Source organism: Streptomyces sp. NPDC051104 (genome assembly GCF_040682835.1).
Lineage (GTDB): Bacteria > Actinomycetota > Actinomycetes > Streptomycetales > Streptomycetaceae > Streptomyces > Streptomyces cynarae.
Genome location: NZ_JBFBBS010000005.1, coordinates 255,944 through 312,390 on the forward strand (window position 1 = coordinate 255,944; position 56,447 = coordinate 312,390).

Sequence of the window (56,447 nt, forward strand, 5' to 3'; positions counted from 1 at the left end):
AAGTCGGGCACCCGGATCTTCTTCGGGTCGACGTACGACGTCTCCGGCTCCGTGCACTCCGTCGTCTCGATCGTCTTCGTCGTGTCCGGGCCCCTGTGGCCCGCGGCCACGGTCGGGGGCGTGCTCGCACTGCCGTCGCCCCGGTTGGCCTCGTCCCCGCTGCTGCCGTTGTTGTGCAGCAACAGTGAGGTCAGCAGGCCGACTATCACGAATAGGGCGACCACGACCGAGCCGATGACCAAGGCCTGGTTGCCCTTCTGACCGCCCGTGGCGGGCGTCTGAGGGGTGAGGTGGTACGGCGGCGGGGTCGTCGCGGACTGCTGCGGCGCGTACCCGGCGTTCTGCGGGGGCGTCTGGTAGCCGCCCTGCTGCGGGTAGCCGTAGGTGGGCGACGGGACCGGGCCGCCGTACGGGCCGGGCTGGTACGGCGTCTGCACGGGCCCCACGGGGGCCGCCGCCGACTGGCCGACCGGCGGGAAGACCGCGGAGCCGACACCGGCGCCGCTCGGGGTCTGCGCGCCTGGCACGATCCTCGGCGCGGCGGCCGTGAGAGACGCGGCCACCCTCAGGCATTCGTCCCGCATCGCCTCGGCGTTCGGGAAGCGTTCGTTCGGGTTCTTCTTCAGCGCGCGGGCGACCAGTGCGTCCACCGCGGGCGGCAGCGAACGGTTGATCGAGGACGGAGCCACCGGCTCCTCCTGCACATGCGCGTATGCGATCGCGAGCGGTGAATCCGCCTCGAACGGCAGCCGCCCGGTGACCAGCTGGAACAGCATGATCCCGACCGAGTACAGGTCGGACCGCGCGTCCACGGCCCGGCCGAGGGCCTGCTCCGGCGACAGGTACTGCGGGGTGCCGACCACCATGCCCGTCTGGGTCATCGAGGTGACGCCGGACTGCATGGCACGGGCGATGCCGAAGTCCATGACCTTGACGACGTTGCGCTTCGTCATCATCACGTTGCCCGGCTTGATGTCCCGGTGGACCAGCCCCATCTCGTGGCTGATCTCCAGGGCCGCCAGCACATCAGCGGTGATCTTCAGCGCCTTCTCGGCCGGCATCGCGCCGTACTGCCGGATGTCCGCGTCGAGGACCGAGCCGAGCGGCTTGCCCTCGATGTACTCCATGACGATGTACGGGGTCGTCGTCCCCGCCAGATCGTCCTCGCCGGTGTCGAAGACCGAGACGATGTTCGTGTGCGTGAGTTTCGCCACGGCCTGCGCCTCGCGGCGGAAACGCTCCCGGAAGGCCTGCTCGCGTCCCAGTTCGGTGTGGAGTGTCTTGATCGCGACCTGGCGGTCGAGGACCGAGTCGTACGCCAGGTGCACCGAGGCCATGCCGCCCTCGCCGAGCAAGTCGCGCAGCTGGTAGCGGCCGGCGGCGAGCGCGCGCCCCGCGTACCGGCCGTGTGCGCCGTCCTGGCTCATGTTCTGCGTCCCCCATCGGCGCGGCGGCAGCGGCTGCTGGTGCTCCCGCGGTCCGTCATCGATATCCGTGTTGTCGACGATCGACAGCTACTGCTCCGTGATCGACTGGTCCATTCCCGGCCAAGTGTGCCCCAGGGCAAGGACACGTCAAGCTCGGTGCCCGTTCCGTGACCGTACGCGAAAGAAGCGTCGCGGAAGCGTTACAGGGGCCCTATGGCCGGCCACACGGAATTTGCACGTGGGACAGGGTTCAGGGTTGGATGGCCGGTCCATCTCGAATCCATCTCGGACCGGCGCCTTACGCGGAGCCTGTAGCGTGGCCCGTCGGAGACCGTGACAACCACCGCGCAGACCGCGGGCAGAAACGACGGCGAGGACCGATGGCACAGACGCAGCGCGCCCAGGGCCCGTCCGACCCCGAGGCGACTGGCGGCGGGATGTCGGACGCGCCGGAGACCTGGGGCAACGGCGGACTTGTCGGGGACGGCCGGTACCGGCTGACCCGCAGGCTCGGCCGGGGCGGCATGGCCGAGGTGTTCGCGGCCGAGGACGTGCGCCTGGGCCGGACGGTCGCGGTCAAGCTGCTCCGGTCCGACCTCGCCGAGGACCCCGTCTCCAAGGCGCGTTTCACCCGCGAGGCCCAGTCGGTGGCCGGGCTCAACCACCACGCGATCGTCGCCGTGTACGACTCCGGCGAGGACGTCGTGGGCGGCCAGTCGGTGCCGTACATCGTGATGGAGCTGGTCGAGGGGCGTACGATCCGCGACCTGCTGCTCAACGCCGAGGCGCCCGGCCCCGAGCAGGCCCTGATCATCGTCTCGGGCGTCCTGGAGGCGCTCGCCTACTCGCACCAGCACGGCATCGTGCACCGCGACATCAAGCCGGCCAACGTCATCATCACCAACAACGGCGCCGTGAAGGTGATGGACTTCGGCATCGCGCGCGCCCTGCACGGGGCGTCCACGACGATGACGCAGACCGGCATGGTGATGGGCACCCCGCAGTACCTGTCCCCGGAGCAGGCGCTCGGCAAGGCCGTGGACCACCGATCCGACCTGTACGCGACGGGCTGCCTGCTGTACGAACTGCTGGCCCTGCGGCCCCCCTTCGTGGGCGAGACGCCGCTGTCCGTGGTCTACCAGCATGTGCAGGACATCCCGGTGCCGCCGTCCCAGATCTCCGAGGGGGCCTCGCCGCCGGAGCTGGACGGGCTCGTGATGCGCTCCCTCGCCAAGGAGCCGGACGACCGGTTCCAGACCGCCGAGGAGATGCGCGGGCTGGTCCAGTACGCGCTGCAGATGCTCTACGACCAGGGCGGCCACACCGGCACCTGGAACACCGGCCCGGTGGGCATGCACGACGGGCGGCACACCCCGGCCGCGGGCCTCGCCGGCACGGCGGTGCTGCCGCATCCGGGCGAGTCGGGCACCGCGCAGATCCCGCAGTCGATCCTGCCCACGGGATACGGCTCCGGGGACGAGGGCGGTTTCGAGGGACACGGCAACAAGGGCAGCGGGCGCGGCAAGCTGTGGGTCCTCGCGGTGCTCGCGATCATCGCGATCGCGGCGGGCGTCGCGCTGGCCCTGCAGAACAAGGGGGACGGCGGCGGGACCGGACCGACGACGTCGCCGACCGTCACGACGTCGCACGAGGAGAAGCGGTCCAGCCAGACGCCGACGGACGGGGAGACCGCCACCACTCCGGGCGACAACTCGGACACGAGCGGCGACTCGAACTGGACGCCCTCGTACCGGCCGTCGCAGAGCTACAGCCAACAGCCGTCGGCCGAGCCCTCGACGACGCCGCCGCAGACGAGCGAGCAGCCGACCGAGTCGGCACCTTCGCAGGAGCAGCCGTCCGCCACGCCCACGGACGGCGGGGGCGGCGGCTCCACCCCTCCGGCCGGCTCGTCGAACGGGGGCGGCGACAGCTCGGGCGGGACCCAGGGGCCCTGACGCCCCGCGGTGAAGCGTCCTCCACGCGCGCGTGGCCCGGAGACGGGCTCCACGCGCGCGTGGCCTTTCTCGGCCGTGTCCAGGTCGTGCCCCCACGCGTGTACCAGGTGCGTGCCCCCGGTCGTGTCCCCCTGGGTCGAGCTCATGGTGCGGACCCGCGTACGACACCCGTGTCACTCCAGATGACGTCTTCCCGTGCTCCGGGCGGGCGGGATAACGTGCCGTTGTTCCGGCCCCCTGCAAGGCTGTGACCAGCACCTGTTCCCGACTGACTCGATTTACTTGGATTTCCAAGCAAAATCCCAGGTCAGGAGGGGTTTCACAGAAATGTGGCTTGCTGGGTAACGTGCCCCTTGCAGGGTGCTCGCCGGGGCACCTTCCACGTCTGTTCGGACGAGCCGCACCCACCCCGTGCGTCCGTGCGCTGCAGGCGGAGCCGCTCCCACCGGCCCGAACGGGCCGAGGGGAACCCAGGCACCCGGCGAACCCGGGGGCCGGACCGACGGAGGAGCACACGTGACCGTGGAGAGCACTGCCGCGCGCAAGCCGCGACGCAGCGCCGGAAGCAAGGCCGGCACCACCGGCACCAAGCGCACCACCAGCAACACGCCCAAGAAGGGCAGCGACCCCGACCTCGTCCAGTTGCTGACGCCCGAGGGCGCGCGGGTCGCGAACCCCGAGTACGACCGGTACGTCGAGGACATCACGCCGCAGCAGCTGCGCGGGCTGTACCGGGACATGGTGCTGACCCGCCGCTTCGACGCCGAGGCCACCTCCCTGCAGCGCCAGGGCGAGCTGGGACTGTGGGCCTCGCTGCTAGGCCAGGAGGCCGCCCAGATCGGCTCCGGCCGGGCCCTGCGCGACGACGACTACGTCTTCCCGACCTACCGCGAGCACGGCGTCGCCTGGTGCCGCGGCGTGGACCCGACCAACCTGCTCGGCATGTTCCGCGGTGTGAACAACGGCGGCTGGGACCCGAACAGCAACAACTTCCACCTCTACACGATCGTCATCGGCTCGCAGACGCTGCACGCCACCGGCTACGCCATGGGCGTCGCCAAGGACGGCGCCGACTCGGCCGTGATCGCGTACTTCGGTGACGGTGCCTCCAGCCAGGGCGACGTGGCGGAGTCGTTCACGTTCGCGGCGGTCTACAACGCCCCGGTGGTGTTCTTCTGCCAGAACAACCAGTGGGCGATCTCCGAGCCCACCGAGAAGCAGACCCGGGTGCCGCTGTACCAGCGTGCGCAGGGTTTCGGCTTCCCCGGGGTGCGTGTCGACGGCAACGACGTGCTGGCCTGCCTCGCGGTGACCAAGTCTGCGCTGGAGCGGGCGCGCAACGGCGAGGGCCCGACCCTGGTGGAGGCGTTCACCTACCGGATGGGCGCCCACACCACCTCCGACGACCCGACCCGCTACCGCCTCGACGACGAGCGGGCCGCCTGGGAGGCGAAGGACCCGATCGCCCGCCTGCGCGCCTACCTCGAGGCCTCGAACCACGCGGACGAGGGATTCTTCGCGGAACTCGAGGCGGAGAGCGAGGCGTTGGGCAGGCGGGTGCGTGAAGCGGTCCGTGCCATGCCGGACCCGGACCACTTCGCCATCTTCGAGCACGCGTACGCGGACGGGCATGCGCTCGTCGACGAGGAGCGGGCCCAGTTCGCCGCCTACCAGGCGTCGTTCGCGGACGTAGAAGGGGGACGGTGACATGGCCGAGAAGATGGCGATCGCCAAGGCGATCAACGAGTCGCTGCGCAAGGCCCTGGAGTCGGACCCCAAGGTCCTGGTGATGGGCGAGGACGTCGGCAAGCTCGGCGGTGTCTTCCGGGTGACGGACGGCCTGCAGAAGGACTTCGGCGAGGAGCGGGTGATCGACACCCCGCTCGCGGAGTCGGGCATCGTCGGCACGGCGATCGGTCTGGCGCTGCGCGGGTACCGGCCGGTGGTGGAGATCCAGTTCGACGGGTTCGTCTTCCCGGCCTACGACCAGATCGTCACCCAGTTGGCGAAGATGCACGCCCGCTCGCTGGGCAAGGTCAAGCTCCCGGTCGTCATCCGCATCCCCTACGGCGGCGGCATCGGGGCGGTGGAGCACCACAGCGAGTCCCCGGAGGCGCTGTTCGCGCACGTGGCGGGCCTGAAGATCGTCTCCCCGTCCAGCGCCTCGGACGCGTACTGGATGATGCAGCAGGCGATCCAGAGCGACGACCCGGTGATCTTCTTCGAGCCGAAGCGGCGCTACTGGGACAAGTCCGAGGTCAACACCGAGGCGATTCCGGGCCCGCTGCACAAGGCACGCGTGGTGCGTGAGGGCACGGACCTGACCCTGGCCGCGTACGGCCCGATGGTGAAGGTGTGCCAGGAGGCCGCCGCGGCCGCGCAGGAGGAGGGCAGGTCGCTGGAGGTGCTGGACCTGCGGTCGGTGTCCCCGCTCGACTTCGACTCCGTCCAGGCGTCGGTGGAGAAGACCCGCCGTCTGGTGGTGGTGCACGAGGCGCCGGTGTTCTTCGGTTCGGGCGCGGAGATCGCCGCTCGCATCACGGAGCGGTGCTTCTACCACCTGGAGGCGCCCGTGCTGCGGGTCGGCGGCTACCACGCGCCGTATCCGCCTGCGCGCCTGGAGGAGGAGTACCTGCCGGGCCTGGACCGGGTGCTGGACGCCGTCGACCGCGCCCTGGCGTACTGAGGAGAGGGTCGTGACGACGATGACTGACGCGTCCGTGCGCGAGTTCAAGATGCCCGACGTGGGCGAGGGGCTCACCGAGGCCGAGATCCTCAAATGGTACGTCCAGCCGGGTGACACGGTCACCGACGGGCAGGTCGTGTGCGAGGTGGAGACGGCGAAGGCGGCCGTGGAGCTGCCGATCCCGTACGACGGGGTGGTCCGCGCGCTGCACTTCCCCGAGGGCACCACCGTGGACGTCGGCACCCCGATCATCGCGGTGGACGTGACGGGCGGCGCTCCGGCCGAGGAGGCGCAGGCGCCCGTCGAGAAGGCGGCGGAGGAGAAGTCCCCGGCGAAGGAGACCCAGCAGGAGGGCCGCAAGCCGGTCCTCGTCGGGTACGGCGTCGCCGAGTCCTCCACCCGGCGCCGCCCCCGCAAGGCGCCCGCGGCGGCGGCCGAGGAGACCCTCTCCGTGTTCCAGGGCGACCTGAACGGGCACGGCGAGCAGGCCCGTCCGCTGGCGAAGCCGCCGGTGCGCAAGCTGGCGAAGGACCTGGGCGTCGACCTGGCGACGGTACGGCCGTCGGGCCCGGACGGGATCATCACGCGCGAGGACGTGCAGGCGGCGGTGGCCTCCGCACCGGCCCCCGAGGCCCCCGCGGTCCCGGTGGCGCCCGCTGCCGTCGAGGCGCCGGCGCCGGTGGTGACGTACGACAGCGGGCGGGAGACCCGTATCCCGGTCAAGGGCGTCCGCAAGGCCACCGCGCAGGCGATGGTCGGCTCGGCGTTCACCGCGCCGCACGTCACGGAGTTCGTGACCGTCGACGTCACCCGCACGATGAAGCTGGTCGAGGAGCTCAAGCAGGACAAGGACTTCGAGGGTCTGCGTGTCAATCCCTTGCTGCTGATCGCCAAGGCCCTGCTGGTCGCGATCAAGCGGAACCCGGACATCAACGCGTCCTGGGACGAGGCCAACCAGGAGATCGTGCGCAAGCACTACGTGAACCTGGGCATCGCCGCGGCCACCCCGCGCGGTCTGATCGTGCCGAACATCAAGGACGCGCACGACAAGACCCTCCCCCAACTGGCCGAGGCCCTGGGTGAGCTGGTGGCCACGGCTCGGGAGGGCAGGACGAGTCCCGCGGCGATGCAGGGCGGCACGGTCACGATCACGAACGTGGGCGTCTTCGGCGTCGACACCGGCACGCCGATCCTCAACCCGGGCGAGTCCGCGATCCTCGCGGTGGGCGCGATCAAGCTCCAGCCGTGGGTCCACAAGGGCAAGGTCAAGCCCCGCCAGGTCACCACCCTGGCCCTGAGCTTCGACCACCGCCTGGTCGACGGCGAACTGGGCTCGAAGGTCCTCGCGGACGTCGCCGCGATCCTGGAACAGCCGAAGCGGCTGATCACCTGGGCCTAGCGCGGGACGACCCACCTACGGCGAAGGGGCCTGCTGCTGACCGACAGCGGCAGGCCCCCTGGTGTGTGCGGGTGTCAGCCGAGCCTGGCGAAGCCGTAGTTCAGCAGCTTCGTGGCGTCGGTGGCGCGCTGGTTGATCGACGACGAGGCGAGGACCGTGCCGATGACCGTCTTGCCGTTGCGGGTGGCGGCGAAGACGAGGCAGTACTTGGCCTCGGGGCCGGAGCCGGTCTTCACGCCGATCGCGCCGCTGTAGCTGCTGAGCAGCGAGTTGGTGTTGGTCCACGGCGCCATGGTGCGGATGGTGCCGGACTTGGTGACGGTCTTCGCCGTGTACGACTTGGTCTTCACGACCGTGCGGAACGTGGAGCTCTTCATCGCGCTGCTGGCGATTTTCGTCAGATCGCGCGGCGTCGAGTAGTTGCTGCCGTTGCCGATGCCGTCGAACGAGTCGAAGTGCGTGTTCTTCAGGCCGAGGCTCGTGGCGGCGCTGTTCATCTTGCCGATGAACGACTTCACGCGCGCCGCACGCGTCGTGCCGGAACCGAACTTGTCGGCGAGCGCGTAGGCCGCGTCACAGCCGGAGGGGAGCATCAGCCCGTACAGCAGCTGACGGACGGTGACCGTGTCGCCGACGATCAGGTGCGCCTGGGAGGCGTTGTTGGCGACCACGTAGTCGCTGTACGCCTTCTGGATCGTCACCTTGGCGTCGAGGTTGAGGTTCGGCTGCGCGAGCACCACCTTCGCGGTCATGATCTTGGTCGTGGAGCCAGTGGAACGCCTGGTGTCCGCGGCCTTCGTGTACAGGGTCGCGCCGTTCGCATCGTTCATCGCGTAGCCGCCCGCGGCCACGATCGAGGGCGTGGTGACGGCCTGAGCGGGCGCCGCGGTGAGGGCTCCGGTGGTGAGCACGGCTCCGGTGGTGACCACTGCCGCGACTGCCCTGCGAACTCGCGTGCCCTTAATGCCGGTAATCAAAGTTGAACGCTCCGATTGCGTCTCTGATGCCTCTGAATGCATCCAAATGCCCCTGGAGTGCGGCCAGATGACGAGGCCGCCTTCTCGTGAGACTCGTAGGTGGCACAAAAGGATGTGCGGTTGCCCGGGTGAAATCCGAGACTTCTGTGCCGGGTCCACATGGTGGACGCTCATCGGCATGCGTACGTGTTGTATCTATGATGTGCTCATGCCTGCAGCGTCGTCCATCGCCCGCGCCCCCGAGAAGATGCCCCTCAAACAACCCCCCGCCGCCGACCGCGTCTACACGCACGTCAAACAGGGTGTTCTGGAGCGCCGTTACCAGGGCGGGACGCTGCTGACCGAAGGCGAGCTGGCCGAGGAGGTCGGCGTCTCGCGGACGCCGGTGCGCGAGGCTCTGCTGCGGCTGGAGGTCGAAGGGCTGATCAAGCTCTACCCGAAGAAGGGCGCTCTCGTCCTCGCCGTCTCGGCCCAGGAGATCGCGGACGTGATCGAGACGCGCCAGCTCGTCGAGGAGCACGCGGCCCGCAAGGCCGTCCCCGCCCCGCCGGGGCTGATCGAGCGGCTCGAGGAACTGCTCGCCCGCCAGAAGGAGCAGGCCGCCGCCGGTGACCTGGCCGGTGCGGCGCTCACCGACCGCACCTTCCACGCCGAGATCGTGCGCAGCGGCGGCAACGAGATCCTCTCCCGCCTGTACGACCAACTCCGCGACCGTCAGCTGCGGATGGGCGTCGCCGTCATGCACTCGCACCCCGACCGCATCGCCAAGACCCTCACCGAGCACGAGGAGATCCTTCAGGCGCTGCGGTCCGGCGACGCCGAGGCGGCCGTGGACATCGTGCACCGGCACGTCAGCTGGTTCTCCCACCTGGCGCGGGGTGAGGTGCGATGAGGTCGGGGTCGGTGAGCTCCCGTTCCGTGTCCCTCCCCGGTGATCCGCCGGGCGGCCGGCGTGCCGTCGCCGTGTGGGCCATCGGCGTCTCGGTCTACTTCGTCGCCGTCATCTTCCGTACGTCGCTGGGCGTGGCCGGACTGGACGCGGCGGACCGCTTCCATGTGAACGCGTCCGCCCTGTCCACCTTCTCCATCCTCCAACTGCTCGTGTACGCGGGCATGCAGATCCCTGTCGGCCTGCTCGTGGACCGGCTCGGCACCAAGAAGGTGCTGACCATCGGGGTCGTCCTGTTCACGGCCGGTCAGCTGGGGTTCGCGTTCTCCCCGTCGTACGGGACGGCGCTCGCCTCGCGCGCGCTGCTGGGCTGCGGCGACGCGATGACGTTCATCAGCGTGCTGCGGCTCGGCACGCGCTGGTTCCCGGCCCGCCGCAGTCCGCTGGTCGCCCAGCTCGCCGGTCTGGTGGGCATGGCGGGCAACCTGGTCTCCACGCTCGTGCTCGCCCGGCTGCTGCACGGAGTGGGCTGGACGACGGCGTTCGGCGGCAGCGCGGTCGCCGGGGTGATCGTCCTCGTCCCGTTGCTTCTCTTCCTGAAGGACCATCCGGAGGGGTATGAGCCGGAGCCGTTCCCGCACCGCGGGTCGGCGTACGTGCGGCGGCAGATCGTGGCGTCGTGGAAGGAACCCGGGACCCGGCTCGGCATGTGGGTGCACTTCACCACCCAGTTCCCGGCGATGGTGTTCCTGCTGCTGTGGGGCCTGCCGTTCCTGGTCCAGGCGCAGGGCCTGTCCCGGGCCACGGCCGGTGAGCTCCTCACGCTCGTCGTGCTGTCGAACATGCTGATCGGACTGGTGTACGGCCAGATCATCGCCCGGCACCACGCGGCGCGGCTGCCGCTGGCCCTCGGCACGGTCGGGGCGACGGCGGCGGTGTGGGCGGCCACGCTCGCCTACCCCGCCGCGCATGCGCCGATGTGGCTGCTGGTCGTGCTGTGCACGGTGCTCGGGGCGTGCGGTCCGGCCTCGATGATCGGCTTCGACTTCGCCCGGCCGGCGAATCCGCCGGAGCGTCAGGGCACGGCGTCCGGGATCACCAACATGGGCGGTTTCGTCGCCTCCATGACGACGCTGCTGGCGATCGGGGTGCTGCTGGACGCGACGGGCGACGACTACACCGTGGCGTTCTGCGCCGTGTTCGTGCTCCAGGCGGTGGGGCTCAGCCAGATACTGCGGCTCCGGAAGCGGGCGGCGCGCAGGGAGCGGGAGCGGCTCGTCGCCAGCCGGGTGGAGACGGTGCACGTCCCTGCGTGAGAGGGCGCCGGGTACCGTCTAGAGCGGACGACGCGGGGGCGCCAGGCCCAGGACCCGGTCCTTCAGCGCCGGGAACTGCTCCCTCGTCGTCGCCACCCTCGCCGGGTCGAACTCCACCGTGAGGATCTCCTCCTCCGCGCCCGCCTCGGCGAGGACATCCCCCCACGGATCCACCACGATCGAGTGACCCGCCTGCGGAACTCCCGCATGTGTTCCGGCCGTTCCACACGCAAGGACGTACGCCTGGTTCTCGACCGCCCGCGCCTTGGCCAGAAGCGTCCAGTGGGACCGGCGGCGCTCCGGCCAGCCCGCCGGGATCACGAGCGTCTCGGCCCCCGCGTCCACGAGCGAGCGGAACAGCTCCGGGAAGCGGAGGTCGTAACAGGTCGCCACGCCGACGGTCGTCCCCGGCAGCCGCACCGTCACCGGCTTCGTCCCCGCACCCATCAGCACGGCCTCGCCCTTGTCGAAGCCGAAGCGGTGGATCTTGCGGTAGGACGCGACCGGTTCACCGGAGGGGGAGAAGATGAGAGACGTGTTGTAGAGGGTGCCGTCGGGCGCGCGCTCGGGGATCGAGCCGGCGTGCAGCCACACGCACGCGTCGGCCGCCGCCTTCGCCATCGCCTCGTGGGTCGGCCCTTGAAGCGGCTCGGCCTCGGCGCCGAACCGCTCGTAGGCGAACGCCCCGGTGGTCCACAGCTCGGGCAGCACCACGAGATCGGCTCCGGCTTGATCTCGTACCAGCGAGGCGGCTCGCCGCCGACGCGAATCGACCGATTCGTCCTCGTCCACCCGCATCTGGATCAGGGAGGCGCGCACACTACCACCGTCCTGGTAATCGAGCCTTCTCAACGGGCCTACGATCGTCACACCAAAGCACTGCCGGGGTGCCTCGCAGCAGCGTAACTTAACGTCCCGAGACATCCGCCGACAGCCACCTCCCGCAGTACAACCACCGACAACGCCGTCGACCAACGCCCGTGCACCGACCGCCCGAGGGGTCCCGTTCCGTGAGTCTGCATCCCACTCTTCAGCCCTACGCCGATGCCTGGACCCACTCCATCGAAGCGATATCCGAGCTGGTGCAGCCGCTCGTGGAGGGCGAGTGGAACCGGCGTACACCGTGCCCCGGCTGGTCGGTGCGCGACGTGGTCTCGCATGTCATCGGCATGGACTGCGAGATGCTCGGCGATCCGCGCCCCATCCACACGCTCCCGCGCGACCTGTTCCACGTCACCAACGATCACCAGCGCTACATGGAGATGCAGGTCGACGTCCGCCGCCACCACACGGCGCCGGAGATGACGTCCGAACTCGAGTACACGATCATCCGCCGCAACCGCCAGCTGCGGAACGACTCGCGGGACCCGGGCACCAAGATGCGCGGCCCGCTCGGCACCGAACAGACTCTCGAAGAGGCCATGCGGTACCGCGCGTTCGACGTCTGGGTGCACGAGCAGGACCTGCGCACGGCGCTCGGCCGCCCGGGGAACCTCGACTCCCCGGGCGCGCACATCACCCGGGACGAGCTGCTGGCCGCCCTGCCGGAGGTGGTCGCCAAGGGCGCGGGCGCGCAGCCCGGCTCGGCGGTCGTCATCGACGTGCACGGCCCCGTGGAGTTCCTGCGCACGGTCCGGGTGGACGCGGAGGGACGCGGCTCGATCGACGGCACGCCCTCGCTGGGTCCGGCGGTGACGCTGACGCTCGACTGGGAGACGTACGTCCGCCTGGCCTGCGGTCGGGTGAGCGCGGACGCCGTGGCCGACCGCATCAAGGCGGAGGGCGACCCGGAGCTGACGGCGGCGATCCTGCGCTCGTTCGCGGTGACGAAGTAGACGACGCGGACGGACCCCCGAGCGTCCTGGCGCCCCTCGGGGCCTGCTCAGTCCTCCTCCCGCTCCTTGTCCGCCAGGTGGATCACGCACACGGCCACCGCGATCAGCAGTGCCGGGTCCGCGTCCTCGCGCACGATGTCGACGCCGTACGTCTCACGGACGTGCAGCCAGCGCCGGGAGATCTGGGCGAGCAGCTCGCCGTCGTACTCGATGGCGAACTCGCGGTCGAGGATCTTGCCGCTGACGTCGAGCTCCGTGCCGTCCGCCAGCGAGACGCGGTAGTGGTTGCGCAGCAGGGAAAGCCGCTTGCGCTTGATCGTGGCCAGCCGCTCGCCGTCGCGCTCGATGATCATCGTGTCGCGCAGGGCGAACATCTTCTGGTGGATGTCGATCAGAACGCGCCCCTGCGGGTCCTTCAGCTCGAAGGTGTCCCTCAGCCGCATCGCCTTGCCGTCGACCAGGAAGACCTTGGTGCCGTGCTGGTCCTCGATCCAGTAGTCCTCGCCGATGCCGAGGAGCCGGTCGCGTACAAAAAGTCTCATACGGTCAGAGCTTCCCCCGGCGCGGGCCCGAAACGCCGCCGGTAGGCCGACGGACTGAGCCCGGTCTCAGCCCGGAGCCGGGCCCGCAGGTTGGCGGCCGTGCCGAGGCCGCTGCGCGCGGCGACCACGTCCAGCCGCTCCTCCCCGCGCTCGATCAGCCGGCAGGCGAGGGCTACTCGCTCCCCCGTCAGCCAAGCCAGTGGTGTGGTGCCGAGCTGGGCGCGGAAGCGGCGGTGCAGGGTGGCGGGGCTGACCGCGGCGCGGGCCGCGAGGTCGCCGACGGTGAGCGGTTCGTCCAGCCGCTCCTGGGCCCAGGCCAGCACCGGGGCCAGCGACTCGTCCGGTACGTCCGGCACGGGCCGCTCCACGAACTGCCGCTGTCCCCCGTCGCGGTGCGCGGCGAAGACCAGCCGGCGGGAGACGGCGTTCGCGACCTCGGCGCCGTGGTCGCGGCGTACGACGTGCAGGCCGAGGTCGAGTGCGGAGGCGCTGCCGGAGGCGGTCAGGATGTCGCCATCGTCCACGAACAGTACGTCCGGTTCCAGCCTGACCCCGGGAAACCGCGCCCGGAAGGAATCCGCCCACATCCAGTGGCAGGCCGCCCGCCGACCGTCCAGCAGCCCGGCCTCCGCGATGGTGAACGCGCCGGAGCAGAAGCCGACCAGCCGTGCGCCCCGCGCGTGCGCCCGGCGTACTGCGTCCAGGACCTTCGGGGAGCGCGGGGTGTCGGTGTCGGGCCTGTTCGGCACGATCAGCGTGTCCGCGTCGTCGGCCGCCTCGAGCCCGGCGACGTCGGTGAGCGTGAAGAAGCCGTCCCGCATCCGGATCCTGGGCCCGACCGCGCACAACCGGAAATCGTACAGCTCACGGCCGAGCTCCGGCCGCCGTAGGCCGAACACCTCGATGGCGCAGCTCATCTCGAAGGGGTTCGAGTTCTCGTCCACGACGAGCACGACCCGCTGCCGACGCGACGTCTGAGAGGATCCTTGCGGCATGTGCGATTTCTAGCACTCGTACGGCGGCAGGTCACCCCGCACGATGACGGCATGGAACCCAAGGAACCCGTCTGCCTCACCGCGGCCCTCGCCTCCTTCGCCGAACTGTGGAGCCCGCGCATCGTCACCACCGTCAACGACTACGACGTCCGCGTCGCGAAGGTCGAGGGCGAGCACCTGTGGCACACGCACGACCACACCGACGAGTTCTTCCTCGTGCTCGACGGTGAACTGCACATCGCGCTGCGCGAGCCGGCCGGCGAGCGCACGGTCACCCTTGCCAAGGGCTCGGTCTTCACCGTTCCGCGCGGCACGGAGCACAAGCCGTCCGCGCCCGCCGGGGCATCGATCCTGCTGTTCGAACCCACCGGCACGGTGACGGTCGGCGACCGGCATGAAGAGGTCCCCGACCACGTGGACGCGACGACCGGGCACACCCTGACCTGAGCCGGCCCCGTACCGGCATCCGCCGCCACGGACACGGACGAGTCCCCCGCACGCGCGGCGGGGGACTCGTGGACGGACCGCGGGGGACCGCGTAGGGGCGGACCGGTCTACCGGTAGCCCTCCCGCCTGTCCTGCTCGTCGAGCTCGTCCTCGTCCCAGGACGAGCGCCGGTCCTCGCGGTCGCCCCGCGTGCCGGACCTGCCCGGGTCCTGGTCCGGGTGGTCGGAGCCGCTCATGTCGGGGTCGCGGCGCTTCCGGTCGCGGATCTCCTCGCCGCTCGTCTCACCGCGCTCGCGGTCGCGGTTCGGGCGGCGCATCTGGTCGTCGATGTCACGAGGCATGGAACTGCTCCCTTGCACTGACCCCCCTGTGTGAGACGAGCATCTCTCCGTCACGCCATGTGCGCATCCGGTAGGAGAGCTTGTACGCACAGTCACCGAGTTGTCCACAGGCCCCGCGGCACGCCGACGGCGGATGGCACTCTTGACCCATGAACGACTCCACTTCGCGTCGCGTCCGTGTCCGTGCCCCCGAGCTGATCGGCAAGGGCGGCTGGCTGAACACGGGCGGAGAGCAGTACAGCCTCGCCGACCTGCGAGGACGCATCGTCATCCTCGACTTCTGGAAGTTCACTACGATGCACTGAACTTCCGGAGGACGACGTGCACCATCACACGCTTGCCGACCTGTACCTACGCCTGTCGCTGGACAGGGACGGCAAGACCGCCATTGAGCGCCAGGAAGCCGACTGCCGGGCGTGGGCGGAACGCAACGGGCTCACCGTGCGCAAGGTCCACATTGACCGTGGACGCTCCGGCTACAAGTCGGTCACTCGCAAGGGCTTCGACGCCGCGCTGGCAGCCGTCACGGCTGGTGTCGTCGGCACACTGCTGGTCTGGAAGCTAGACCGGCTCTCCCGCAAGGGCATCGGGGAAGTCGGCGCCGCTCTCGACAGCATTTCCCGCGTCGGCGGACGGCTCGTCTCGGTGGTGGACGGACTCGACACGTCGAACGACAGCGCCCGAGTCACGATCGCTCTGCTCGCTGAGCTTGCCCGCTCGGAGTCGCGCAACATCGGCACCCGCGTCAGCAACGCAAAGCGGTACCTGCGCTCCAAGGGCCAGTGGATCGGCGGTCAGCCGCCTTACGGGCTTGCGGTCGATCCCAGCACCAAGCAACTGATCCACAACCCCGAGACGGCCGTATACGCCCGCCTGATAGCGGACGAGGCACTGTCCGGTACCTCGCTGGTCAACATCGCACGGCTGCTCAACAACCACGAGATAGAGTCCCCGCGCGGTGGCCAGTGGAACGCGGCGAGCATCATGCAGCTTCTTCGCTCCCCGGCATTCGCTGGGCTGATGCCTCAAACCGAGTACACCGAAGCAGCGGACGGCACCCGCAAGTACGGCAGTCGCGTGGTCCCGTATCGCGATCCTGAGACGCTGGACACCGTCCCGATCGGCGAGGGCATCATCACGGTCGGAGAACGAGAGTTGATCGGCAAGCAACTGGAATCGCGCACCTACCCGCATGCTGGCAAGAGGCGGCCCAAGCCGCAGGGTTCCGCGCTACTCACGGGTCTGATCTTCTGCGGCGTGCCCGGATGTGGACGCCGCATGCACCGTGTCGGCGGTTCGTACCAATGCATGGCGCGCCGAGCCGGCAACCAGTGCCCGGGTGCATCGGCTCTCGCTGAGCTTGTGGACGAGTACGTGACCGAGCGGTTTCTTACGCGACTGCCCGCGCTTGAGCCGGATGATCCGCTGCTTGCTGCCATCGCGGACAGGTGGGTCCACCGCGCGGATCCTGAGACGTTCGCCAAGCGGGACGCCATCACCGCTGAGATCAGCGACGAAGAGGCACGGCTCGCCGACTTGGAGGACGCCAGGTATGTCCGTGGTGAGTTCGACGGGCCGGAAGCCGTGGACCGGTACAACCGACTTGCCGCTCGCCTGCGGGGGCGCATCGAGGGACTGCGCGCCAATTTGGAGAAGCTGCCGACACCGGCTGTGGACATCACGCCGATGCTGGACGGTGAGCTATTGCGGGAGGCGTGGGAAGTCTCCGAGGTCCCTGACCGACGCGACCGGCTGACCTTGGCGATAAACCGTGTGGTAGTCAGCAAGGGCAGGCGAGGTGCCCGTTTCGTTGGCGAGGAACGCGTAACGATCGAGTGGGCGGACGTCAGCGAGTAGACGTCGCTCTGAGCGCCTTCACGGGCCGGTGTCGGTCACCCCCGGCGGCGGGCCGTTTGGCGTTCCTGGGAGCGTCTGCGCCCCGAGGGGTTCGCACGGTGACGCGGTGACGAATGACGATGACGGGACTGGTTCCCCATTCCTTCTACAGCGGGATGATTTTTACTCCTCTCTATTCACCTAACCATCGTTTGACCAGGCACTTTGTTACTCTCTAGGGCCACCTGTTGGGTGGTCACTGAGTCACCTATGACCACCTGGCTTGCAAGACAGCGGGGGCGATAGGGGCTGAAACATCACTTGTAAAAGAATTTGAGGACTTTGGGTAAGTACATCGATGACGTGACCGCTCGCCGCGCATTGGAGATCGCAGCACGGCACGCCGACAGGGCCGGGATGTCCCTGCCGTTCGTGTGGTCGGGGGCGCAGTGGACGACGCCAGGCGGGGAGTGGCGGGATTGGCCGTTGATCCGGCGTGGCATAGGTGAGTGGCTGCGCGCTGTAGCAACGGGGCTGGACGCCGCCGAGTCGGACGCAGGGCGCCGCGAGGAGCTACGGCGACACATGCACGATGCGCGTTTCGCTGCCTTCCATGCGACCGATCCAGACGACAAGCAGTGGCACACGGACGTGGCCAACGGGTTGGCCCGTGACCTTGAAGCCATCCCAGCCTCTGCCCACATTGCTCCCGCCCTGGTGCGTGACATAGGCACTGTGGCGTCTGAGATCGAGTCCGCTTCCGACGCTCGCGCTACTCAACTCCTTTCGCTGGCTTCACAGTTCGATGCGTTCCGCGCTTCACTGAATGATCCTGCCGCGTGGGTCAGGCGTCTGGGTACTGCGCCCCACAGTGTGCACGTCCGCACGTCTGCTGTCTGGGAAGCCTTCGCCACTGCGGAACCGGTCTTGTCTCGTTCTCTGGGCACGGTCACGTGCAAGCGCGCCTTGTTCGCTGCGATGGATAAGCGCTTCGGTGCGCGCCGGAAGCTCTCGGGGTACGAGGGTTGGCGCGGCGTGGCGCTGCTGGACGTTGGTGTCCCGTCTTAAACGATCTGGCCCGGCCCAGACCTGTGAATTGGTGCGACCAGATCAGTTGAGACGTGAGCATGCTGAGGATCTCGATTGATCTGGTCCCGGGTGACTGGGTGCCGGACGTCGTCCCAGCTGATCTGGTCCGCCGTTACGCGTCTCGGTCGGCTTCCTGAGCTGCGCGTTCCAGCCGGCTCCGATAGTTCTCCCACCACGCCGAGTCGCCCGGCGCCATGCTGTCGTTGCCCTTGTTCATCCCAACGGCGCCGTCTATGAGCTCCCGGATGATGTCGGCGTGCCCGGCGTGCCGGTGCGTATCAGCAATCACGCGCACTACGGCATGATGCAACGTCACCTCGTCCCTGCCGTTGGGCCACCACGGCACCCTGCCGATCGTGTCCAGCGCCAGCGCGTCGATCGTCGCGTTCGCATGAGCCCACGCTCGGCGGTAAAGCGCCACGATGTGCTCGCGTGATTCGTCGGCGGTGGCCCACATGTCCGCGTTGGTCTCAGCACCGTCTTCGAGCCAGGGCAGCGGCTCGCCGGACGGCCGTCCGAAGGTGTCGCCGAGGTAACCCAGCTCCACGCTGGCCACGTGTTTAACCAGGCCCAGGAGGTTGGTGCCGGTCGGCGTCAGCGGGCGGCGGACGTCGTACTCCGAGAGCCCTTCGAGCTTCCACAGCAGGGCATCACGAGCGGACTGTAGGTAGAAGTGAAGGTCAGCCTTGGGATCCGATGCGGTCATGGGGGCCAGTCTGCCGCTCGCGCGATCTTTGTTCACCGCCTTTTCCACCGCTCGCGGCGAACCAGATCATCTGCCACGACGAGCGAATCGCAGGTCACTTGAGACAGGGAGCAGATGGACAGAGATGGGACAGTTCGGGCCAGCGCGTGACCCGTGTTGCTGTGAGTGATCACCGGCGGATGTCTATCAAATATGGTTATTGAGACGGTGGCCGTGAGCCGATTCGAGGGATGCTTTCGGTGTTCAAAAACCGTCTCAGAACATGCTCGAGAGGCTTGATGTTTTGAGACGATTTGTGAGACGATCTCGGTATGGCGACGACGAAGCACACCGGAACCCTCATCGGCTACCAGCGAGTCAGCACCAACACGCAGGACGCGCAGCTTCAGGCGGACGCTCTCGCTGAGGCAGGATGCGCCCGCATCTTCGAGGACAAGGCGTCGGGCAAGAACGCCGACCGTGCCGGGCTGCTCGCTGCTCTCGACTACATGCGGGAGGGCGACACCCTCACCGTGTGGAAGCTGGATCGGTTGGGCCGTTCCACCAAGGACGTGCTCACGATCGCCGAGGACCTGCACGCCCGGGGGATTGCGCTGCGGATTCTGACGGGCACGCTGGCCGGTAGCTACTCCCCGAAGGGTGAGGGCAAGTTCTTCTTCACGATGATGGTTGCCTTTGCGGAGCTGGAGCGAGACATGATCGTTGAGCGGACCCGCGCCGGGCTGGACGCTGCCAAGGCTCAGGGTCGGACCGGCGGGCGGCCCACCGTAATGGATACTGACAAGCTCGCTGCGGCCAAGGCGCGTAAGGCCAAGGGGGAGAGCGTCACGGCCATTGCAAAGGCGCTCAACGTGTCCCGCGCGACGCTGTACCGGGCGCTTGCCGACACGGAGTGACCCGGCCCCATTTGAGAGACCGTCTACCCGTCATGGTGGACGGTCTTTCGCGTGTCTGGGCATGGGGGGTGGGTCAATCTCTGAGCGAGCGCACCCCATGGACCCGGCCCCCAGGTCCGCGCGCAGCGCCGCGAAATTACGACCAGGGGGTCTACCGGGGTCGGATCGCTACACGTCCCGGCCAGAGCGCAGCTCATCATGAAAGGCTGCGCAGTATGGACGGTCCGTCTGAGAACCCAGAGCTCTGGGCGTTCCTGGAATCACTGCACCGTGGCGACCGCCTTTCCGGCGCTGTCGCAGCGATCGAGCAGTTCGGCGTGTTCGTGGCGCTGGACGACGGCCCCAGCCACCCGGTCTTCCCCGGCGTCGGGTTCATCACGATGCCCGAGTTGTCCTGGCGGCGCTTCGAAACAGCTTCCGACGTCGTGCAGGTCGGACAGCGCGTCTCATGTGAATTCCTCCAGTTCGACACAACGAATCTGGAGGCCAGGCTGTCCCTGCGAGCGACACAGCCAGACCCCTTCCAGGCGTTCGCCGACCGCATTGCGGTGGGACAGCAACTCCACGGACCGGTCACCGAGCTGGTCCCATTCGGCGTCTTCGTTCGGGTCGCCGACGGAATCGAGGGACTGGTCCACCTGCGAGAGCTCACCTCGGCGCCCGTGGAATCCCCGTCCGATGTCGTCCAGACCGGCGACGAGGTCACGGTCGTCGTCACCGAAATCGACCGAGAGCGACGCAGGCTGGCCCTCTCCCGACGACAGGTCTCATCCGACGACGTCTGACACGGGTCGGTGCGCGTGGCCCTGCTCACAGCCACCTCGGGCCGGATACCTTCCGTCGGATGGCACCCTTGATCCCATGACCGACGCCTCACCCGCCCCGCGCGCCCGTGCCCGTGTTCGTGCTCCCGAGCTGATCGGCAAGGGTGGCTGGCTCAACACCGGCGGCGAAAATCTCTCCCTTGCCGACCTGCGAGGTAAGTGCGTCGTCGTAGACTTCTGGACGTTCTGCTGCATCAACTGCCTGCACGTCCTGGACGAGCTGCGCGAGCTGGAGCAGAAGCACCGCGACACCGTGGTGATCATCGGCGTGCACTCTCCGAAGTTCGTCCACGAGGCGGAGCACCAGGCGGTGGTGGACGCGGTGGAGCGGTACGGGGTGGAGCACCCGGTCCTCGACGACCCGGAGCTCGCCACCTGGAAGCAGTACGCCGTCCGGGCCTGGCCCACGCTGGTCGTCATCGACCCCGAGGGGTATGTGGTCGCCCAGCACGCGGGTGAGGGCCATGCCCATGCGATCGCCCGGCTTGTCGAGGAGCTGGAGGAGGAGCACGCGGCCAAGGGCACGCTGCGCCGGGGCGACGGCCCGTACGTGGCACCGGAGCCCGAGCCCACGACCCTCCGCTTCCCCGGCAAGGCGCTCCTGCTGCCGTCCGGCTCCTTCCTGGTCAGCGACACCACCCGGCACCAGCTGGTGGAGCTGGCGGCGGACGGCGAGACGGTGGTGCGGCGCATCGGTTCCGGCGTACGGGGCTTCGCGGACGGCCCGGCTGGGACGGCGAGCTTCAGCGAGCCGCAGGGCCTGGCGCTGCTCGATGAGGGAGCGGTGGTCGTCGCGGACACCGTGAACCACGCGCTGCGCCGCCTGGACCTGGCGACCGGCGAGGTCAGCACGCTGGCGGGCACCGGCAAGCAGTGGTGGCAGGGTTCGCCGACATCGGGGCCGGCGCGGGAGGTGGACCTCTCCTCGCCGTGGGACGTGGCGGTCTTCGGCGGCCGGGTGTGGATCGCCATGGCGGGTGTGCACCAGCTGTGGACGTACGACCCGGCCACGGCCACGGTCGCGGTGGCGGCCGGCACCACGAACGAGGGGCTGGTGGACGGCCCGGGCGCCGAGGCCTGGTTCGCGCAGCCGTCGGGGCTCGCGGTGTCGCCCGAAGGGGAGCGGCTGTGGCTGGCGGACTCCGAGACGAGCGCCCTGCGCTGGGTGGACCGGGACGGCGCGGTGCACACGGCGGTCGGGACGGGGCTGTTCGACTTCGGGCACCGGGACGGCGCGGCGGAACAGGCACTTCTCCAGCACCCGCTGGGGGTGACGGCGCTGCCGGACGGCTCGGTGGCGGTCAGCGACACCTACAACCACGCGCTGCGGCGCTACGACCCGGCGACGGGTGAGGTGAGCACGCTGGCGACGGATCTGCGGGAGCCGTCGGACGCGGTGCTCGTCGGCGAGGACATCGTGGTGGTGGAGTCGGCCCGGCACCGGTTGACCCGGCTGCGGTTGCCGGAGGAGGCGGTGCAGGTCGCCGCGGTCGCGCACCGCACGCAGCGCGCGGCGACCGAGGTCACCCCCGGGAAGCTCCGACTCGACGTGGTCTTCCAGGCCCCGGCCGGCCAGAAGCTGGACACGCGCTACGGACCGTCGACCCGCCTGCTGGTCTCCTCGACCCCGCCGGAGCTGCTGCTGAAGGGTGAGGGCGCCGACACGGACCTCGCGCGCGAGCTGGAGCTGAACCCGGCGATATCCGAGGGTGTCCTGCACGTCTCGGCGATGGCGGCGTCCTGCGACGACGACCCGGCCAACGAATACCCGGCGTGCCATGTCCACCAGCAGGACTGGGGCGTCCCGGTCCGCCTCACCGAGGGCGGGACGGACCGGCTGCCGCTGGTCCTGGCGGGGATGGACGACAACCGGTAGGCGGGCGGCCCGAGCGTTCCCCGGGCGCGGGAGTTCCGGCCGGCACGTCCCCGGGTCCGAGCGTTCCCGGGCTGGGGAGTCCCGGCCCGAGCGTCTCCGGGTCCGAGCGTTCCCGGGCTGGGGAGTCCCGGCCCGACCGCCCGAGCGTCCCCGGGCCCGAGCGTCCCCCAGGCGCGGGCAGCCGCGCCCGGGGGACGGGATGGCATCGGTGGACGGGTGTCAGCGGCGGCGCGGGCGCGGCGCCAGCTTGAACAGGGCCACTCCGGCCGCCACCAGCGTGGTGGCCGCCACCATCAGCGCCATGCTGTTCATCCACAGGCCGGTGGCGGCCAGTGTGGCGCCGCCCGCGCCAGTGCTGCCGACGCCTATCACTCTTCCGTACATCGTCGAATCTCCTTGGGGCGTTGGTGCGAGGGGTGGGGGGGGCGGGCTCAGGTGGCCACCCACTTCTCCTCGCTGCGGCGCACGAGGCCCCACAGCGAGGTGAAGTAGACGGCGTGCTGGAACAGGTCGTAGAGCATCTCGGGAACCATCAGCGCGGCCACCAGGACGGCCAGAGGCCCGGCGCGGCGAACGGAGACGGTCTTCTCGACCACGAAGATCAGGCCGATGGCGGTCCAGAACGGCGACAGTCCGGGCCAGCCGTACATGGTCGTGTAGGTGCTCATGAAGATCAGGTAGACGAGGAAGGAGAGTGCCCCGAACCCCATCAGGAACTGCTGCATGAAGTAGCGGGCGGTGACCCGGGTCCAGCCGTAGTCGCGCAGGTTCTCCAGAGCGCCGCGCTGCCAGCGCAGGCGCTGGTGCCAGAGCTTGCGCAGGGTGGGCATGACCTCGGTGGTGACCGCGCAGCCGGCCGGGGACATGGCGCGGTAGCCGAGGGTCTTGACCGCCTTGGTCATCTCGTCGTCCTCGGTGAGCGAGGCCAGGCTGTAGTAGCCGTCGCCGCCACCGATCAGCCCGGACAGGCGGGCGGCCCGGACATCGCGCAGCACCCGGGCGCGGAACATGGTGCCGGTTCCGGTGAGTACCTGGGCCCTGCCGCCGGTGCGCTCGACTTCCCAGGCGTAGCGGTGGAACTCCATGCGGCTGCAGCAGACCGAGGAATCCGCCGCCCGGTTCGCCGTAGAAGACGCCGCCGACCGCGCCCACCTTGCGGTTGAAGGTGCTCATGGCGGTCTCGTTGAACCAGGGGTTGAGGACCGTGTCCGCGTCCTGCACGAGCAGGAGGTCGCGGTCGTCGAGGTGGGGGAGTATCCAGTCGATGGCCTGGTTGAGGGGGCCCGCCTTCTTGTGGGTGTTGCCCCGGGTGTGGAAGACCTGCGCGCCGTGGGCGGCCGCGACGGCGGCGGTGTCGTCGGTGCAGTTGTCGGCGACCACCACGATCAGATCGGGGCGGCGGGTCTGGCGCCACAGACCGTCGATGGCGGCGGCTATACGTTCCTGCTCGTTGTGGGCAGGGATCAGAACGGTCAGATGCGGTCTGCCGCCCGTTGCCGCCGGGTCGTGCACGGCAGGAGCCCCCCGTCGTGATGCTGTGGCGCGCCCGGCACCTCACCCCCGGGCGCTCATGACGCCACAGTCTTCACGCTTTTCACACAAGACGACAAGATGCCTCTGGTAACGGAATAGCCAACGTTGTCTGTTGTCGTCCCGAGGCCGCCGCATCGTCCCTTGCGCGCCGTACGTGGGCTACGCGCCGTACACGCCTTACCTGGCTTACAGCCGTATACAGCCGTTACGGCCTCACGGTCCCCAGCCCTTACGGCCCTCAACCCTTACGGCAGTTCCAGCCCTTACACGCCGTATCCATCGGTGTAGCCGTCGCCGCGGTGGTGCCGGTTCTCCTCGACGACGGTCGTCGGGGGCGGCACGACGACCCGCCTGCGGCGGTAGATGCCGCTGAAGGTGGTCACTCCTATCAGCCCGACGATCATGAGTATGACGCCGACCAAGTGGATGTTGACGCCTTGCATGTGCCAGTCGGTCGCAAACGCGAGGATGGCCCCCACGGCGATCAGGATGATGCATCCACCCAGGCCCATGAGTCCTGCCCTCCCTGTGGGTCCGGTCCTTCCGGCCCCGAACCCGGGTACCCGGGACATCCGTGGACATGCCGGGACGATCGGCGGGCGGGCGGGAGTGTCAGCCCTCCAGAAACGCCGTCAGGGCGTTGGCCAGGAGATACGGGTCCTTCGCGCCGCACAGTTCGCGGGCGCTGTGCATCGACAGGATCGCCGCGCCGATGTCCACCGTCTTGATGCCGTGGCGGGCGGCGGTGATGGGGCCGATGGTGGTGCCGCAGGGCATCGCGTTGTTCGAGACGAAGGTCTGGAAGGGCACGTCCGCCTTCTCGCAGGCCGCGGCGAACAGCGCGCGCCCCGAACCGTCGGTGGCGTAGCGGTTGTTGACGTTCACCTTGAGGATCGGCCCGCCGTTCGCGCGCGGGTGGTGCGTCGGGTCGTGCCGCTCCGCGTAGTTGGGGTGGACGGCGTGCCCGGTGTCGGAGGACAGGCAGACCGTGCCGGCGAAGGCCCGCGCCCGGTCCTCGTAGGAGCCGCCCCGGGCGAACACCGAGCGCTCCAGGACCGACCCGAGCAGCGGGCCGTCGGCGCCGGTGTCCGACTGCGAGCCGTTCTCCTCGTGGTCGAAGGCCGCGAGCACCGGGATGGACGACAGGACGGCGTCGGCGCCGGCGACGGCCGCGAGCGCCGCGGTGCCCGCGTGCACGGACAGCAGGTTGTCCATGCGCGGACCCGCCACCAGCTCCTTGTCCCGGCCCAGGCAGGCCGGCGGCTCCACCGAGTGGGTCATCAGGTCCCAGCCGGTCACGTCACCGGCGGCGAGCCCCAGCTCCTGCTCCAGGAACGCGATCAGGTCGCCGTCGCGCACGTCGTCGCCCAGGCCCCAGATGGGCTGGAGGTGGCGCTGCTTGTCCAGCTTCAGGCCCTCGTTGGAGACCGAGCGGTCCAGGTGGATGGCCAGCTGCGGTACGCGCAGCAGCGGTCGGTCGATGTTCACCAGGCGCGTCGAGCCGTCGCGCAGGGTCAGCCGGCCGGCCAGGCCGAGGTCCCGGTCGAGCCAGGAGTTGAGCAGGGGGCCGCCGTAGATCTCCACCGCGATCTGCCGCCAGCCGTGCGCGCCGCTGTCCGGTCGCGGCTTGACCCGCAGGTTCGGCGAGTCGGTGTGTGCGCCCACGATCCGGAACGGGGTGTGCGGATCGGCGCCCTCGGGGACGTACCAGGCGATGATCGCGCCGCCGCGCAGCACGTACCGGCCGCCGGACGTGCCGTCCCAGGCGTCCGTCTCCGAGACCTGCCGGAAGCCGGCCTTCTCCAGTCGTTCGGCGGCGCCTGCCACGGCGTGGTACGGCGACGGGCTCGCCGCCAGGAAGGACATGAGGTCGTCGGTGTGGCCGCGGTCGAAGCGCGCACTTGTGCTCATGGGTTCACCTTAACGACGGAGGAGGGCCCGCTCCCGGTGATGGGGAACGGGCCCTCGTAAGGGGTATGTGGAAGTGGTCCTAGAACGCGGCCTCGTCCAGCTCCATGAGGTCCAGGTCCACGCCCCCGGCGACCTTGCGGGCCAGGGTCACGCCCGGCAGGACGTTGGCCGCGAAGAACTTCGCCGCCGCGATCTTGCCCTGGTAGAACGCCTTGTCCTTGTTCGACGCGCTCGGCAGCTTCTCGGCGGCGACCGCGGCGCCCTTCAGCAGCAGGTAGCCGACGACCACGTCACCGGAGGCCATCAGCAGGCGGGTGGTGTTCAGGCCCACCTTGTAGATGTTCTTGACGTCCTGCTCGGTGGCCGCGAGGTCGGTCAGCATCAGGCCGACGATGGCCTCGAGCTCCACGGCCGCCTTGGCGAGGTGGTCGCGGGCCGCGGCCAGCTCCTCGCCGCCCTCGCCCACCGCCAGGAACTTCTTGATCTCCTCGGCGAGGGAGTTCAGCGCGGCGCCCTGGTTGCGGACGATCTTCCGGAAGAAGAAGTCCTGGCCCTGGATCGCGGTGGTGCCCTCGTACAGGGTGTCGATCTTGGCGTCGCGGATGTACTGCTCGATCGGGTACTCCTGCAGGAAGCCGGAGCCGCCGAAGGTCTGCAGCGACTGGGCGAGCTGCTCGTAGCCCTTCTCGGAGCCGTAGCCCTTGACGATGGGCAGGAGCAGGTCGTTCAGCGCGTGCTCCGTCGACGCGTCCTCGCCGTTCGCCTCCTTGACCGCGATCGCGTCCTGGACGGAGGCGGTGTACATCACCAGCGCCCGCATGCCCTCCGCGTACGCCTTCTGCGTCATCAGCGAACGGCGCACGTCCGGGTGGTGGGTGATGGTGACCTTGGGCGCGGTCTTGTCCATGAAGTTCGCCAGGTCGGGACCCTGGACGCGCTCCTTGGCGTACTCCAGCGCGTTCAGGTAGCCGGTGGACAGTGTGGAGATCGCCTTCGTGCCGACCATCATGCGGGCGAACTCGATGATGCGGAACATCTGGCGGATGCCGTCGTGCTTGTCGCCGATCAGCCAGCCCTTGGCGGGGTGCTTGTCGCCGAACGTCATCTCGCAGGTGTTGGAGGCCTTCAGGCCCATCTTGTGCTCGACGTTCGTGGCGTACACGCCGTTGCGCTCGCCCAGCTCGCCGGTCTCGAAGTCGAACAGGTACTTCGGGACGAGGAACAGGGACAGGCCCTTGGTGCCGGGGCCGGCGCCCTCGGGACGGGCGAGGACGTAGTGGAGGATGTTCTCCTCCATGTCGTGCTCACCGGAGGTGATGAAGCGCTTCACGCCCTCGATGTGCCAGGAGCCGTCCTCCTGCTGGACGGCCTTGGTGCGCCCGGCGCCCACGTCCGAGCCGGCGTCCGGCTCGGTGAGCACCATGGTGGAGCCCCAGCGCTTCTCGACGGCTGTCTTCGCGATCTCCTTCTGGACCTCGGTGCCCTCCTCGAAGAGGATGCGCGCGAACGCCGGGCCGGACGAGTACATCCAGATGGCCGGGTTCGAGCCGAGGATCAGCTCCGCGTAGGCCCAGATCAGGGACGGCGGGGCGGTGGTGCCGCCGATCTCCTCGGGCAGGCCCAGGCGCCAGTACTCGGAGTCCATGAAGGCCTGATAGCTCTTCTTGAAGGACGCCGGGACCGGCGCGGTGTTGGTCTCCGGGTCGAAGACGGGCGGGTTGCGGTCGGCGTCCACGAAGGACTCCGCCAGCTCGGTCTCCGAAAGGCGGGTCAGCTCCTCGAGGATGCTCTTGGCGGTCTCGGTGTCCATCTCCGCGAACGGGCCGGTGCCGTACAGCTTGTCGCGCCCGAGCACCTCGAAGAGGTTGAACTCGATGTCGCGGAGATTCGACTTGTAGTGCCCCATGGCGACGGCTCCGTAGAGGGATCGGCGAGGCACTGTCTCCTCGCAACTGGTTCATCTACCAACAAGTAGCTCAGATGATGCTACCCGTCGGTAATAAGAAGCAACCCCTCATGGCCCAGATGTGGCCCACTACTCTTTGGGACATGTACGGCTACCAGAACGCGGGCGCTCAGCAGAGTTACGCCTCGGAGCAGATGCCCGGGCAGCAGATGCCGGGTGGTCAGATGCCCGGCGGGTACGGCCAGCAGCCGCCGCTGTACCCCGAGCCGTCGCCGCCGTCGCTCGCGGACGCGGTCCGTGCGTTCACCACCGGGTCGATGTCCGCGGAGGACTTCCAGCAGATCTTCGCCACGTCCAAGGTGTACTGCCCGCGCGGCGACAACCCCGGCTTCCTGGCGCTGCACAACACCCAGCAGCCGGTGATCCCGATGTTCACCTCGCTCAAGGAGCTGCGGCGGTACGCCGGCAAGGAGTCGAAGTACTTCGTGATCACCGGGGCGGAGGTGATCGACTTGCTGCCGACCGGCTACGGCTTCGTCCTGGACATGGAGGGCGAGCATCGGATGGTGTTCGATGCGAAGGCCGTCGAACAGATGGTCGAGTTCGCCATGCGCCGGATGTACGGCTAGACGCCCTTGCTGCGCGGACGGCCAGGTGCCGTCCCCAGTCTCGCGCCCCTGGCGGGGCGTACCCCGAGCCCGGAGGGAATGCCCTCCGGGCTTTCTGTGTTGGGGGTGGCAGAAAGTTCAACGGTCAACTAAACTCGGACCACAAGGAGGTACCGACATGCCCGCAGTGACCGTCGAGAACCCGCTGACCCTTCCCCGTGTGGTCGCGCCCGCCGACGCGGTGGCCCGTCCCGTGCTCGGTGTCACGACCGCGCCCAGCGGCTTCGAGGGCGAGGGCTTCCCGGTCCGTCGCGCCTTCGCCGGGATCCACTACCGCCACCTCGACCCGTTCATCATGATGGACCAGATGGGCGAGGTGGAGTACGCGCCCGGTGAGCCCAAGGGAACCCCCTGGCACCCCCACCGCGGCTTCGAGACCGTGACCTACATCATCGACGGCGTCTTCGACCACCAGGACTCGCACGGCGGTGGCGGCACCATCACCAACGGCGACACCCAGTGGATGACCGCCGGCTCCGGCCTGTTGCACATCGAGGCGCCGCCGGAGTCGCTGGTCGTCTCCGGCGGTCTGTTCCACGGCATCCAGCTGTGGGTCAACCTGCCCGCCAAGGACAAGATGATGGCCCCCCGCTACCAGGACATCCGCGGCGGCCAGGTCCAGCTGCTGACCACCCCCGACGGCGGCGCGCTGATCCGTGTCATCGCGGGTGAGCTGGACGGCCACCAGGGCCCCGGCATCACGCACACCCCTATCACCCTGATCCACGCCACCGTGGCGCCGGGTGCCGAGGTCACCCTCCCGTGGCGCGAGGACTTCAACGGCCTCGCCTACGTCCTGGCCGGCCGCGGCAGCGTGGGCGCGGAGCGGCGGCCGATCCGCCTCGGCCAGACCGCCGTGTTCGGTGCGGGCTCCTCGATCACCGTCCGCGCGGACGAGAAGCAGGACTCCCACACCCCCGACCTGGAGGTCGTGCTGCTCGGCGGGCAGCCGATCCGTGAGCCGATGGCGCACTACGGGCCGTTCGTGATGAACACCCGCGAGGAGCTCCAGCAGGCGTTCGAGGACTTCCAGAAGGGGCGCCTCGGGACCGTCCCGGCGGTGCACGGGATGACGGAGAGCGGACCGCAGGGTTCCTGACCTCTCGGCAGTTGGCACCGCGTCACCCGGGCGGGCTGTCCGCACAGGACGGCCCGCCCTTCGCGTGATCGTCTGGAAGGGTGCAGCTGCTCCCCGACCCCGTCCGCCGGCTCGCCGCCTGGTGTGCGGTGTTCCTGCTGGTCGCCGGGGTCGCCTGGATCGTGGTCCGGCTGTGCGGCCAGTTCCGTACGGCCGTCGTGCCGGTGCTCCTCGCGCTGCTCGGGAGCGCGCTGCTCGGGCCGCTGCACCGGCGGCTGGCGCGGATGGGCGTGCACCGGTCGCTCGCGGCCGGGATCACGTGCGTCGCCGTCCTGGCCGTGGTGGGCGGTGCGGTGTACGTCGTCGTCGCCGCGCTCGTCGAGACCGGCGACCAGATCATCTCCTCCCTCGAACGGGCCGGGAAGTCGCTCGCGCGGAACTTCGGGGCGGCCGGGACCTCGCTCGACGATCTGGCCTCCCACTCCAAGGAGCTGCTCCGCAAGTTCGGCGGGACCGCCGCCCGCAATGTGATCAGCGGGGTGAGCGTCGTCAGCGAGACCATCGCCATGGGCGCCCTGGCCCTGCTGCTCGTCTTCTTCTTCCTGCGCGACTCCCACCGGGCCTCGGACACGCTGCGATCGCTGGCCCCGCAGGGCACCGCCGACACCGTCGAGGCCGTGGCGCGGCGCGCCTACGGGGCCGTGGAGGGCTTCATGCGCGGGACCACGATCATCGCGGTCATCGACGCCATCTGCATCACCGTGGGGCTGCTGGTGCTGCGCGTTCCCGGAGCGATCGGGCTCGGCGCGCTCGTCTTCGTCGGGGCGTACGTGCCCTACCTCGGTGCCTTCCTCTCCGGCGCGGTCGCCATCCTGGTCGCCCTCGCGGACCGCGGCTTCGTGATCGCGCTGTGGGCGCTCGGCGTGGTCGTCGCGGTGCAGCTGCTGGAGGGGCATGTGCTGCAGCCGATGGTGCAGAGCCGGACCGTGCACATGCATCCGGCGGCGGTGCTGCTGGCGATCACGGCGGGGGCGTCCGTGGCCGGAATCCTGGGGATGCTGCTGGCCGTACCACTGACGGCGGCGGCGTTCGGCGTGGCGCACGAGCTGCGGATGCGGTACGGGCACGGCCCTGAGGACGAACAGGAACCGTAGGGCCGGCAGCGGGTCACAGAGAGGCCCCGTGCACCCGCAGGCCCCTTCGGCCCCGTACGCCGTGCGCCTACGCCTCCCCGTCCTCCTTCAACGGCTCCTCCTCCAGCTCGAACCAGATGCTCTTGCCCTCGCCCCGCGGATCGACGCCCCAGGCGTCCGCGAGGAGCTCCATGAGGACCAGGCCGCGGCCCGAGGAGGCCAGCTCGCCGGGGTGGCGTCTGTGCGGGAGGTCGTCGCTGGCGTCCGTGACCTCCACCCGGACCCGGCGCCCGGCCCGGCCGCCCGGGCCGTCGCCGTCGCCGGAGACCTCGGCGACCAGCAGCGCGTCCGTGTCGGTGTGCACCAGGACGTTGGTGAGCATCTCGGAGGCCAGGAGCACCGCCGAGTCGACCTGCTCGGCGGAGGACCAGTCGTGCAGCAGTTCGCGCAGCTGCTGCCGGACGCCCGCGATCCGCTCGGGCTCGGCCTGCGCGATCGCCAGCGCCGTACGCCGTATCACCGGCAGTACCGGGGCGACCGTGCCGCCGCAGGTGCCCGCCCCGCTCGCACGGCACAGCAGCACCACGGCGATGTCGTCCTCGCGCCGGTCGGTCAGCGGCCCGGTGGCGTAGTGCGAGGAGGGCCCGTGCACGGCCTGGACCAGCGCGTCGGCCAGCTCCTCCATGTCGCCGTCGTGCTCCTCGAGGATGCGCCGGATCCGCCGCCAGCCGGTCTCCAGGTCGTGGCCGCCGGTCTCGATCAGGCCGTCCGTGCAGAGCAGCATGGTCTCGCCGGGCTCCAGGACGAGCCGGGTGGTCGGGTAATCCGCGTCCGGGTCGATGCCGAGCGGCAGCCCGCCCGAGGTCGGCCGCATCAGCACCGTGCGGTCGGCCATGCGGATCGCGGGGTCCGGGTGGCCGGCGCGGGCGATCTCCAGCGTCCCGGTCGCCGGGTCCACCTCCACATAGAGGCAGGTCGCGAAGCGCAGGTCCGCGCCGTCCTCGCCGTAGGTCATCCCATGCAGGAAGCGGGAGGCGCGGGAGAGGACCGCGTCCGGGCGGTGGCCCTCGGCGGCGTATGCGCGCAGGGCTATCCGCAGCTGGCCCATGAGGCCCGCGGCGCGCACGTCGTGGCCCTGGACGTCGCCGATGGTCAGCGCGAAGCGGCCTCCCCCGGAGGGGGTACCCCCAGGCAGCTGGATCATGTCGTACCAGTCGCCGCCCACCTGGAGCCCGCCGCCGGTCGGCACATAGCGCGCGGCCACCGTCATGCCGGGTATCTGCGGACCCAGCGTGGGCATCATCGAGCGCTGCAGCCCGTCCGTCAGCTCCCGCTCCGTCTCGGCGGCGCCCGCCCGGGTGAGGGCCTGGGCGAGCATGCGGGCGACCGTGGTGAGCACCGAACGCTCGTCGGACGTGAAGGCGACCGGGTGCTTGAACGCCGCCATCCAGGCGCCCATCGTGCGTCCCGCGACGGTGAGCGGCAGGAAGGCCCAGGACTGGCGGCCGAACTGCGCGGCGAGCGGCCAGGAGGCCGGGTAGCGGGCCTTGTACTCCTCGGGCGAGGACATGTACACGGCGCGGCCGGTGCGGACGACCTCGGCGGCCGGGTAGTCCGTGTCCAGCGACATCTGGGTGAAGGGCGCCTCGTCGCCCGGCTTGTGCCCGTGGTGGCCGATGACGGTCAGCCGGTCGGCCTCGACCCCGAATACGGCCAGCCCGTCCGGCGAGAACCCGGGCATCGACAGCCCGGCCGCGACCCGCAGCACCTCCTCCGTGGACCGCGCCTCGGCCAGCGCGCGCCCCGCGTCCAGCAGGAACGCCTCGCGGGAGCGGCGCCAGTCACCGATGACGGGTGCCCGGGCGGCGGCTCCGGGGACGGGCTCGGTGACCTCCTGAAGGGTGCCGACCAGCTTGTACTCGCCGGTGCGCGCGTCCAGCGACGGCTTGGAACGGCTGCGGACGATACGGACGACACGGTTGTTCTCGTCCATGATCCGCATCCGGACCTCGGCGATGGTGCCCTCGGCGAGGGCCAGCTGGACCACCCCGTCGACCTCGTTCCAGTCGACCGGGTGGAACCGGGAGCGGATCTGGGCCTCGGTGAGCGTGGTCGGCTCGGCGGGCAGCCCGACGAGCCGCGCGGCCTCGGCATCCAGGGTGACGAGCCCCGCGGCGGCGTCGTAGCGCCACATGCCGGTCGCCACGGCGGCCAGGACGTCCCCCACGGCGGGCAGGGGCTCACCAGTGCGCATTGCCCCACTGTAAGAAGAGGGGATCGGGAGGTGCCACTGAAAGTGAGCAACAGCGATCTTGAGCTGGTTCGCGGTGATTCCGGCGCACCGGAAGAATCGGGGCGAGGCGATCTTGGGGCGGCCGGTACGCTTGATGGGTCCGGGCCGTGCCCGCCCGGAGGCGCCGGGGCGAGCGGCCCCGGCGAGACCCCGATCCTGCGAAGACTGGATGAACGACGATGCACCGGTACAGGTCCCACACCTGCGGCGAGCTCCGCGCCTCTGACGTCGGCAAGGACGTCCGGCTGAGCGGCTGGCTGCACAATCGGCGCGACCTGGGCGGCATCCTGTTCATCGATCTGCGCGACCACTACGGCATCACGCAGCTCGTCGCCCGCCCGGGCACGGCGTCGTACGAGGCCCTGGACAAGCTCTCCAAGGAGACGGTCGTCCGCGTCGACGGCGAGGTCGTCTCCCGTGGTACCGAGAACGTGAACCCGGACCTGCCCACCGGTGAGATCGAGATCGAGGTCGGCGAGGTCGAGGTGCTGGGCGCGGCCGCCCCGCTCCCCTTCACGATCAACACCGAGGACGGGGTCAACGAGGAGCGGCGCCTGGAGTACCGCTTCCTGGACCTGCGCCGTGAGCGCATGCACCGCAACATCATGCTGCGCACGGCCGTGATCTCGGCGATCCGCCACAAGATGGCGGCGATGGGCTTCAACGAGATGGCGACCCCGATCCTGACGGCGACCTCCCCCGAGGGCGCCCGCGACTTCGTGGTCCCCTCCCGCCTGAACCCGGGCAAGTTCTACGCGCTGCCGCAGGCGCCGCAGCAGTTCAAGCAGCTGCTGATGATCTCCGGCTTCGACCGCTACTTCCAGATCGCGCCCTGCTTCCGTGACGAGGACGCGCGCGCGGACCGTTCGCCGGGCGAGTTCTACCAGCTCGACGTGGAGATGTCCTTCGTCGAGCAGGAGGACGTGTTCCAGCCGATCGAGAAGCTGATGACGGAGATCTTCGAGGAGTTCGGGGACGGCCGGCACGTCACCTCCCCGTTCCCGCGGATCCCGTTCCGTGAGGCGATGCTGAAGTACGGCTCGGACAAGCCGGACCTGCGCGCCCAGCTGGAGCTGGTCGACATCACCGACATCTTCGAGGGCTCGGAGTTCAAGGCGTTCGCGGGCAAGCACGTGCGCGCGCTGCCGGTGCCGGACACGGCCTCGCAGCCCCGCAAGTTCTTCGACCAGCTCGGCGAGTACGCGGTGGAGCAGGGCGCCAAGGGCCTGGCCTGGGTGCGGGTCGGCGAGGACGGCACGCTGTCCGGCCCGATCGCCAAGTTCCTGACCGAGGAGAACGTCGCGGAGCTGACGAAGCGGCTGTCGCTGTCGGCCGGTCACGCGGTCTTCTTCGGCGCGGGTGAGTTCGACGAGGTCTCCAAGATCATGGGCGCGGTCCGGGTGGAGGCGGCCAAGCGGGCCGGCCACTTCGAGGAGGGCGTCTTCCGCTTCTGCTGGATCGTCGACTTCCCGATGTTCGAGAAGGACGAGGACACCGGAAAGATCGACTTCTCGCACAACCCGTTCTCGATGCCGCAGGGCGGCATGGAGGCGCTCGAGACCCAGGACCCGCTGGACATCCTGGCCTGGCAGTACGACATCGTCTGCAACGGCGTGGAGCTGTCCTCGGGCGCGATCCGGAACCACGAGCCGGACATCATGCTCAAGGCCTTCGGTATCGCGGGCTACGACGAGGAGACGGTGGAGCGCGAGTTCGCCGGCATGCTCCGTGCGTTCCGCTTCGGCGCCCCGCCGCACGGCGGCATCGCCCCGGGCATCGACCGCATCGTGATGCTCCTGGCGGACGAGCCGAACATCCGCGAGACGATCGCGTTCCCGCTCAACGGCAACGCGCAGGACCTGATGATGGGCGCGCCGACGGAGCTGGACGAGGCGCGGCTGAGGGAACTGCACATCTCGGTGCGCAAGCCGCAGGCGAAGTAGCGAGGCAAGAGGGTGGCCCGGAACCGACGGTCGGTTCCGGGCCACTTTCGCATGGCAGAGGCCCGGCCGGTTCGTCATCCGGCTCCGGGCCTCTGCGGTGAGGGGCGTGTCGTGTGACCTCGCTGCGGCGTACGGCGTTGATCACGTCGTACGGAAAGGAGAGCGGATGGTCGGCTCGTCGCACGAGGCGCTGCACCGGATCTTCCAGAAGGACCCGGCGCCCCCGACGAGTGCCCTGCAGCAGGTGTTGAACATCCCGTTCCCCGAGCCGCGCGAGTTCGCGGCCATGAACGTGGACCTGACGGAAGTCGAGCCGGTCGAACGCCGGCGTCCTTGGTGCAGTTCGTCGACTCATGCTTGGGCAAGCCGCGCAAGCGCCGTGTCGTCATGGGTTCCGTCGCCGTCGTCGTGGCCGGTGGGATCGGTTGCGGCGCTCTCCGGACAGCATCCCGAACATCGCCCGGCCCTCCATCGTGGAGGTGTCGATGCCCTGCTCGATGACGTGCAGCCCGATCCCGCGCTCGCGCAGGTCGGCACCGAGGGTCACCAGATGCAGCACGGAGCGGGAGAGCCGGTCGAGCCGGGTGACCTTCAGTGTGTCGCCCTCACGCAGCAGTTCGAGGACGAGATCGAGCTTTGGCCGGGACGCCTTGGCACCGCTTGCCTTGCCGACGTGGATGTTGTCGCGGTCGACTCCGTGGCGGAGTAGTGCGTCGATCTGATGATCAGGGTTCTGGTCGGCAGTCGAGACCCGGCCGTAGCCGATGAGCATGTGTCGGAATCTATCGGCCTACCGTTCACCGACGTTGATTTTCGACGCGAGTTGTCGACAGCGCCCACCTGCGGGTTCGTGATCACGGGCCGGAGTGTCGATAGACGGTTGTTCGCCGACAGTCCGCAACCTGGTCCGAGTTCCCCCGGGGCGGTAAGGCGTCCGGGTCGCGGCGGCACGAACGACGTCGTGTGACGCCCCGTCCACCACCGTCCGATGGGGTAGCCGCACGGGTATCGATACCCGGCCTGGGGCGGTCCCGGGCAGGCTGGACGTACATGGCCATCAGGTACCATGCAGAGCATGGTACCTGATGTGGCAAGTAAGGGTGGCCCTGGGAAGGCGGAAAGTCAGCTCCGCAAAGGAGTGCTGGAGTACTGCGTCCTGGGACTTCTGCGCAGTGGCGCTCGCTACGGCGTAGAGCTGCTGGAGGTGCTTGGCACGGTGAACGTGATGACCACCAGCCAGGGGACGATCTATCCGTTGCTGGCCCGGTTGCGCCGTGACGGTTTGGTGGATACCACCTGGCAGGAGTCCCCAAGTGGGCCGCCGCGCCGCTACTACATGCTGACCCCTCAGGGAGAGGCGGCGCTGGCGGAGTTCACTGAGATCTGGCCGCACTTCCGCGACGCCGTGGACCGCTTCATCGCCGATTGAACGACCGAACTCCCCACTGCCTTTACCTGGAGACTCACTATGAAGACCGTCGAGCACCCGCTTGCGGTGGCCTGCCTGGAGGCTGTGGCACGCGAGGCCGCAGCCCTGGCACCGGAGCGCCGCAACGAACTTCTTGCCGATCTGACCGAGCACATTGCGGTGGCATTCGCCGAGCAGCCGGCCCGCGACGAGGCATAGGTGAAAGCCGTCCTGGACCGCCTCGGCGACCCCCGCACCATCGTGGCCACCGCCCGCGAAGGCGAGACCATCGCGCTTCCGGTTGGCAAGTGGCACAGCCTTGCCCCGTTGATCTTGCTTCCGGCGGCCGGACTTCTCGGGGGCGTCAGCCTCGTCCTGGGCGGCATTGCCGTGATCGCGGGTGTCGTGCTGCTGTGGGCAGCACCTCACTGGAGCAGGCGCGACAAGATCATCGGCACTGCGGCCACGCTCCCGGTCCCTATAGCGCTTGTCGGCATAGCCTTCACTGCGGCAACAACGGGGCCGCTCGACCCGGGGCTGCTCACTCTCATCGCCCCTGGCGTGCTGGTCCCGGCGGCCGCATCGGTATACCTCTTCCGGGCAGGGCGCCGCATGTCGTCATGATGAGGAATCGCCTGTTCTGGCAGCGTCACCGGCCGCATGGCGCGGACCGGGCACCTTGATGGTCGGCGCAAGTTCGAGCCGCTTGTCCATGTCGAGGCGCGGCACCACCGGCGCCGGGGTTCATTCCTAGGAGTACGCAGACGAACAGGGGCCCGGGAGCCTCTCGGCTTCCGGGCCCCCTTCAGTGCGCGGGCGCCGCTACTCCGTCTCGCCGCCGAAGCGCTCCTTGTACCCGGCCAGGTCCTCGTCCGTCAGCTTCGCGAACAGGACCGGCGGGACGGTGAAGGGCGTGCCCGGGGCGACGGCGGTGAGGGACCTGGCCTCCTCCTGCGTGACCCAGGCCGCCGTGTCGTCCTTCAGGTCGAAGGCCGCGCGCATGGCCGCCGAGGACGTCGGGATGAACGGCTCCGAGACCACCGCGTACAGGTGGATCAGGTTCATCGCCGTGCGCAGGGTGAGGGCCGCGCCCTCCTTGTTGGTCTTGATCTCCAGCCAGGGGGCCTTCTCCTCCAGGTACGAGTTGCCGGCCGACCACAGGGCGCGCAGCGCCGCCGCCGCCTTGCGGAACTGGATGGCCTCCATGTGCTCCTCGTACTCCGAGAGCAGACGGGCGATCTCCTCGCCGAGCCGCGCCTCGGCCTCACCCGGCGCGCCGCCCTCGGGGACGGAGTCTCCGAAGCGCTTGCGAGAGAAGGAGAGAACGCGGTTGACGAAGTTGCCCAGTGTGTCGGCGAGGTCCTTGTTCACCGTGGCCGTGAAGTGCTCCCAGGTGAAGGAGGAGTCGTCCGACTCGGGCGCGTTCGCCATCATGAAGTAGCGCCAGTAGTCGGCGGGCAGGATCTCCAGCGCGTCGTGCGTGAAGACGCCGCGCTTCTGCGAGGTGGAGAACTTGCCGCCGTAGTAGTTGAGCCAGTTGAAGGCCTTGATCACGTCGACCTTTTTCCACGGCGCGCGGGTGCCCAGCAGGGTCGCCGGGAACATCACGCTGTGGAAGGGCACGTTGTCCTTGCCCATGAACTGGGTGTAGTGGACGTCCGCGTCCGACTCCCACCACCAGGAGCGCCAGTCGCGGTTCTCCGGGTCCTGGTCCGCCCATTCCTTGGTCGCGCCGATGTACTCGATCGGGGCGTCGAACCAGACGTAGAAGACCTTGCCCTCGGCGGCCAGGTCCGGCCAGGTGTCGGCCGGGACCGGGACGCCCCAGTCCAGGTCACGGGTGATCGCACGGTCGTGCAGGCCCTCGGTGAGCCACTTGCGGGCGATGGAGGAGGCGAGGACCGGCCAGTTGTCGGCGCGCTCGTCCACCCAGGCCTCGACCTCGCCGGCCAGGGCCGACTGGAGGAGGAAGAGGTGCTTGGTCTCGCGGATCTCCAGGTCGCTGCTGCCGCTGATCGCCGAGCGCGGGTCGATCAGGTCGGTCGGGTCCAGCACACGGGTGCAGTTCTCGCACTGGTCGCCGCGGGCCTTGTCGTAGCCGCAGTGCGGACACGTGCCGATGATGTACCGGTCCGGCAGGAAGCGGCCGTCGGCGTTCGAGTACACCTGGCGGATGGCCCGCTCCTCGATGAATCCGTTCGCCTTCAGCTCGCGGGCGATCTCCTGGGTGATCTCGCGGTTCTGCGGGGAGGAGCTGCGGCCGAAGTAGTCGAACGCCAGGTTGAAGCCGTCGTAGACCGCCTTCTGGGCGTCGTGCGCCTGCGCGCAGAACTCGTCCACCGGGAGACCCTGCTCCTTGGCGGCCAGCTCGGCCGGGGTGCCGTGCTCGTCCGTCGCGCAGATGAAGAGCACCTCGTGGCCCCGCTGGCGGAGGTAGCGGGAGTACACGTCCGCCGGGAGCATGGACCCCACCATGTTGCCCAGGTGCTTGATCCCGTTGATGTACGGAAGGGCGCTGGTGATGAGGTGTCGAGCCATCGCGGGCTGCTCCCAGGTCGATACGTGGGGTGACGACGGCCGGCTCTCGGGCCGACTGCGCATCGTCTACGAACCTTGAAATCGTAGCCGACATGGGTACGCCGCCCGCTTCCCGTTTTGGGGGTGAGAAGCGGGCGGCGTCCTAGGGGGCCGCCCGGGGAGGTTTTACGGGCGCCAGTTCGCCAGTACGCCCTCGTAGACCTCGGCGTCCGTGAGCTCGCGCGGCGTTTCGCCGGCCAGGAAGTGGGATGTGTTGTCCGTCCTGAGCTTGCGGAGGTAGTCGAAGGCCTTGTTCTCCGGGTCGCCGAAGGCGATGAAAGAGAAGAAGAGCTGGGGGTGGCTCTTCGCGGCCTCGGTGAGGGACTGGGTGGCGGGGGTCTTCGCGTCCGGGGCGCCGTCCGTCTGGAAGATCACCAGGGCGGGGAGGTCCGGGTTCTCGGACTTGTCGTGGTCGGCGATCACCGCTTCCACGGCCGCGTGGTAGCTGGTGCGGCCCATACGGCCGAGGGACGCGTGGAGGGTGTCGATCTTGTTCTCGTGGTCGGCGAGGGTGAGCTCGCCGGTGCCGTCCAGTTCGGTGGAGAAGAAGACGACGGGGACCGTGGCCTCCGGGTCGAGGTGGGCGGCGAGGGCGAGGGCCTGCTCGCCGAGGGCCTGGGCGGAGCCGTCCTTGTAGTACGGGCGCATGGAGGCGGAGCGGTCGAGCACGAGGTAGACCTTGGCCCGGGTGCCGGTGAGGTGGCGGTCGTCGAGGACGGTGGCGGCGGCCTTGTAGGCGGTGAGGAGGCCGGGGGCGCGGGTCTTCAGGCGGGTGGGGGGGATGGCGGGGGCGGCCTTCGGCTCGGGCTGGGGGTTCGCCTGCGGGTTCGCCTGCGGCTCGGGCTGCGGCTCGGGCTGCGGGGCGGGGGTGGGGTCCGCCTCGGCTTCGCCTTCGGCGGAGGTGTTCCCACCCGCACCACCCGTGCGGGTGGTGGTGTCGGGTGCGGGTGACTCCTGTGGGGCTTCCTCGCCGTCGGCGGCTGCCGGGTCGTCGGTGGGGGCGGCGGCGGGCTGCTCAGCAGTGGCCGGTTCCGGTGCCTCGGCCTCAGGCTCCGGCTCTGCCGCCACCTCCGCGGTGGGCTCCTCCTGGGCCACGGGCTCGGGCGCCGCCTCGGGCTCCGGCTGAGGCGCGGACTTCGTCTCGGCCTCGGGCTGGGGTTCTGCCGCCACCTCGGCGGTGGACTCCTCCTGGGCCACGGGCTCGGGCGCCGCCTCAGGCTCCGGCTGAGGCGCAGGCTCGGTCTTCGCCTCCGGCTGGGACTCCGGCTCCGCCTTCGCTTCGGGCTCCGGCTGGGCCACGGGCTCGGGCGCCGCCTCGGGCTCCGGCTGAGGCGCGGGCTCGGTCTTCGCCTCCGGCTGGGACTCCGGCTCCGCCTTCGCTTCGGGCTCCGGCTGGGACTCCGGCTCCGCCTTCGCTTCGGCCTGAGACTCGGGGTTCGCCTCGGCTTCCGCCGTCGCCTCAGCGGTGGGCTCCGTCTCGGGTTCGGGCTCGGGCTCGACCCTGGTTCGCAGCTCCGGCTCCGCCTCGGCCTGAGGCTCAGCCCCCGCGTCGGCCTGAAGCTCAGTCGCCGGCTCGGCCGCCGGTTCCGTTGCAGCCGTCCGGTTCGGCGTTTCCGTGGTCGGCGGTTCCTCCCTGTGGGTCGGCTGCCTCGGTACCGTGACGTTGTCGAACGCCGCCGCCACCAGTTCGTGTTCGTCGTCCGTACGGCCCGAAGACTGCGCCGGTACCGCCGGCTCCGCGGCCGTCGACTGCGCCGGTTCCGTCAGCTCCGGTTCCGTCGGCCGTGCCGGTACTGCCTGCTCCGCGGCCGTCGACTGGGCCGGTACCGTCGGCTCCTGTGGCTCCCGCGTGGGCTCCTCTTCGGCGGAGCGACCCTTGCGTGAGCGGCCGAACGCGTTCCGCAGGAGAGTGAGAATGCCCATGTGCGCAACCCTTCGCGTGAGTTGATGCCCGTCAATCCCTGGCCAGGACGGACACGTAAGGTTAGCGGCCGAAGGCGGCGATCCTGGGTACCGTCCGAACATCGGAACCGCCGCCTGTCAATACCGCGATTCCGCCGTTACACATCCTCGGGGCCGAGACGGCTCGGCTCGCGCGGCACGCCACGCCGAGTGGCGCCCAACCCCCGTACGGTTCCATCCCGTTCACCGATCGTTCATCCCTCGGCGTTGCTCCCGCACACCCGATCCCCCTAGCGTCACGCCCACACCAAGGGTTCGTATGGGGAGAGTAAAGTGCGCAAACTGCTGCCGCTGATCGGCACGCCCTCCGGTTCGCATCCCGGCGGGCGGTCCGCCCTGACCTGTCGCTTCCGGTGCGGTGACGCCTGTTTCCACGAGGTGCCCAACACCAGCTCCAACGCGTACGCCGGCGATGTCATCACCGGCGTCCTCAGTCGCCGTTCCGCCCTCCGCGCCGCCGCCGTCGTCACGGTGGCCGCCACCACCGGTACGGCCGCGCTCGCGGCCACCGCCCCGCAGGCCGAAGCCGCCGCCCCGGCCCGCACCGACGCCGCCCGCGGCCTTCGTTTCACCCCCGTCGCGCCCAACACCGCCGACGCCGTCACCGTCCCCGACGGCTACCGTCAGAACGTCGTCATCCGCTGGGGCGACCCCATCCTCCGCGGCGCCCCCGCCTTCGACCCCGAGCACCAGACCGCCGCCGCCCAGGCCGGCCAGTTCGGGTACAACAACGACTTCCTCGCCCTCCTCCCGCTCCCGGGCGAGCGCGGCCGCCAGCTCCTCGTCGCCAACCACGAGTACACCGATGAAGTGATCATGTTCCGCGGGTACGACCCGGAGAACCCCACCCGGCAGCAGGCCGAGGTCGCCTGGGCCGCCCACGGGCTCTCCGCCGTCGTCGTCGAGGAGGACGAGCGCACCGGGCACCTGACCGCCGTGTCCCGTCATCCCCTCAACCGCCGTGTCACCGCCACCACCGAGTTCCGGCTCACCGGGCCGGCGGCGGGATCCGAGCTCCTGCGGACCTCCGCCGACCTCTCCGGCCGCAAGGTCCTCGGCACCCTCAACAACTGCTCCGGCGGCACCACCCCGTGGGGCACCACCCTCCACGGCGAGGAGAACTTCAACCAGTACTTCGCGAACGGCAGCCGGGCCACGGACAAGCGGTACGGCATCGGGACCGGTGCCACCGAGCGGAAGTGGGAACGGTTCGACAAGCGGTTCGACATCGCGCAGGAGCCCAACGAGGTCCACCGTTTCGGGTACGTCGTCGAGTTCGACCCGTACGACCCCACCTCCACGCCCCGCAAGCACACCGCCCTCGGCCGCTTCAAGCACGAGGCCGCCACCGTGCGGCTCACCGAGGACGGGCGGCCCGTCGTCTACTCGGGGGACGACGAGCGGTTCGACTACTTCTACAAGTTCGTCGGCAGCAAGCGGATGCGGCACGGCAACTCCCGGGCCGTGCGGGAGCACAACCTGTCGCTGCTCGACGAGGGCACGTTGTACGTCGCCAAGCTCACCGGTGACTCGCCGGCCTCCGAGATCGACGGGAGTGGGAAGCTGCCCGCCGACGGGGAGTTCGACGGGTCCGGCACCTGGATCCCGCTCGCCACCGCCACCGCCCACGGGGCCGTCTCGCACGTCGAGGGCATGACCGCCGAAGAGGTGTTCGTCTTCACCCGGCTGGCGGGAGACAAGGTCGGCGCCACCAAGATGGACCGCCCCGAGGACATCCAGCCCTCCCCGCACACCGGCAAGGTGTACGTCGTCCTCACCAACAACTCCAACCGGGGCAAGGCCGGATACGCGGCCGCCGACGAGGCCAACCCGCGCAACGTCAACAAGCACGGGCACATCCTGGAGCTCACCGAGCGCCTGGGCCGGCCCGACAGCACCACCTTCGCGTGGTCCGTCTTCCTCGTCGCCGGGGACCCCGCCGACCCCTCCACCTACTTCGCCGGATTCCCCAAGGACAGGGTCAGCCCCATCTCCTGCCCGGACAACGTGGCCTTCGACCCCCACGGCAACCTGTGGATCTCCACCGACGGCAACCAGCTCGGCTCCCACGACGGCCTGTTCGGCGTGGCGACGAGCGGTGACCGGCGCGGTGAGCTGAAGCAGTTCCTGACCGTGCCCACGGGTGCCGAGACGTGCGGGCCGATCGTGCAGGACCGGCGCGTGGTCGTGGCCGTGCAGCACCCCGGCGAGGTCGACGGCGCGTCCGTGGAGAAGCCGGCCAGCACCTGGCCCGACGGCCCCGGGAAGATCGTCCGCCCGGCCGTCGTCGCGGTGTGGCGCGCGGACGGACGCGACATCGGCGTCTGAGACCGTAAGCCAGTAAGCCAGTAAGTCAGTAAGCCAAGTCGGCGGTAAAGGAGTACGGCCGTACGGCACGTGGGCGGTCGTGGTCTCAGTGCGGGGACGCGATCGCCCGTGCCGCCGCCACCTCCTGCCGCAGCGGCTCAAGGATGCTCTCCGCCGGGCCGGTGGGGTCGGTGCGGACCGGGACCAGCACCTCCGTCTCCCGCAGGCCCTCCGACAGCTCTCGCAGTTGCAGGGTGATCTGGGCGATCTCGGCGGGCGACGGCGGCGGTGCCCCCTGCTTCACCCGTACCCGGGCCGCCGTCGACGGGGAGTTGCGGGGGATGGTTGCCGACGCGGAGAGGGAAGAGGCGGTGCGGAAGCGGCGCTAGCGGAGAGCTGCGGTGCCTACGGGAGAGCTGCGGTGCTACTGGAGAGCTACGGGGCCCGTTCCGTGCGCGGTACCGTCACCAGGGACCAGATCACGAAACCGCCGATCGCGATGGCGATGATCGACCAGATCGGGGCGTACGGCAGGAACATGAAGTAAAGGATCATGTAGAGGGCCGCCAGGCCCACACCCACCCAGCGGGCCCACTCCAGGCCCTGCAGGACGCCCCACCCCGTGATCGCCACGAGAGCGCCGACGATCAGGTGGATCCAGCCCCACGTGGAGAGGCTGAACTGGTACACGTAGTCGCCGACGCGGACGTAGACGTTGTTCGTGGCGATGCCGGCGATGCCGTTCAGCACGCCGACGATGCCGCCGACCATCATCAGGACCCCGGCGAACGCCATGCCGCCGGTGGCCCACGCCGTCTGTCTGGCGTGCGTGGTGGATGCGGTGTGCTGGACCATGGGGTTGCCTCCTGGGGACGGGGCCTTCACCCGAAGGTTCACCCCGAGGAGGATGCGCCGCAGGGTGAAGCGGTCCGAACGGGTGAGCGCAGAACTCCCGCGGCCGCCGGCGCGGAGGGTGCCGTCGCGGACCGCGTCAGGCCTGGACCTGCGACGGTCGCTCCGCCGCAACTCGTGCGGGCTCTTCGGACGCGCGCCGGCGTCGCACGTACCGGCCCGTGAGCCAGGCGGCCAGGGCCACCAGGAGCCCGAGTCCGAGCAGCAGCCAGGAGACCAGGCGCAGGGTCTCGGTGAGGGCGTCGTAGACCGCGCCGGCCGCCGGGTGCGAGACGTCCGGCGGCAGGTCCGCCAGCGTCATGCGGCGCCCCACCGCGATCGCGACCCCGAGCAGGGCCGCGCCCAGCGCGGTGCCGAGGCCGGTCGCCAGCACGGCCCGGCGGCGGCAGACGGCCACGAGGATGCCGGTCACCGCGAAGGCCGCGGCGGCGACGGGAAGCCAGAAGCCCGCGACTTCGAGCACGTGGAACCCCTTCCGGAGCTTCGTCAGGTCCTGCGACTGCAGCAGCGTGACCTCGGTGTGCGCTACGGGGATGCGGCCCGCGAACGGCACATGATCGTCGACGAGCTGCTGCTTCATGCGCTCGGTGACGGGGGCGAGGTCGAGGGTGACGGGCCCGTCGCCGCGGTCGTCGTCGTGCAGCGCGCGCATCACGGCGTCGTGCGCGCTGAGGTTCGCGGTGTCCCAGGCGGCGCGGAAGGCCTCCGTGTCCGTGAACGAGCGCACCGCGTCGTGGACGAAGGCGTGCACGGAGCCCCGCAGGGGCGGGCTGACGTGCACATCGCGCATGATGCCGTCCGTGACGGCACCGGCGATGGCGTCGCGGACCTCGGCGTCGGAGGCGAGCGGGGCGGTACTGGCCGCGTAGCGGTCGGCGTCCTCGATGCCGTACTTCGCCCACGCGGCGAGCACGCCGAGCGGTGCGAGCAGACACGCGAGGCCGAGCAGTACGGCGGACAGGACGCTGCGGACACGTCGGGACACGCCACCAGGGAACCGCCGGCACGGACGGCGCGCGAGCGGACCGCCTGCAAACGGGTGGACAGGGCGGCGGGGCGGGAGACCGCGGACGGGCGCGGCCCCGGCCGGGCCGGGTCGGTGCGGGCCGGCTCGGGGGCCGCGCGGTGACGTCCGCGGACGGGTCAGCCGGCCCGGCGGCCCTCTCCGTCCTCGTGCCTGGCGTAGTGGGAGAACGTCGAGTAGCGGTAGAAGTCGAACAGGAACGCGGCCAGCGCGACCACGAGCGCCAGGCCCGCCGCGTCCAGCACGCTCACATTGGCCTGGATGTAGAGGAAGCCGAGCGTGATGCCCGTGAACGCCCCCCACACCACCGCGTGCGCCCCGCGTCGAAGGCGCGGCGCCACGACGAACAGGGCGGAGCACAGCACCGTGAAGACGATCGTGCAGGCGAAGCCGAACACGAGGTTCCAGCCGGTGATGGGGCCGCCCTGGCGCCGGTTGGCCGCCGCCCAGTAGCCGTAGAGGAGCCCGATGGCGAGCGGCACGGCCAGTCGTCCGAGGCGGTGCACGCGCCGGTCGAAGAGGTTCGGCGGCCGATGGGCCGGGACGAAAGCGCGGGAGGTGGTGGCGGGTGGGTGCGGGGTCCCCGATGCGGGTGCCGCGTGAGCCATGGGAGCACTCCTCTCTCCTCGCCCCTGCACACCAGGGCACACCCTGGCGGGGGCGGTGGGCAAGTCGGGATGCGAGGCCTTTCGGAGCGTGTTTCGCTGGGGCTCATGAGGATCGTCCTGTTCGGCGCGACCGGGATGGTGGGCAGCCGGATCGCCGCGGAGGCGACGCGGCGCGGACACCGGGTGACGGCCGTCAGCCGCTCCGGCCGTTCGCCGGTGCCGGGGGTGACCGCAACGGCGGCGGACGCGGCGGATCCGGCGAAGGTCGCGGAGCTGGCGAGGGGGGCGGACGCGGTGGCGAGCGCGTGCGCACCGCCCCGGGACGGTACGGACCCGGAGGAGCCCTTCCTCGCGATCAACCGGGCGATCGTCCAGGGCACCCGGGACGCAGGGGTGCGGCGGCTCGTGGTGGTCGGCGGCGCGGGCAGCCTGGAGGTCGCGCCCGGGGAGGCGCTGCACGACCAGCCCGGTTTTCCGGAGGCGGTCCGGGCGGAGGCGCTGACGCACGGCACGGCCCTGGACTTCTACCGCACGGTGGACGACCTGGACTGGACGTACGTCTCCCCCGCCGCCGAGATCGCCCCCGGGCAGCGCACGGGCCGTTTCCGGGTGGGCGGCGACCAGTTGCTGACCGACGCGGAGGGCCGCAGCCGGATCAGCGCGGAGGACTACGCGGCGGCGTTCCTCGACGAACTGGAACAGGGCGCCCATGTACGCGCCCGCATGTCGGTGGCGTACTGACGACCGCGAGACCGACGGACTGACGAGACCGACGAACGGCAGGCAGGTCCGGTGCCCACGAGACGAGCCCCCGACGACCGACCGGAGGAAGGCCGGAGGGAAGAGGACGGCGCCGTACGACAGCGAGAGGACGCCCCACGGCTGGGCGCGCCGCGCCGGGGGCCGGGACCGCGAGGCATGGACGACGCTCCGCCCGGTTCCACGGGGGGCGGGGGCTGCCGGGGCCGCACGTGACGGCCTCGACGACCTCGCCGGGGCTGCCCGCGACGGACCGACCGGCCCCGCGGGTGACGGCCTCGACGGACTCGCCCGCGTCGGTCCCGAGGGACCGGCCGCCGATGGACCCGTACCGGGTGTCGTGACCACGCCCACGGGAGCGGCGGCCTCGCGCGGGCCGCATTCGTTGTTGCGGGTGCGGGGGCGCAGCGTCGGCTGGGTGCCGCCGCTCCTCCTGCTCCTCACCATCGCCCTGCTCGACAAGAACAGCACCGGCGGCTTCCGGATGATCTCCTGGGTGGTGCTGGTGCCCGGCATCGCGGCGGCGATCTGCGGGGTGTGGGGCACGAGCGTCGCGGCCGCCCTGACCGTCGTCACCTTCGAGCTCGAGGACCACGCCTGGCCGCACGAGCTCCAGACCGGCCTGCCCGACTTCATCCTCGTCATCGCGGGCGGCGTCCTGGCCGTGCTGGCCTGCGCGGTCCGGGTGCGCGGCGAGCGGCGCATGCCGCACATGCAGGACATCGCCGAGACGACCCGGCACACGGTGCTGCGGCCCCTCCCCGCCGACTGGGGCGGTCTCGACCACGCGGCGGCCTACCTCGCGGCGGACAGCGTCGCCCGTGTCGGCGGCGACTTCTACGACATCCAGCCCGGCCCGCAGGGCACCCGTGTGCTGGTCGGCGATGTGCAGGGCAAGGGCCTCGGCGCGGTCGCCGCCGCCTCCGCGCTGCTCGGAACGTTCCGCGAGTCGGCGTACCACGAACCGTGCCTCGCCACGGTCACGTTTGGAGACGCGGATGCTGCGGCATGTGCGCTACTGCACGTCGATCGGCCGCGACGACGGGGACCGCTTCGCCACCGCCGTCCTGCTCGGCTTCCCGCCCACCGACCCCTGCTGCGTGGAGGTGGTCAACTTCGGGCACGAGCCGCCGCTGGTGGTCGGCCCCGACGGCGTACGGCCCCTGCCGCCCGGCGAGGGACTGCCGCTGGCTTCGGCACACTGGCCGACGGACCGCCGCCCGCCCGGCGCGTGCCGCTCACGCCGGGCGAGACACTGCTGCTGGTCACGGACGGGGTGTGCGAGGCGCGGGACGCGGCCGGGGAGTTCTACCCGCTGCGGGAGAAGGTGGCCCGCGCGGTCGCCGAGGACCCGCGCGCGGCGGACCCCGCCCGCCTGGTCCCGCTGGTGCGCGACGGCACCCTGCACCACTGCCGCGACCGCCTGGCCGACGACACGACGATCTTCGCGGTCCGGCCCCGCCCGTCCGTCGCCCACTGAGCGTTCGCCGGACTTCGTCGCCCCTTTGCAGGCGCAGAGGTTACGGTGCTGACGTATCTGATCGATGGGGGAGGGAACGATGCCCGGAACCGTGCTGCTGCTCGCGGCCTCGCCGGCGGGCAAGGGGTGCCTGGTGGACGCGGCCTCCGTGCTTCCGGTGCTCGCGGCCGTCGCCCCGCCGGTGCTGTCCGGCACGGACACGGCGACCGTGGTGGAACTCGCCGACCCGCTGGAGCCGCAGGCCGTCCTCACCCGGCTGCGGGCCGCCGCGGCCGCCCCCGTCCCGCTGACGGTGTTCCTCACCGGGCAGCTCCAGCTCGACCGCCGCCAGCACCTGCCGCACCTGGCGCTGGCACGCACCACCCCGGCCACCGTCCGCTACACCGGCTTCCCCTGGCACTGGTTCCGCGAGGAGCTGAGGCTGCGTCCGCCCGGTGCGACGACCGTGTTCGCCGATCTGCACGCGGATCCGGAGACCTGGCAGCACCTGCGCGGCATCGCGCCGGACTGCGGCCCCGCCGTCACCCTCTACGGCCGTATCGCCCCACCGCCCCCGCGCCGCGCGCTCGCGACCCCCGCCTACATGAAGGCCGTCGCGACCCTGCTCCGCAGCGGCCACCGCCCGGACCCGGCCGCCCTCCACCACCAGGCGGTGACCCGGGCCTACGCGGACGACGGAACGCGGGGGGACATACTGCTCGCCCCGTACCAGCCGCCGGCGCAGCCTCCCGTCCGGAGAAGCCGGCAGCCCGTCCCCGCGCCACCCCCTCACCCGGCCGCGCCCCCCGACCCCCACGCCGCCCTCGCCGCCGCCGTCCGGGACGGCCGGCACGGGGAGGCCGCCGCGCTCGCCGCGCGGTGGGAGCAGGCCGCGCTGCGGCAGCACGGGCCCGGCTCGCAGGAGGCGCTGCACTGGATGGAGGTCCGCGCCGACCTCGCGATGCTCGCGGGCGACGCGGGCCGCAGCTGCGAGACCTGGCTGACGGTCGCCACCGCCCGCCTCGCGGCCGGCCAGTCCCCCGAGGACCCGGCGGTGGAGGCGGCCGTCGACCGCGCCCACCACCAGTGGGGTCGCATGACCGACGCGACCCGCGCCCGCGAACTGGGCCCCGCCCTGGCGGAGTTGCGCGAGCGGGTACCGGGGCGCCGCGAGGGAGCGCTCCGCCACGTCCGTCAGCACCTCGAGGAACTCAGGCAGTCGCAGCGCGTGCCCGGGTAGCGACCGACGGCCCTCGAAGGGCCGGGCCGCGTTCACCGCGTACGCGACCCGGTGGGAGTCGTCGGGTCGTCGGCGGGCTCCAGGTCATCCCACCGGCAAGTGGGCCAGCGCGCCCGACACCAGCGTCCGCACCCCGGGGACGAGTGTGGACAGGTCGGGTGCGAAGTGGGGGCTGTGGTTGCTGGGGACCGCCGCGAACTTCTCCATGAGGTCCGTGCCGGGGGCCGCCTCCCAGACGTCGGCGGGGGTGGTGGTGACGAACCAGTACGCGTACGGCACCCCGTCCGGTGCCAGGTGCGGGAAGTCCTCGCTGCCCATCGCGGCGCCGGGGTCGAAGACCCTCTCCGGGCCGAACACCTCTCTGTGCACGTCGGTGACGCGGTGGTCCGTGGCGGGGTCGTTGACCGTCACGGGGAAGTCCGCGCCCACGGTCACCTCCGGCTCGCGCGGGCAGCCCGCGGCCAGGCACTCGCCCGCCGCGATGCGCCGGATCGCGGCGATCATGCGGTCCCGGACGCCGGTGGACCGGGTGCGCAGGTTCAGCGCGATGTGCGCCTGGGAGGGGATGACGTTGGGCCGGGTGCCCGCCTCGATCCTGCCCACCGTCAGAACGGCGGACTCGCGCGGGGCGATCTCGCGGCTGACGACGGTCTGCAGCCGGGTCACCAGGTAGGCGGCCGTGACCACGGGGTCGACGGTCGCCTCGGGGCGCGAGCCGTGGCCGCCCCGGCCGTGCACCACGATGTCCACGTCCGTGGAGGCGGACAGGATCAGGCCCGGCGAGTGCGCGTAGAGCCCGGCCGGACCGGGGGCCGCGTGCTGGGCGAGCAGCACGTCGGGGCGCGGGAAGCGCTCGTACAGCCCGTCCGCGACCATCGCCCGCGCCCCCTCGCCGGTCTCCTCGGCGGGCTGGCCCACCACGACCAGCGTCCCGGACCAGGTCTCCCGCCCCGCGGCCAGCGCACGGGCAGCCCCCGCGAGCCAGGTGACGTGCAGATCGTGCCCGCAGGCGTGCATCACCCCGGGGACCTCGGAGGCGTACGGCAGTCCCGTCTCCTCGGTGACCGGCAGCGCGTCCATGTCGGCGCGCAGCAGGACGGTCGGACCGTCGCCGTTGCGCAGGACGCCGACGACCCCGGTGCCGCCGATGCCCTCGGTGGTCGCGTACCCGGCCGCGCGCAGCCGCTCGGCGAGCTTTCCCGCGGTCCGGTGCTCGCGCTGGGACAGCTCGGGATGGCGGTGCAGGTCCCGGTAGCAGTCCGCCAGGTCGGCGAGCGGGACGTCGGCGGTGAGGTCCAGCGTGGTGCGTGCGGCGGGGGAGGTCACGGGGTCAGCGTAGGCGGCCCGGGAAGGCTCCGGGGTGAGTGTGCCCACGGGGGGCCGCCTGGGCGGGGGGCGTCTGCCGGGGCTCCGCGACCCGGGCCGGGCCCGCGTTGGCGGCGGTGACCAGGGCGGCCACGGCGACGACGGCCGCGCCGAACCCTCTGACGTGACGCGCGGATATGCGTCCGTGGTGCACGGAAGGGCGTGGGGGCACGGCAACCGACCTCGCAATGACAGCCGCGGATTAAGCGCGCTTAATGCGTCTTCCAAGCTAGGGGCTGGGACGGGTGCCGGGGAAGAGGCTCAGGCCGGTTGGCATGTGCTGAAACATATTGACGAATAATCAAGGAATGCTCATTGATAAATGGGCTTAATGGCATGATGAATTGCATGGTGAAGCGGGACGACCCTGAGACCATCGGACGCAGGGTGCAGCGGCTGCGGGGGGAACGCGGGCTGACTCAGCGGCAGTTGGCCGAGCCCGCCTACACCGCCGCGTACATCTCCACCCTGGAGGCCGGCCGGGTCCGCCCCTCCGACGAGGCGCTCAGGCATCTCGCCGAGCGGCTCGGGGTGGCGTTCGACGAGCTGGCCACCGGCCGTCCGGCCCACCTCGCCACCGGGTTGCGGCTCAGGCTCACCGACGCCCAGCGCACTCTCGCCACCGGTGAGGCCGAGGTGGCCGCCGAGCAGTACGCCGCTCTGCTGGCCGAGGCCGAGGAGCACGGGCTCACCGCCGAGCGGGCCGCCGCGCTGCTGGGGCTCGGCGAGTGCGCGCTGGAGCTGGGCGACCTGGTGGCGGGGCGGCAGTACTTCGAGCGGGCCGAGAAGTGCCTGCACGACGCATCGCTGCCGAGCCGCGTCCCGGCACTGCGCGGCCGTGCCGTCTCGCACTACCTCGCCGGTGAACTCCGCTACGCCTGCTACCTGCTGGAGACCACCCTCGACGAGCTGAACCGCTCGGGACTGCACGATCCGGACGCCCTGCTGCTGCTCTACGCCAGCGCCATCGGCCCGTACATGGACATGGGAGCGCACGCGAGGGCGGCTCAGGCGGCCGAGTTCGCCCTCGCGCTCGCGCCCCAGGTCCAGGACCCGGCCCTGGTGGCCCGTATGCACCGCTCCGTCGCGCGCACCCTGCTCGCCGAGGGGCGGCTGGCCGAGGCGGACTCCAGCCTCGCCAAGGCCGCCGAGCTGTACCGGCAGCTGCAGATCCGCACCGAGCTGGCCAACTGCCACTGGATGCGCGGCTACCTGTACGCGCAGAACGGTGAACTCAAGCGTGCGGAGCGGGAGTTGCGGGAAGCCCTCGCCATGCTGTCGGAGAAGCGGGCCGCCCTCTACAGCAGCCAGGTCGCGGTGGAGCTGGCGGACGTGCTGCACCGGCGCGGCAGGTCCGCAGAGGCCGCTCGGCTGCTGCGCGACGTCCTCGGTGACATCGGCCCCGAGCGCGGCGCGGTGCACTCCGCCGCCGCGCACCGCCTCCTCGGCATCATCGCGGAGGACGCGCGTGACACGGAGGCCGCCGAGGAGCACTACGTGCGCGCCCTGAGCCTGCTGGAGCGGGCGGGCGCCGCGGGCGACCTCGCGGACCTGTGCCGGCTGCTCGGCGACCTGCTGCGCCGCACGGGCCGGGTGGAGGCCGCCCTGGACGCCTACCGCACCGGCCTCGGCCACCGCACCGCGCCCGGCACGACGACCCTGGGCCCGGCCCCCGCCCAGCCGCCGCTGTGACGGGCCTGGCTCCCTACGGGGTGACGATCGGGAACCCCCGGTCCGGCCGGGCGACGTAGGAGAACAGGCGCTTGAGCAGGCTCCGGTCCCCTTCCGTCTCGATGCCGGCGAGGCCGTGGCCCGCGAGCAGGCCGAGCAGTTCGGGACGGGTCAGGGTGAGCGTCAAGCCCGCGTGCGGCCTCGGGGTGCGGTGCAGCGGCATGCTGCGGTGGGTGAGCGCGCCGTGCTCCAGGTTGATCCGGTGGCGGCGTTCCTCGTCGATCACGACCAGGTCGATGATCAGGTGTGGCTCCTGGGCCGCGCGCGGCCCGTCGATGCGCACCGCGAGGGCGTCGAGGAGCATGCTCACGGTCAGTTCCGAGGTCAGCTCGGGCGTGTCCGAGGTGACGGCGGGGGCACTCGCCCCCTCGCGCAGTTCCAGGGCGCCGGTCAGGTAGATGTTCCGCCAGGGTCCGTTCTCGGCGCCGTACCCGAGGCGTTCGTACACGCCTGCCAGCGTCTGCTTCGCCTCCTCGTCGCCCGGGTCGGCGAAGACCAGGTGGTTGAGCAGCGTCGCGGCGAAGCGCAGGTCACCGGCCTCCACGTACCGTCGGGCCGCCGCGAGCGTCGCCTCGGGACCGCCCGCCACCTCCACGTACCGCCGCGCGAGGGCGACCGGGGGGTGCTCCCACAGGTGGGCCGGGTTGCCGTCGTACCAGCCCAGGTAGCGCTGGTGGACGGCCTTGACGTTGTGGCTGAGGGACCCGTAGTAGCCGCGCGCGTGCCACGCGCCCTCCAGCACGGGCGGCAGCCGCAGCTCCTCCGCGATCTCCGGGCCGGTCAGACCGCTGTTGAGCAGCCGCAGCGTCTGGTCGTGCAGATACGCGTACAGGTCGCGCTGCTCCGCCAGCAGGCGGACGACGCTCTCGTGCCCCCAGGTCGGCCAGTGGTGGGAGGCGAACCCCACGTCGTAGCCGTCACCGAAGAAGTCGATGGCCTCGTCGAGATAGCGGGACCAGAGCCGGGCGTCCCGGACGACGGCGCCGCGCAGGGTCAGGATGTTGTGCAGGGTGTGCGTGACGTTCTCCGCCAGGCACAGGGCGCGCTGCTCGGTGAAGAGGAAGTTCATCTCGGCCGGCGCCTCGGTGCCCGGCGTCAGCTGGAACAGGATGCGCACGCCGTCCACGGTCTCCGCCTGCCCGGTGCGGGTGATGTCGACGGTCGGCGGGACGAGGGTGACCGTGCCGGTGGACATGGTGAGGCCGAGACCCGTGCCGATCTGCCCGTCGGGCGCCTTCGCCAGCCGTTCGCCGTACATGAAGCCGGCGCGGCGGGACATCGCGGGCCCAGCGTACACGTTCTCGCTGACCGCGTGCTGAAGGAACCCGGCCGGCGCGAGCACCGGCACGCCCGCCTCCGCCTCGCGCGGCAGCACCCCGCGGGCGCCTCCGAAGTGGTCGACGTGGGAGTGGGTGTAGATCAGCGCGGTCACGGGCCGCTCACCGCGGTGCCGCCGGTACAGGGCGAGGGCGGCCGCCGCGCACTCGGCGGAGATGAGCGGGTCGACGACGACGACGCCGGCACGGCCCTCGACGAGCGTCATGTTGGCCAGGTCAAGGCCGCGCACCTGGTAGACGCCCTCGCAGACCTCGTACAGCCCCTGCCGCGCGCACAGCTGCGACTGCCGCCACAGGCTCGGATGCGCGGTGCCCGGGCACTCCCCGTCCAGGAACCGGTACGCGTCCGCGTCCCACACCACCCGCCCGTCCCGGTCGGTCACCACGCCCGGCTCCAGAGCGGCGACGAAACCGCGGTCTGCGTTCTCGAGGTCGGTGCGGTCCTCGAAGGGCGGCAGGCCGTCACGGGGCGGGGCGTCCATGCGGCCAGCTTGGGGCCGGGGCGGACGGCGGGCCAGCGGTGGGGGACCGTTCGGGGTGCCGACCTGAGGGAGGCGAAGGAGGCCGTGGAGCGGATGGGATTGGTGCCGCGCGGCTGCGGAGGCTTTACTGCGACTTTCTTGCAAGTAGAACTCACCTGCATGAAAGTGGGTGGCGCAGTACGCAGAGAAGAAAGGCCCCGCTCCATGCCTCCGTCCTCCTCCCGGATGCGCCTGTCCATCACGCGGCAGGAGTGGGGCCGGCTCGGCGGCATGGCCGCGTTCGTCCTGGCTCTGCACGTCATCGGGTGGTTCACGCTCGTCGGGATCGTCGCGCCCGAGCACTACACGATCGGCGAGAAGTCGTTCGGCATCGGCATCGGCGTGACCGCGTACACCCTCGGCATGCGGCACGCGTTCGACGCGGACCACATCGCCGCGATCGACAACACCACCCGCAAGCTGATGAGCGAGGGGCAGCGGCCGCTGTCGGTCGGGTTCTGGTTCTCGCTCGGCCACTCCAGCGTCGTCTTCGGACTGGCGCTGCTGCTCTCGCTCGGCGTCAGGACGCTGGCCGGACCGGTCCGCGACGACAACTCCGAGCTGCACGACGTGACCGGCCTCATCGGCACGACGGTCTCCGGCACGTTCCTCTGCGTCATCGCCGCGATCAACCTCGTCATCCTGGCCGGAATCTGGAAGGTGTTCCGGCAGATGCGGTCGGGCGACTTCGACGAGGCGGCGCTGGAGGAGCAGCTGAACAACCGCGGCTTCATGAACCGACTCCTCGGCCGCGTGATGAAGTCGATCACCAAGCCGTGGCAGATGTACCCGCTGGGCCTGCTCTTCGGCCTCGGCTTCGACACCGCGACGGAGATCGCCCTCCTCGTCCTGGCCGGCTCGGGCGCGGCCTCCGGGCTGCCCTGGTACGCGATTCTGTGCCTGCCGGTCCTGTTCGCGGCCGGCATGTCGCTGCTCGACGCGATCGACGGGTCGTTCATGAACTTCGCGTACGGGTGGGCGTTCTCCAAGCCGGTCCGCAAGGTCTACTACAACCTCGCCATCACGGGTCTGTCCGTGGCCGTGGCGCTGATCATCGGCACGACGGAACTGCTCGGCCTGCTCGCCGGGAAGCTCGGCCTGCACGGGGCCTTCTGGGACTGGATCGCCGGCGTCGACCTCAACACCCTGGGCTTCGTGATCGTCGGCCTCTTCTTCGCCACGTGGGTGCTCGCGCTGGTGGTGTGGAAGGTCGGCCGCATCGAGGAGAAGTGGACGGCGGGCCTGGCCCGGCCGGAGCCGCAGCCGGTGGAACAGGCGGTGGAGTAGGCACCCGGACGAGCGCCGCGGGGCTGGTGCCGCTCGCAGGCTTCCGCCGCCCGACGGATCGTGCCATTCCCGATGTGGCCGAAACGTGATCACGTTCTGAACTCGTCGTGGTTTCAACGAGGTTGACAGCGTCGTCACCGTGATCGAATATGTGCTCGCGCTGTGGCTCATGTGACCAAAGAGCCACTTGTTTCTCTCGACCACTTCTTCCCGGCCACGGTCCCGGCGGCTTCGTGCTGCCCGCTGCCGTCGGCCGGGTCCGGCCCGTCAAGATGGGGGACCGAATGTCCGACACGAGACGTGTCACCGTGCGCCGTCTGCTGGGGGCGGGCGCCGCGGCGCTCACCCTCACCGCCGTCACCGGGGGCGCCGCCTGGGCCTCGGGTACGCCCGGTGGTGGCGGCTGGGACCAGGGGAGCCGCGCGTACGCGTCCGGGAACGGGCCGGGCACCGTCACCGAGGCCGACCACTGCCAGTTCTCCCTGGACGGAAACACGTTCACCGACTCCGTCCGGGTCGACGACCAGAACCTGAAGCCCACCGAGGACGGCAAGGTCCACATCAAGGTGCGTGCCGCGGGCGACGCGGCGACCTGCACCGCCTCCCTCGCCTCGTACCGCACGCACGGCGCCACCTTCAACACGTCCGGGCTGCAGGTCTTCCACGACTTCGACTCGGTGACGGTGAAGCAGGGCGAGACCGACTCCCTCGACATCTCGGTGCCGGACGCCGGCTGCTTCGCGCAGATCGACCTCTACCGGGGCAAGGTGAAGTTCGACGGGAACCTCGGCGCACAGGACGGCTTCGAGCACGGAGACGTCCCCAAGGGCCCGGACCGCCCGGTCATCAAGGACAAGCTGATCGCGTCCTGGAACGGCGGTACGAAGGACTGCACGGCCCAGCCGCCGAGCACCCCGGCCACCACCCCGCCCGCGTCGGCCCCGGCCACCACCCCGCCCGCGTCGGCCCCGGCCACCCCGGCCACCCCGGCCACCCCGGCCACCCCGGTGACCCCGGCGACGCCTGCCTCTCCGTCCGCCTCCGTCTCGACCCCGCCCGCCACGGGCGAGTCGAGCACGCCCCCGGCGCCCACCCCGAACGGCGGCACGTCCACCCCGCCCGGTGGCCTGGCCGAGACCGGTGGCGGCAGCAACGCGCTGCCGATCACCGCGGGCGCGGCGGCCCTCGTCGCGGCCGGTGCGGGCATCGCGGTGGCCGCCCGGCGCCGTACGTCCCGCGGCCGCGCCTGACGCCTCCGGGCGTCCGCCGAACCATCCCCCGACGGGCCCGGCGCTCTTGTCCCCCGGAGAGCGCCGGGCCCATTTTGTTCGGGGTCCTGGGCGGGCATGGTGCAAGGACCCTTTAGGGCCTGTCTCGGACCGTCAGCCCGTGGTCGGTGCCGACCCGGGGGCCGCCGCCGCGCCAGGAGTCGTCGACGGCGGAGGGGTG

General features: G+C 70.5%; 48 protein-coding genes and 3 pseudogenes (2 of these 51 running past the window's edge). 28 read left to right on the forward strand and 23 right to left on the reverse strand.

The window, feature by feature from the left end; genetic code table 11:
* Positions 1 to 1,427: the 5' portion of a protein kinase gene (locus AB0N14_RS10975; protein ID WP_366025347.1), read on the reverse strand. It extends 193 nt beyond the left edge of the window; only the first 1,427 of its 1,620 coding nucleotides appear in the window; the start codon lies at positions 1,425 to 1,427; its stop codon lies beyond the left edge, outside the window.
* 380 nt (positions 1,428 to 1,807) lie between these two features.
* Here AB0N14_RS10975 and AB0N14_RS10980 point away from each other — a divergent pair, with 380 nt between their 5' ends.
* The 4 genes from AB0N14_RS10980 to AB0N14_RS10995 all read left to right on the forward strand — a co-directional run bounded on the left by AB0N14_RS10980 (position 1,808) and on the right by AB0N14_RS10995 (position 7,467).
* Positions 1,808 to 3,382, forward strand: coding sequence for a protein kinase (locus tag AB0N14_RS10980; protein WP_366025348.1), 1,575 nt, complete (start codon positions 1,808 to 1,810; stop codon positions 3,380 to 3,382).
* A gap of 516 nt (positions 3,383 to 3,898) precedes the next feature.
* The gene (gene pdhA / locus AB0N14_RS10985) at positions 3,899 to 5,089 is read left to right on the forward strand and encodes a pyruvate dehydrogenase (acetyl-transferring) E1 component subunit alpha (protein WP_366025349.1); all 1,191 of its coding nucleotides are present in this window, start codon (positions 3,899 to 3,901) and stop codon (positions 5,087 to 5,089) included.
* A gap of 1 nt (position 5,090) precedes the next feature.
* Positions 5,091 to 6,068: an alpha-ketoacid dehydrogenase subunit beta gene (locus AB0N14_RS10990; protein WP_366025350.1), complete on the forward strand. Its 978-nt coding sequence runs from the start codon at positions 5,091 to 5,093 to the stop codon at positions 6,066 to 6,068.
* A gap of 10 nt (positions 6,069 to 6,078) precedes the next feature.
* Positions 6,079 to 7,467: a dihydrolipoamide acetyltransferase family protein gene (locus tag AB0N14_RS10995; RefSeq protein ID WP_366025351.1), complete on the forward strand. Its 1,389-nt coding sequence runs from the start codon at positions 6,079 to 6,081 to the stop codon at positions 7,465 to 7,467.
* 74 nt (positions 7,468 to 7,541) lie between these two features.
* On the opposite strand, the gene AB0N14_RS11000 is transcribed toward AB0N14_RS10995, so the two are convergent.
* Positions 7,542 to 8,444: a D-alanyl-D-alanine carboxypeptidase gene (locus tag AB0N14_RS11000; protein ID WP_366025352.1), complete on the reverse strand. Its 903-nt coding sequence runs from the start codon at positions 8,442 to 8,444 to the stop codon at positions 7,542 to 7,544.
* Positions 8,445 to 8,652: 208 nt separating this feature from the next.
* On the opposite strand from AB0N14_RS11000, the gene AB0N14_RS11005 reads away from it, so the two are divergent.
* Both AB0N14_RS11005 and AB0N14_RS11010 read left to right on the forward strand, forming a co-directional pair.
* On the forward strand, positions 8,653 to 9,336 hold the full coding sequence (locus AB0N14_RS11005) for a GntR family transcriptional regulator (protein WP_366025353.1): 684 nt from the start codon (positions 8,653 to 8,655) through the stop codon (positions 9,334 to 9,336).
* On the forward strand, positions 9,333 to 10,649 hold the full coding sequence (locus AB0N14_RS11010; RefSeq protein WP_366025354.1) for an MFS transporter: 1,317 nt from the start codon (positions 9,333 to 9,335) through the stop codon (positions 10,647 to 10,649). The genes AB0N14_RS11005 and AB0N14_RS11010 overlap by 4 nt, the downstream gene beginning before the upstream one ends.
* A gap of 18 nt (positions 10,650 to 10,667) precedes the next feature.
* Here the strand turns inward: AB0N14_RS11010 and AB0N14_RS11015 are convergent, their stop codons facing one another.
* Positions 10,668 to 11,468 carry a carbon-nitrogen family hydrolase gene (locus AB0N14_RS11015; RefSeq protein ID WP_366025403.1) on the reverse strand — a complete coding sequence of 267 codons (801 nt, stop codon included), beginning with the start codon at positions 11,466 to 11,468 and terminating at the stop codon, positions 10,668 to 10,670.
* Between the two features lie 191 nt (positions 11,469 to 11,659).
* Between AB0N14_RS11015 and AB0N14_RS11020 the strand changes: the two genes are divergently transcribed.
* A complete protein-coding gene (locus AB0N14_RS11020) occupies positions 11,660 to 12,484 on the forward strand; it encodes a maleylpyruvate isomerase family mycothiol-dependent enzyme (RefSeq protein WP_366025355.1) in 825 nt (274 codons plus the stop codon).
* A 47-nt stretch (positions 12,485 to 12,531) separates the two neighbouring features.
* On the opposite strand, the gene AB0N14_RS11025 is transcribed toward AB0N14_RS11020, so the two are convergent.
* Both AB0N14_RS11025 and AB0N14_RS11030 read right to left on the reverse strand, forming a co-directional pair.
* Entirely contained in the window at positions 12,532 to 13,026 is a 495-nt protein-coding gene (locus tag AB0N14_RS11025) for an LURP-one-related family protein (RefSeq protein ID WP_366025356.1), read from the reverse strand.
* Entirely contained in the window at positions 13,023 to 14,021 is a 999-nt protein-coding gene (locus AB0N14_RS11030; protein ID WP_366025357.1) for a helix-turn-helix domain-containing protein, read from the reverse strand. The genes AB0N14_RS11025 and AB0N14_RS11030 overlap by 4 nt, the downstream gene beginning before the upstream one ends.
* Before the next feature lie 51 nt (positions 14,022 to 14,072).
* Between AB0N14_RS11030 and AB0N14_RS11035 the strand changes: the two genes are divergently transcribed.
* Positions 14,073 to 14,468, forward strand: a complete 396-nt coding sequence (locus AB0N14_RS11035) for a cupin domain-containing protein (protein ID WP_366025358.1) — start codon at positions 14,073 to 14,075, stop codon at positions 14,466 to 14,468.
* A gap of 107 nt (positions 14,469 to 14,575) precedes the next feature.
* Here AB0N14_RS11035 and AB0N14_RS11040 read toward each other — a convergent pair whose 3' ends face one another.
* The gene (locus AB0N14_RS11040) at positions 14,576 to 14,809 is read right to left on the reverse strand and encodes a hypothetical protein (RefSeq protein WP_366025359.1); all 234 of its coding nucleotides are present in this window, start codon (positions 14,807 to 14,809) and stop codon (positions 14,576 to 14,578) included.
* Between the two features lie 149 nt (positions 14,810 to 14,958).
* Here AB0N14_RS11040 and AB0N14_RS11045 point away from each other — a divergent pair, with 149 nt between their 5' ends.
* The 3 genes from AB0N14_RS11045 (at position 14,959) to AB0N14_RS11055 (ending at position 17,713) form a co-directional block, all read left to right on the forward strand.
* A complete protein-coding gene (locus AB0N14_RS11045; RefSeq protein WP_366025360.1) occupies positions 14,959 to 15,114 on the forward strand; it encodes a hypothetical protein in 156 nt (51 codons plus the stop codon).
* Positions 15,115 to 15,130: 16 nt separating this feature from the next.
* The gene (locus AB0N14_RS11050) at positions 15,131 to 16,666 is read left to right on the forward strand and encodes a recombinase family protein (protein WP_366025361.1); all 1,536 of its coding nucleotides are present in this window, start codon (positions 15,131 to 15,133) and stop codon (positions 16,664 to 16,666) included.
* Positions 16,667 to 17,230: 564 nt separating this feature from the next.
* Complete coding sequence (locus AB0N14_RS11055) at positions 17,231 to 17,713, forward strand: hypothetical protein (RefSeq protein ID WP_366025362.1); 483 nt, start codon at positions 17,231 to 17,233, stop codon at positions 17,711 to 17,713.
* Between the two features lie 133 nt (positions 17,714 to 17,846).
* On the opposite strand, the gene AB0N14_RS11060 is transcribed toward AB0N14_RS11055, so the two are convergent.
* Positions 17,847 to 18,440 (reverse strand): DinB family protein, encoded by a 594-nt coding sequence (locus AB0N14_RS11060; RefSeq protein ID WP_366025363.1) that lies wholly within the window; start codon positions 18,438 to 18,440, stop codon positions 17,847 to 17,849.
* Between the two features lie 311 nt (positions 18,441 to 18,751).
* On the opposite strand from AB0N14_RS11060, the gene AB0N14_RS11065 reads away from it, so the two are divergent.
* The 3 genes from AB0N14_RS11065 (at position 18,752) to AB0N14_RS11075 (ending at position 22,036) form a co-directional block, all read left to right on the forward strand.
* Positions 18,752 to 19,336, forward strand: a complete 585-nt coding sequence (locus tag AB0N14_RS11065) for a recombinase family protein (RefSeq protein ID WP_366025364.1) — start codon at positions 18,752 to 18,754, stop codon at positions 19,334 to 19,336.
* 215 nt (positions 19,337 to 19,551) lie between these two features.
* The gene (locus tag AB0N14_RS11070; RefSeq protein WP_366025365.1) at positions 19,552 to 20,121 is read left to right on the forward strand and encodes a S1 RNA-binding domain-containing protein; all 570 of its coding nucleotides are present in this window, start codon (positions 19,552 to 19,554) and stop codon (positions 20,119 to 20,121) included.
* A 76-nt stretch (positions 20,122 to 20,197) separates the two neighbouring features.
* Positions 20,198 to 22,036 carry an NHL domain-containing thioredoxin family protein gene (locus AB0N14_RS11075; RefSeq protein ID WP_366025366.1) on the forward strand — a complete coding sequence of 613 codons (1,839 nt, stop codon included), beginning with the start codon at positions 20,198 to 20,200 and terminating at the stop codon, positions 22,034 to 22,036.
* A 219-nt stretch (positions 22,037 to 22,255) separates the two neighbouring features.
* Here AB0N14_RS11075 and AB0N14_RS11080 read toward each other — a convergent pair whose 3' ends face one another.
* From AB0N14_RS11080 to AB0N14_RS11100, 5 genes and pseudogenes are all read right to left on the reverse strand, one after another.
* Positions 22,256 to 22,420 carry a hypothetical protein gene (locus AB0N14_RS11080; protein WP_366025367.1) on the reverse strand — a complete coding sequence of 55 codons (165 nt, stop codon included), beginning with the start codon at positions 22,418 to 22,420 and terminating at the stop codon, positions 22,256 to 22,258.
* Positions 22,421 to 22,467: 47 nt separating this feature from the next.
* A pseudogene (locus AB0N14_RS11085) lies at positions 22,468 to 23,548 on the reverse strand (glycosyltransferase family 2 protein).
* Between the two features lie 284 nt (positions 23,549 to 23,832).
* On the reverse strand, positions 23,833 to 24,081 hold the full coding sequence (locus AB0N14_RS11090) for a DUF6458 family protein (RefSeq protein WP_103839426.1): 249 nt from the start codon (positions 24,079 to 24,081) through the stop codon (positions 23,833 to 23,835).
* Positions 24,082 to 24,181: 100 nt separating this feature from the next.
* Positions 24,182 to 25,480, reverse strand: coding sequence for a M18 family aminopeptidase (locus AB0N14_RS11095; RefSeq protein WP_366025368.1), 1,299 nt, complete (start codon positions 25,478 to 25,480; stop codon positions 24,182 to 24,184).
* A gap of 79 nt (positions 25,481 to 25,559) precedes the next feature.
* On the reverse strand, positions 25,560 to 27,386 hold the full coding sequence (locus tag AB0N14_RS11100; RefSeq protein WP_366025404.1) for an acyl-CoA dehydrogenase: 1,827 nt from the start codon (positions 27,384 to 27,386) through the stop codon (positions 25,560 to 25,562).
* A gap of 143 nt (positions 27,387 to 27,529) precedes the next feature.
* Between AB0N14_RS11100 and AB0N14_RS11105 the strand changes: the two genes are divergently transcribed.
* The 3 genes from AB0N14_RS11105 (at position 27,530) to AB0N14_RS11115 (ending at position 30,286) form a co-directional block, all read left to right on the forward strand.
* On the forward strand, positions 27,530 to 28,015 hold the full coding sequence (locus AB0N14_RS11105) for an SseB family protein (RefSeq protein WP_103839423.1): 486 nt from the start codon (positions 27,530 to 27,532) through the stop codon (positions 28,013 to 28,015).
* A gap of 157 nt (positions 28,016 to 28,172) precedes the next feature.
* On the forward strand, positions 28,173 to 29,153 hold the full coding sequence (locus AB0N14_RS11110; RefSeq protein ID WP_366025369.1) for a pirin family protein: 981 nt from the start codon (positions 28,173 to 28,175) through the stop codon (positions 29,151 to 29,153).
* 80 nt (positions 29,154 to 29,233) lie between these two features.
* Positions 29,234 to 30,286 (forward strand): AI-2E family transporter, encoded by a 1,053-nt coding sequence (locus tag AB0N14_RS11115; protein ID WP_366025370.1) that lies wholly within the window; start codon positions 29,234 to 29,236, stop codon positions 30,284 to 30,286.
* Between the two features lie 67 nt (positions 30,287 to 30,353).
* Here AB0N14_RS11115 and AB0N14_RS11120 read toward each other — a convergent pair whose 3' ends face one another.
* Positions 30,354 to 32,519 carry a SpoIIE family protein phosphatase gene (locus AB0N14_RS11120; protein ID WP_366025371.1) on the reverse strand — a complete coding sequence of 722 codons (2,166 nt, stop codon included), beginning with the start codon at positions 32,517 to 32,519 and terminating at the stop codon, positions 30,354 to 30,356.
* 218 nt (positions 32,520 to 32,737) lie between these two features.
* On the opposite strand from AB0N14_RS11120, the gene aspS reads away from it, so the two are divergent.
* A complete protein-coding gene (aspS, locus tag AB0N14_RS11125; protein WP_366025372.1) occupies positions 32,738 to 34,501 on the forward strand; it encodes an aspartate--tRNA ligase in 1,764 nt (587 codons plus the stop codon).
* 385 nt (positions 34,502 to 34,886) lie between these two features.
* Here the strand turns inward: aspS and AB0N14_RS11130 are convergent, their stop codons facing one another.
* Positions 34,887 to 35,273 carry a recombinase family protein gene (locus tag AB0N14_RS11130; protein ID WP_366025373.1) on the reverse strand — a complete coding sequence of 129 codons (387 nt, stop codon included), beginning with the start codon at positions 35,271 to 35,273 and terminating at the stop codon, positions 34,887 to 34,889.
* A gap of 303 nt (positions 35,274 to 35,576) precedes the next feature.
* Between AB0N14_RS11130 and AB0N14_RS11135 the strand changes: the two genes are divergently transcribed.
* From AB0N14_RS11135 to AB0N14_RS11145, 3 genes are read left to right on the forward strand one after another with little or no spacing between them, the layout of a single operon-like run.
* Positions 35,577 to 35,930, forward strand: coding sequence for a PadR family transcriptional regulator (locus tag AB0N14_RS11135; protein ID WP_366025374.1), 354 nt, complete (start codon positions 35,577 to 35,579; stop codon positions 35,928 to 35,930).
* Positions 35,931 to 35,969: 39 nt separating this feature from the next.
* Positions 35,970 to 36,128, forward strand: a complete 159-nt coding sequence (locus AB0N14_RS11140; RefSeq protein WP_366025375.1) for a hypothetical protein — start codon at positions 35,970 to 35,972, stop codon at positions 36,126 to 36,128.
* Complete coding sequence (locus tag AB0N14_RS11145) at positions 36,129 to 36,533, forward strand: hypothetical protein (RefSeq protein WP_366025376.1); 405 nt, start codon at positions 36,129 to 36,131, stop codon at positions 36,531 to 36,533. It abuts the gene before it with no gap.
* Positions 36,534 to 36,731: 198 nt separating this feature from the next.
* Here the strand turns inward: AB0N14_RS11145 and metG are convergent, their stop codons facing one another.
* Entirely contained in the window at positions 36,732 to 38,447 is a 1,716-nt protein-coding gene (metG, locus tag AB0N14_RS11150; RefSeq protein ID WP_366025377.1) for a methionine--tRNA ligase, read from the reverse strand.
* A 165-nt stretch (positions 38,448 to 38,612) separates the two neighbouring features.
* Positions 38,613 to 40,409 (reverse strand): VWA domain-containing protein, encoded by a 1,797-nt coding sequence (locus AB0N14_RS11155; RefSeq protein ID WP_366025378.1) that lies wholly within the window; start codon positions 40,407 to 40,409, stop codon positions 38,613 to 38,615.
* A 312-nt stretch (positions 40,410 to 40,721) separates the two neighbouring features.
* Here AB0N14_RS11155 and AB0N14_RS11160 point away from each other — a divergent pair, with 312 nt between their 5' ends.
* Positions 40,722 to 42,776: a PhoX family protein gene (locus AB0N14_RS11160; protein ID WP_366025379.1), complete on the forward strand. Its 2,055-nt coding sequence runs from the start codon at positions 40,722 to 40,724 to the stop codon at positions 42,774 to 42,776.
* An 85-nt stretch (positions 42,777 to 42,861) separates the two neighbouring features.
* Here the strand turns inward: AB0N14_RS11160 and AB0N14_RS11165 are convergent.
* The 4 genes and pseudogenes from AB0N14_RS11165 to AB0N14_RS11180 form a co-directional block, all read right to left on the reverse strand.
* Positions 42,862 to 43,077 (reverse strand): annotated as a pseudogene (locus tag AB0N14_RS11165) (FUSC family protein); the annotation flags it as partial.
* Between the two features lie 113 nt (positions 43,078 to 43,190).
* Positions 43,191 to 43,610, reverse strand: a complete 420-nt coding sequence (locus AB0N14_RS11170) for a hypothetical protein (protein ID WP_366025380.1) — start codon at positions 43,608 to 43,610, stop codon at positions 43,191 to 43,193.
* A 136-nt stretch (positions 43,611 to 43,746) separates the two neighbouring features.
* Complete coding sequence (locus AB0N14_RS11175) at positions 43,747 to 44,652, reverse strand: hypothetical protein (protein WP_366025381.1); 906 nt, start codon at positions 44,650 to 44,652, stop codon at positions 43,747 to 43,749.
* A gap of 158 nt (positions 44,653 to 44,810) precedes the next feature.
* Entirely contained in the window at positions 44,811 to 45,299 is a 489-nt protein-coding gene (locus tag AB0N14_RS11180) for a hypothetical protein (protein ID WP_366025382.1), read from the reverse strand.
* A gap of 105 nt (positions 45,300 to 45,404) precedes the next feature.
* Between AB0N14_RS11180 and AB0N14_RS11185 the strand changes: the two genes are divergently transcribed.
* The 3 genes and pseudogenes from AB0N14_RS11185 (at position 45,405) to AB0N14_RS11195 (ending at position 48,757) form a co-directional block, all read left to right on the forward strand.
* Complete coding sequence (locus tag AB0N14_RS11185; RefSeq protein WP_366025383.1) at positions 45,405 to 46,040, forward strand: NAD(P)H-binding protein; 636 nt, start codon at positions 45,405 to 45,407, stop codon at positions 46,038 to 46,040.
* Between the two features lie 358 nt (positions 46,041 to 46,398).
* Positions 46,399 to 47,538 (forward strand): annotated as a pseudogene (locus AB0N14_RS11190) (PP2C family protein-serine/threonine phosphatase).
* 79 nt (positions 47,539 to 47,617) lie between these two features.
* Complete coding sequence (locus AB0N14_RS11195; RefSeq protein WP_366025384.1) at positions 47,618 to 48,757, forward strand: hypothetical protein; 1,140 nt, start codon at positions 47,618 to 47,620, stop codon at positions 48,755 to 48,757.
* A gap of 84 nt (positions 48,758 to 48,841) precedes the next feature.
* Here AB0N14_RS11195 and AB0N14_RS11200 read toward each other — a convergent pair whose 3' ends face one another.
* Complete coding sequence (locus AB0N14_RS11200; RefSeq protein ID WP_366025385.1) at positions 48,842 to 50,083, reverse strand: amidohydrolase; 1,242 nt, start codon at positions 50,081 to 50,083, stop codon at positions 48,842 to 48,844.
* A gap of 387 nt (positions 50,084 to 50,470) precedes the next feature.
* On the opposite strand from AB0N14_RS11200, the gene AB0N14_RS11205 reads away from it, so the two are divergent.
* Complete coding sequence (locus AB0N14_RS11205; protein WP_366025386.1) at positions 50,471 to 51,814, forward strand: helix-turn-helix domain-containing protein; 1,344 nt, start codon at positions 50,471 to 50,473, stop codon at positions 51,812 to 51,814.
* 13 nt (positions 51,815 to 51,827) lie between these two features.
* Here AB0N14_RS11205 and AB0N14_RS11210 read toward each other — a convergent pair whose 3' ends face one another.
* Positions 51,828 to 53,672, reverse strand: a complete 1,845-nt coding sequence (locus tag AB0N14_RS11210) for an alkyl sulfatase dimerization domain-containing protein (protein ID WP_366025387.1) — start codon at positions 53,670 to 53,672, stop codon at positions 51,828 to 51,830.
* A 204-nt stretch (positions 53,673 to 53,876) separates the two neighbouring features.
* Between AB0N14_RS11210 and AB0N14_RS11215 the strand changes: the two genes are divergently transcribed.
* On the forward strand, positions 53,877 to 54,998 hold the full coding sequence (locus AB0N14_RS11215) for a HoxN/HupN/NixA family nickel/cobalt transporter (protein WP_366025388.1): 1,122 nt from the start codon (positions 53,877 to 53,879) through the stop codon (positions 54,996 to 54,998).
* 284 nt (positions 54,999 to 55,282) lie between these two features.
* The gene (locus AB0N14_RS11220) at positions 55,283 to 56,248 is read left to right on the forward strand and encodes a hypothetical protein (protein ID WP_366025389.1); all 966 of its coding nucleotides are present in this window, start codon (positions 55,283 to 55,285) and stop codon (positions 56,246 to 56,248) included.
* A gap of 132 nt (positions 56,249 to 56,380) precedes the next feature.
* On the opposite strand, the gene AB0N14_RS11225 is transcribed toward AB0N14_RS11220, so the two are convergent.
* Positions 56,381 to 56,447: the 3' portion of a DUF4142 domain-containing protein gene (locus AB0N14_RS11225; RefSeq protein ID WP_366025390.1), read on the reverse strand. The gene runs 695 nt beyond the window's last position; only the last 67 of its 762 coding nucleotides appear in the window; its start codon lies beyond the right edge, outside the window; it ends in the stop codon at positions 56,381 to 56,383.

Bases quoted from the DNA above. Each gene is read 5' to 3' on its own strand.
- AB0N14_RS10980 (WP_366025348.1), top strand. From the start codon at position 1,808: ATGGCACAGACGCAGCGCGCCCAGGGCCCGTCCGACCCCGAGGCGACT.
- AB0N14_RS10990 (WP_366025350.1), top strand. From the start codon at position 5,091: ATGGCCGAGAAGATGGCGATCGCCAAGGCGATCAACGAGTCGCTGCGC.
- AB0N14_RS11005 (WP_366025353.1), top strand. From the start codon at position 8,653: ATGCCTGCAGCGTCGTCCATCGCCCGCGCCCCCGAGAAGATGCCCCTC.
- AB0N14_RS11010 (WP_366025354.1), top strand. From the start codon at position 9,333: ATGAGGTCGGGGTCGGTGAGCTCCCGTTCCGTGTCCCTCCCCGGTGAT.
- AB0N14_RS11025 (WP_366025356.1), bottom strand. From the start codon at position 13,026: ATGAGACTTTTTGTACGCGACCGGCTCCTCGGCATCGGCGAGGACTAC.
- AB0N14_RS11030 (WP_366025357.1), bottom strand. From the start codon at position 14,021: ATGCCGCAAGGATCCTCTCAGACGTCGCGTCGGCAGCGGGTCGTGCTC.
- AB0N14_RS11035 (WP_366025358.1), top strand. From the start codon at position 14,073: ATGGAACCCAAGGAACCCGTCTGCCTCACCGCGGCCCTCGCCTCCTTC.
- AB0N14_RS11040 (WP_366025359.1), bottom strand. From the start codon at position 14,809: ATGCCTCGTGACATCGACGACCAGATGCGCCGCCCGAACCGCGACCGC.
- AB0N14_RS11045 (WP_366025360.1), top strand. From the start codon at position 14,959: ATGAACGACTCCACTTCGCGTCGCGTCCGTGTCCGTGCCCCCGAGCTG.
- AB0N14_RS11055 (WP_366025362.1), top strand. From the start codon at position 17,231: ATGCACGATGCGCGTTTCGCTGCCTTCCATGCGACCGATCCAGACGAC.
- AB0N14_RS11060 (WP_366025363.1), bottom strand. From the start codon at position 18,440: ATGACCGCATCGGATCCCAAGGCTGACCTTCACTTCTACCTACAGTCC.
- AB0N14_RS11065 (WP_366025364.1), top strand. From the start codon at position 18,752: ATGGCGACGACGAAGCACACCGGAACCCTCATCGGCTACCAGCGAGTC.
- AB0N14_RS11070 (WP_366025365.1), top strand. From the start codon at position 19,552: ATGGACGGTCCGTCTGAGAACCCAGAGCTCTGGGCGTTCCTGGAATCA.
- AB0N14_RS11075 (WP_366025366.1), top strand. From the start codon at position 20,198: ATGACCGACGCCTCACCCGCCCCGCGCGCCCGTGCCCGTGTTCGTGCT.
- AB0N14_RS11080 (WP_366025367.1), bottom strand. From the start codon at position 22,420: ATGTACGGAAGAGTGATAGGCGTCGGCAGCACTGGCGCGGGCGGCGCC.
- AB0N14_RS11090 (WP_103839426.1), bottom strand. From the start codon at position 24,081: ATGGGCCTGGGTGGATGCATCATCCTGATCGCCGTGGGGGCCATCCTC.
- AB0N14_RS11095 (WP_366025368.1), bottom strand. From the start codon at position 25,480: ATGAGCACAAGTGCGCGCTTCGACCGCGGCCACACCGACGACCTCATG.
- AB0N14_RS11100 (WP_366025404.1), bottom strand. From the start codon at position 27,386: ATGGGGCACTACAAGTCGAATCTCCGCGACATCGAGTTCAACCTCTTC.
- AB0N14_RS11105 (WP_103839423.1), top strand. From the start codon at position 27,530: ATGTACGGCTACCAGAACGCGGGCGCTCAGCAGAGTTACGCCTCGGAG.
- AB0N14_RS11110 (WP_366025369.1), top strand. From the start codon at position 28,173: ATGCCCGCAGTGACCGTCGAGAACCCGCTGACCCTTCCCCGTGTGGTC.
- AB0N14_RS11120 (WP_366025371.1), bottom strand. From the start codon at position 32,519: ATGCGCACTGGTGAGCCCCTGCCCGCCGTGGGGGACGTCCTGGCCGCC.
- aspS (WP_366025372.1), top strand. From the start codon at position 32,738: ATGCACCGGTACAGGTCCCACACCTGCGGCGAGCTCCGCGCCTCTGAC.
- AB0N14_RS11130 (WP_366025373.1), bottom strand. From the start codon at position 35,273: ATGCTCATCGGCTACGGCCGGGTCTCGACTGCCGACCAGAACCCTGAT.
- AB0N14_RS11135 (WP_366025374.1), top strand. From the start codon at position 35,577: ATGGTACCTGATGTGGCAAGTAAGGGTGGCCCTGGGAAGGCGGAAAGT.
- AB0N14_RS11140 (WP_366025375.1), top strand. From the start codon at position 35,970: ATGAAGACCGTCGAGCACCCGCTTGCGGTGGCCTGCCTGGAGGCTGTG.
- metG (WP_366025377.1), bottom strand. From the start codon at position 38,447: ATGGCTCGACACCTCATCACCAGCGCCCTTCCGTACATCAACGGGATC.
- AB0N14_RS11155 (WP_366025378.1), bottom strand. From the start codon at position 40,409: ATGGGCATTCTCACTCTCCTGCGGAACGCGTTCGGCCGCTCACGCAAG.
- AB0N14_RS11170 (WP_366025380.1), bottom strand. From the start codon at position 43,610: ATGGTCCAGCACACCGCATCCACCACGCACGCCAGACAGACGGCGTGG.
- AB0N14_RS11180 (WP_366025382.1), bottom strand. From the start codon at position 45,299: ATGGCTCACGCGGCACCCGCATCGGGGACCCCGCACCCACCCGCCACC.
- AB0N14_RS11185 (WP_366025383.1), top strand. From the start codon at position 45,405: ATGAGGATCGTCCTGTTCGGCGCGACCGGGATGGTGGGCAGCCGGATC.
- AB0N14_RS11195 (WP_366025384.1), top strand. From the start codon at position 47,618: ATGCCCGGAACCGTGCTGCTGCTCGCGGCCTCGCCGGCGGGCAAGGGG.
- AB0N14_RS11205 (WP_366025386.1), top strand. From the start codon at position 50,471: ATGGTGAAGCGGGACGACCCTGAGACCATCGGACGCAGGGTGCAGCGG.
- AB0N14_RS11210 (WP_366025387.1), bottom strand. From the start codon at position 53,672: ATGGACGCCCCGCCCCGTGACGGCCTGCCGCCCTTCGAGGACCGCACC.
- AB0N14_RS11215 (WP_366025388.1), top strand. From the start codon at position 53,877: ATGCCTCCGTCCTCCTCCCGGATGCGCCTGTCCATCACGCGGCAGGAG.
- AB0N14_RS11220 (WP_366025389.1), top strand. From the start codon at position 55,283: ATGTCCGACACGAGACGTGTCACCGTGCGCCGTCTGCTGGGGGCGGGC.